The organism is Candidatus Neomarinimicrobiota bacterium, from assembly GCA_016784545.1.
GTDB lineage: Bacteria > Fidelibacterota > UBA8477 > UBA8477 > JABMPR01 > JABMPR01.
Window position 1 is genome coordinate 1 of the sequence record JADHUM010000028.1, and the last position, 48225, is coordinate 48225.

At 45.5% G+C, this 48225-nt stretch carries 38 protein-coding genes and 2 tRNA genes; 36 read left to right on the forward strand and 4 right to left on the reverse strand.

All coding sequences use genetic code 11. From position 1 onward, the window contains the following. The 10 genes from ISR87_07865 to ISR87_07910 form a co-directional block, all read left to right on the forward strand. A partial coding sequence (locus ISR87_07865) for a T9SS type A sorting domain-containing protein (protein ID MBL7025360.1) occupies window positions 1–2015 on the forward strand: 2015 nt, incomplete at its 5' end. 26 nt (window positions 2016–2041) lie between these two features. Then, window positions 2042–4405, forward strand: a complete 2364-nt coding sequence (locus ISR87_07870; protein MBL7025361.1) for a T9SS type A sorting domain-containing protein — start codon at window positions 2042–2044, stop codon at window positions 4403–4405. A gap of 28 nt (window positions 4406–4433) precedes the next feature. Next, window positions 4434–7550 (forward strand): T9SS type A sorting domain-containing protein, encoded by a 3117-nt coding sequence (locus ISR87_07875; protein ID MBL7025362.1) that lies wholly within the window; start codon window positions 4434–4436, stop codon window positions 7548–7550. Between the two features lie 399 nt (window positions 7551–7949). Next, window positions 7950–12107 (forward strand): T9SS type A sorting domain-containing protein, encoded by a 4158-nt coding sequence (locus ISR87_07880; GenBank protein ID MBL7025363.1) that lies wholly within the window; start codon window positions 7950–7952, stop codon window positions 12105–12107. A gap of 27 nt (window positions 12108–12134) precedes the next feature. Then, on the forward strand, window positions 12135–12842 hold the full coding sequence (locus tag ISR87_07885) for a response regulator transcription factor (GenBank protein MBL7025364.1): 708 nt from the start codon (window positions 12135–12137) through the stop codon (window positions 12840–12842). A 12-nt stretch (window positions 12843–12854) separates the two neighbouring features. Then, on the forward strand, window positions 12855–14345 hold the full coding sequence (locus tag ISR87_07890) for a HAMP domain-containing histidine kinase (GenBank protein MBL7025365.1): 1491 nt from the start codon (window positions 12855–12857) through the stop codon (window positions 14343–14345). A 44-nt stretch (window positions 14346–14389) separates the two neighbouring features. Continuing rightward, window positions 14390–14740 carry an FKBP-type peptidyl-prolyl cis-trans isomerase gene (locus tag ISR87_07895; GenBank protein ID MBL7025366.1) on the forward strand — a complete coding sequence of 117 codons (351 nt, stop codon included), beginning with the start codon at window positions 14390–14392 and terminating at the stop codon, window positions 14738–14740. Window positions 14741–14749: 9 nt separating this feature from the next. Beyond that, window positions 14750–15082 carry a thioredoxin family protein gene (locus ISR87_07900; protein MBL7025367.1) on the forward strand — a complete coding sequence of 111 codons (333 nt, stop codon included), beginning with the start codon at window positions 14750–14752 and terminating at the stop codon, window positions 15080–15082. 15 nt (window positions 15083–15097) lie between these two features. After that, window positions 15098–16147, forward strand: a complete 1050-nt coding sequence (locus ISR87_07905) for a hypothetical protein (protein ID MBL7025368.1) — start codon at window positions 15098–15100, stop codon at window positions 16145–16147. Between the two features lie 83 nt (window positions 16148–16230). Then, window positions 16231–18906 carry a hypothetical protein gene (locus ISR87_07910; GenBank protein ID MBL7025369.1) on the forward strand — a complete coding sequence of 892 codons (2676 nt, stop codon included), beginning with the start codon at window positions 16231–16233 and terminating at the stop codon, window positions 18904–18906. A gap of 32 nt (window positions 18907–18938) precedes the next feature. Here ISR87_07910 and ISR87_07915 read toward each other — a convergent pair whose 3' ends face one another. Together ISR87_07915 and ISR87_07920 are read right to left on the reverse strand one after the other, a co-directional pair. After that, a complete protein-coding gene (locus tag ISR87_07915) occupies window positions 18939–19406 on the reverse strand; it encodes a YkgJ family cysteine cluster protein (protein ID MBL7025370.1) in 468 nt (155 codons plus the stop codon). A gap of 1 nt (window position 19407) precedes the next feature. After that, complete coding sequence (locus tag ISR87_07920) at window positions 19408–20172, reverse strand: SDR family oxidoreductase (GenBank protein ID MBL7025371.1); 765 nt, start codon at window positions 20170–20172, stop codon at window positions 19408–19410. A gap of 168 nt (window positions 20173–20340) precedes the next feature. Here ISR87_07920 and ISR87_07925 point away from each other — a divergent pair, with 168 nt between their 5' ends. The 5 genes from ISR87_07925 (at window position 20341) to miaA (ending at window position 25739) form a co-directional block, all read left to right on the forward strand. Continuing rightward, a complete protein-coding gene (locus ISR87_07925) occupies window positions 20341–20982 on the forward strand; it encodes a site-2 protease family protein (protein MBL7025372.1) in 642 nt (213 codons plus the stop codon). Beyond that, on the forward strand, window positions 20982–21161 hold the full coding sequence (locus ISR87_07930; GenBank protein MBL7025373.1) for a hypothetical protein: 180 nt from the start codon (window positions 20982–20984) through the stop codon (window positions 21159–21161). The genes ISR87_07925 and ISR87_07930 overlap by 1 nt, the downstream gene beginning before the upstream one ends. Window positions 21162–21172: 11 nt before the next feature. Continuing rightward, window positions 21173–22867: a glutamate formimidoyltransferase gene (ftcD, locus tag ISR87_07935; GenBank protein ID MBL7025374.1), complete on the forward strand. Its 1695-nt coding sequence runs from the start codon at window positions 21173–21175 to the stop codon at window positions 22865–22867. A gap of 25 nt (window positions 22868–22892) precedes the next feature. Next, entirely contained in the window at window positions 22893–24665 is a 1773-nt protein-coding gene (mutL, locus tag ISR87_07940; GenBank protein MBL7025375.1) for a DNA mismatch repair endonuclease MutL, read from the forward strand. A gap of 162 nt (window positions 24666–24827) precedes the next feature. Beyond that, window positions 24828–25739 carry a tRNA (adenosine(37)-N6)-dimethylallyltransferase MiaA gene (gene miaA / locus ISR87_07945; protein MBL7025376.1) on the forward strand — a complete coding sequence of 304 codons (912 nt, stop codon included), beginning with the start codon at window positions 24828–24830 and terminating at the stop codon, window positions 25737–25739. A 180-nt stretch (window positions 25740–25919) separates the two neighbouring features. Here miaA and ISR87_07950 read toward each other — a convergent pair whose 3' ends face one another. After that, on the reverse strand, window positions 25920–28334 hold the full coding sequence (locus tag ISR87_07950; protein ID MBL7025377.1) for an adenosylcobalamin-dependent ribonucleoside-diphosphate reductase: 2415 nt from the start codon (window positions 28332–28334) through the stop codon (window positions 25920–25922). Window positions 28335–28838: 504 nt separating this feature from the next. Here ISR87_07950 and ISR87_07955 point away from each other — a divergent pair. The 20 genes from ISR87_07955 to ISR87_08050 all read left to right on the forward strand — a co-directional run bounded on the left by ISR87_07955 (window position 28839) and on the right by ISR87_08050 (window position 45509). After that, a tRNA-Gly gene (locus ISR87_07955) sits at window positions 28839–28909 on the forward strand. A 546-nt stretch (window positions 28910–29455) separates the two neighbouring features. After that, window positions 29456–30445 (forward strand): PAS domain S-box protein, encoded by a 990-nt coding sequence (locus ISR87_07960; protein MBL7025378.1) that lies wholly within the window; start codon window positions 29456–29458, stop codon window positions 30443–30445. After that, window positions 30445–31092 (forward strand): response regulator transcription factor, encoded by a 648-nt coding sequence (locus ISR87_07965; protein ID MBL7025379.1) that lies wholly within the window; start codon window positions 30445–30447, stop codon window positions 31090–31092. Before ISR87_07960 ends, ISR87_07965 begins: the two co-directional genes overlap by 1 nt. 177 nt (window positions 31093–31269) lie before the next feature. Beyond that, window positions 31270–31635 (forward strand): dihydroneopterin aldolase, encoded by a 366-nt coding sequence (gene folB, locus ISR87_07970; protein ID MBL7025380.1) that lies wholly within the window; start codon window positions 31270–31272, stop codon window positions 31633–31635. Beyond that, window positions 31632–32135, forward strand: a complete 504-nt coding sequence (gene folK / locus ISR87_07975) for a 2-amino-4-hydroxy-6-hydroxymethyldihydropteridine diphosphokinase (protein MBL7025381.1) — start codon at window positions 31632–31634, stop codon at window positions 32133–32135. Before folB ends, folK begins: the two co-directional genes overlap by 4 nt. Continuing rightward, complete coding sequence (locus tag ISR87_07980) at window positions 32132–32770, forward strand: deoxynucleoside kinase (protein MBL7025382.1); 639 nt, start codon at window positions 32132–32134, stop codon at window positions 32768–32770. The genes folK and ISR87_07980 overlap by 4 nt, the downstream gene beginning before the upstream one ends. A 3-nt stretch (window positions 32771–32773) precedes the next feature. After that, window positions 32774–32959 carry a hypothetical protein gene (locus ISR87_07985; protein MBL7025383.1) on the forward strand — a complete coding sequence of 62 codons (186 nt, stop codon included), beginning with the start codon at window positions 32774–32776 and terminating at the stop codon, window positions 32957–32959. A 105-nt stretch (window positions 32960–33064) separates the two neighbouring features. Then, on the forward strand, window positions 33065–33484 hold the full coding sequence (locus tag ISR87_07990) for an ATP-binding protein (protein ID MBL7025384.1): 420 nt from the start codon (window positions 33065–33067) through the stop codon (window positions 33482–33484). Then, window positions 33481–34083 carry a hypothetical protein gene (locus ISR87_07995; protein ID MBL7025385.1) on the forward strand — a complete coding sequence of 201 codons (603 nt, stop codon included), beginning with the start codon at window positions 33481–33483 and terminating at the stop codon, window positions 34081–34083. The genes ISR87_07990 and ISR87_07995 overlap by 4 nt, the downstream gene beginning before the upstream one ends. Beyond that, window positions 34080–34808 carry a 16S rRNA (uracil(1498)-N(3))-methyltransferase gene (locus tag ISR87_08000; protein ID MBL7025386.1) on the forward strand — a complete coding sequence of 243 codons (729 nt, stop codon included), beginning with the start codon at window positions 34080–34082 and terminating at the stop codon, window positions 34806–34808. Before ISR87_07995 ends, ISR87_08000 begins: the two co-directional genes overlap by 4 nt. 18 nt (window positions 34809–34826) lie before the next feature. Beyond that, complete coding sequence (locus tag ISR87_08005; GenBank protein ID MBL7025387.1) at window positions 34827–35171, forward strand: histidine triad nucleotide-binding protein; 345 nt, start codon at window positions 34827–34829, stop codon at window positions 35169–35171. 69 nt (window positions 35172–35240) lie between these two features. After that, entirely contained in the window at window positions 35241–38762 is a 3522-nt protein-coding gene (gene smc, locus ISR87_08010; protein ID MBL7025388.1) for a chromosome segregation protein SMC, read from the forward strand. Beyond that, a complete protein-coding gene (locus tag ISR87_08015) occupies window positions 38740–40092 on the forward strand; it encodes a GWxTD domain-containing protein (GenBank protein MBL7025389.1) in 1353 nt (450 codons plus the stop codon). Before smc ends, ISR87_08015 begins: the two co-directional genes overlap by 23 nt. 19 nt (window positions 40093–40111) lie before the next feature. Beyond that, on the forward strand, window positions 40112–40984 hold the full coding sequence (locus ISR87_08020) for an ROK family protein (GenBank protein ID MBL7025390.1): 873 nt from the start codon (window positions 40112–40114) through the stop codon (window positions 40982–40984). Between the two features lie 21 nt (window positions 40985–41005). Then, window positions 41006–41737: a ComF family protein gene (locus tag ISR87_08025; protein ID MBL7025391.1), complete on the forward strand. Its 732-nt coding sequence runs from the start codon at window positions 41006–41008 to the stop codon at window positions 41735–41737. Between the two features lie 107 nt (window positions 41738–41844). Beyond that, the gene (locus ISR87_08030; protein MBL7025392.1) at window positions 41845–43029 is read left to right on the forward strand and encodes a class II fructose-bisphosphate aldolase; all 1185 of its coding nucleotides are present in this window, start codon (window positions 41845–41847) and stop codon (window positions 43027–43029) included. A gap of 22 nt (window positions 43030–43051) precedes the next feature. Then, window positions 43052–44257, forward strand: coding sequence for a phosphoglycerate kinase (locus ISR87_08035; GenBank protein MBL7025393.1), 1206 nt, complete (start codon window positions 43052–43054; stop codon window positions 44255–44257). After that, complete coding sequence (locus tag ISR87_08040; protein ID MBL7025394.1) at window positions 44258–45025, forward strand: triose-phosphate isomerase; 768 nt, start codon at window positions 44258–44260, stop codon at window positions 45023–45025. 9 nt (window positions 45026–45034) lie between these two features. Next, complete coding sequence (gene secG / locus ISR87_08045) at window positions 45035–45418, forward strand: preprotein translocase subunit SecG (GenBank protein MBL7025395.1); 384 nt, start codon at window positions 45035–45037, stop codon at window positions 45416–45418. Window positions 45419–45425: 7 nt separating this feature from the next. Next, window positions 45426–45509: transfer RNA gene (locus ISR87_08050), tRNA-Leu, on the forward strand. A gap of 189 nt (window positions 45510–45698) precedes the next feature. Here the strand turns inward: ISR87_08050 and ISR87_08055 are convergent. Beyond that, a complete protein-coding gene (locus ISR87_08055; GenBank protein ID MBL7025396.1) occupies window positions 45699–46367 on the reverse strand; it encodes a helix-turn-helix transcriptional regulator in 669 nt (222 codons plus the stop codon). Between the two features lie 428 nt (window positions 46368–46795). On the opposite strand from ISR87_08055, the gene ISR87_08060 reads away from it, so the two are divergent. Next, on the forward strand, window positions 46796–48031 hold the full coding sequence (locus ISR87_08060; protein ID MBL7025397.1) for a tetratricopeptide repeat protein: 1236 nt from the start codon (window positions 46796–46798) through the stop codon (window positions 48029–48031). Window positions 48032–48225: the final 194 nt, after the last annotated feature.

Sequence of the window (48225 nt, forward strand, 5' to 3'; positions counted from 1 at the left end):
GGAATAATAGTACTGATCCAGATATTTTTATACAAGCTTTAGATTTGAATGGTAGCCCTGTGTGGTCAGATGGGGGAACCCCCGTTGTTCAGGCTGATCTTAAACAACTCCAACCTCGTTTTACCATGGGTGATGAGGGCGGTGTCTATGTGACCTGGCTGGATGAGCGCAATGGAGGATACCCACAATCCGATATCTATATCCAATATGTCAACCTGGATGGCAGCATGGGCTTTGGGGCTGATGGTCTGGCTATAACTTCTGGAAAAAAAATCCAGAGTGGTGGTCTTGTGCGTCCTGATGGAAATGGTGGCGCTCTGGTTGTTTGGTCAAATGCATCAACGGGTAGCATTGGTATCACAGCCCAACATGTTCGCCTGGATGGCAGTCAAGCCTGGGAAGTCGATGGTTCTGAATACTTTTTTGGCATCGATGGAGATGCCAGCAAATTTCAAACACTTACCTGGGGCGACAATGATGCGCTGATATTCTGGGAGGACAATCGTTGGTCTGGTACTGGAGCTGTTGCTATGGCTCAGGTCATGGATCAAAGTGCCGCTATCCAATTCACTATGGATGGTGTGGTCCTTTCCGGCAACGAACAGCAAAGCGATCCAATCATTGCACCTGATAACCAGGGAGGTGCGTATATAACTTATACCAATCCTTCCACAGGCATGGAAATTCTTTTTACTCAACATGTGGGTGAGGATTTAATCCCAACCTGGGATCTTGCAGGAATTCCCAGCCATGAAAGTACGCCAATCGGTCAGTTTAATCCCCAAATGGTGACCAGTGTAGATGGCTATCTCTACTACTTTTGGACTGAAGATGTTTTCTTGCAGGGACTCCAGGTTCATGCCCAGAAATATACCATTGATGGTACATCACTCTGGAGTGATGGAGGCGTAGTCATCACGCCCACTGACATGCTCGCCGATAAATCCGTAAAGAGCGCTGTTGCCCTGGCGGACTCCACAGTTATCTATGTTTGGGAAGCTGAAACCACAGCGGGTTTCCATTCCTATGTGTCCAAACTATCACCCGATGGCAACAATGTATGGTCAGAAGTCCTTAGTTCAGATAGTGGAAGTACTCAGAGAAATGCTGTCGCAGCATATGATCCAGAGCAGGAACAGATTACAATTGGTTGGGAAGATCTTCGCAATGCCGCTGAAAGTAGTGTGGATCTATTTTCCGTGATCATTGATACGGATGGTAACTTGAGCGAAGAACAATTAATCAGCAATGCGTTTGGAGATCAGACAGAGTTGGAATTGAGCTTTGCTGATGACAACAGTTCTGTGCTCTATGCAGCCTGGCAGGATTATGATGGTTTTCAACATGATATCTATGTCAAAAATCTCACCACCGATACTGCAGCCGAACAAATAACGACACTTCAATCAGAAAATAAAGACCCTGCCTTGCGTACGATTAGTGGATCACGCTATATTGTGGCTTGGGAAGATGTCCGTAATGGTATTCATTCAGATATATACTTCTACGATTCCCATCCGGATGGTCGTGGTCATGGCGCAGAAGGGGTACCGCTTTCAACGGCGGTATTAAATCAAAAGCAGGCTCAGATCGTACCCTTTACAGGCAGTAATCCTGATTCGTTAACCTATCTCATCGCTTGGCTGGACATGCGTTCCTCTGGGAAAACTGAATTGACCAATATTTACGCCCAGGCCTATAGTGGTCAGATGCCTGTTTCCATTGATGAAGTCGTTGTGGCTCAGGAGTTTAAGATCGGTTCAGCTTATCCAAATCCATTTAATGGATCCGTCAATATTCCAATTGAGAATCTGCGAGGTGCTGATCTGGATTTATATATTTATGATCTAAAGGGCCGGGAAATTCTCCATGAATCTCTGGGCAGTCAATCCGGTCGTATTTATACCTGGGAAGGTCAGAATCGATTTGGACAGGATTTGAGTAGTGGCGTATATCTGGTTTCCATAGGTTCAGAAACTCAATTACACACCCAAAAAGTAATGTTCATCAAATAATCACAGATCTCCTGGAAATCATATTCATGCCACACGTCATCCGCAATATTCTGAGTATCCTACTTCTCTTCTCTGCAATGAGTGTAAATGCCCAATCATTTCTACGCGAGTCGGTGATTGATAGCAGATACCACACCTATGAAGAAATCGTGGCCTATATGGACTCGATTCAGCAAATTCCAGCCTATGATGCCATTCTTGATGTACGGGAAATTGGTCGATCAAACAACGAAGACCTGCCCATATATGCCATCAAATTATCGGACAACCCAACGCTGGATGAGGATGAGCCGGCATTGCTGTTCCTGGGACAATGTCATGCAGAAGAAATTCTCGGTGTTGAGATTACCATGGGGCTGGTCGATAGCCTCCTCCATGGCTTTGATGCCATGAATTCCCATGTAGGCTCGATCCTCCAAAACCTGGAGGTATGGGTGGTCCCCAGCTACAATCCTGAGGGCTTGAGAGTGGTCCATGATGGTCTTGATGTCACCTTTCGTAAGAATAAGACGGATAACAATGGCAATGGTGTCTTTGACTTTGTAGAAGGAATTGGATACGATATAGATGGTGTAGACTTCAATCGCAACTATGATTTTAACTGGATTTTTGGCGATGCCTATGAAGTCGATGACTATGACTACTATCGAGGTCCCTCAGCCTTTTCTGAGTCAGAAACCAGAGCCATCGCGGATCTGGCCCGGCAGGAGAAGTTTCTGCTTTCAGTTGCCTATCATTCCGCACGTTCTGGTACACCAGAAATCATCTATTATTCCTGGGAGTGGGATGAAGTCAAATTTCCGCCAGATATTGACATCATGAGCGGGCTGGCCACCACCTTATCTCAACGAGTGATCAACGAATCCAGGGATGGAAATTATGCAGTAACCCCTGGTAAAACCCAGCGTGGGAATGCCCATGACTGGTTTTATACCCAGACCGGTGCCATTCAGTTCTTAATTGAAGTGGGAACCAATAATTTACAGCCCAATGTCGACATTATTAACGATACGGTGGACCGCAATCTGGAGGGTCTCTTTTTTCTCATGGATCGTGCCTTTGGACGATCTCCGGAGAGCAAATCCCAAATTAGGGGGATCGTTAGCGATGCCTCTGATGGCTTTGCACTTGAAGGTGCACAGATCCAGCTGGCCAAGCTTAATGTGGGTGGAAGCTTAACTCCTCTGGAAGGGCTCATGATGCAGCCCCGGATCACGGATGGTTTTGGCCGTTATCGTCGTCTGGTTAACCAGGGGACCTATCGGGTGATTGCCTCTGCACCAGGCTTTGAATCGGATACTGTGGCCGCCATCCTGACCAGTGAAAGTTATCCAACTATTCTGGATTTCAGTCTGGATCCTGCTCCTGAACATACCATCCATATCGATCTGCTCCAGGAAGTCCTTACCGATCCCTATGAAGTTATTATCTGGGATCAGTTTCACCGCGATACCCTTGAAATGGGTGCTGGTCTTCACTCCTTCATCTGGCAGGGCAATGACATCAACATCCAGGTGTCGACTCCTGGATATTTTCCTGAGATTCATTCCTATGATCTGAGACCATTTGGTCCCGAGCAGGAATTATCATTTTCAATTGATTTGCCAACTGCACCCACCACTATTTTCAGCACAGGTTTTGATGATCTATATGCCTGGCAAATAAATGGCGGTGACTGGGTTGCGGAAAACGGGAAATTGAAATCTCAAACCGACCTTTTTTATGATGTGGGTTTGGAATCAGAAATGGTCATGGATCTGGATATGTCAGGTCTACCAGATGCCAAGCGCCTGGGAATCCATATCGTCCATGCCTATGAAGTGGAATGGCACATCGACACCCTCTCAGTTGAAGTCTGGAATGCCGATGAATCAGAACGACTCATTCAGAAACAGTGGTCTGACCAGAATTTTGAAAATCATTCCGAGACATTTTTTATGGCTGGTGAAATCCCTGCAACAGGTCGCCTCAAAGTTAAAATGAAGACCGACTCCACAGTGGGTTTCCGGGGCTGGGAGATTGATTCCATATCCATTTTTCTGTCCGGCTATGAGTTGTTGAGCATTGGACCAGAAATAAGCGAACGCCAGACACAATCTTCAGCAAACCAATTCGGGATGTCTGTTTCTGCCTCACCAAATCCTTTTCACTCGACGACACGTCTCGAGTTTGAAATTCCTCAGGCCAATATCGTATCCATCAATGTTTTTGATATCCGAGGGAGAGAAATCTATTCAGAAAAACTTGATGGATCAGCCGGAACCAATTCCTGGGTCTGGAAGGGACAGGATATGCTGGGTCATCATGTGAGCACTGGGATATACTTTATACGTATCGATGATTCACAACAATCAGTAACCCGTAAACTAATGTTAATGAATAAATTATAGCTCGACTTAAAAAATAAAGAACTAAAATATGCACCGAATATCACAGAAAATTTTCATCAGTCTCCTGCTTGCGACCCTGGCGTTTTCAGCATCAGGCCCCCTGGCTTTTAAGAATCTAATGGAGAATTATCCATCGGTTCAGGGACGCTATAACTGGGAATCATATCAGCGTGGAGATTTCCTCATCATTGCTCCAGATGCAGCCCTGGCGAATCCATATTTGGAGCCGTTCAGAGTTCTTAAAGAACAACAGGGATTCCGTGTCACCATGGCGCCACTTTCAGAAACGGGCAACACCACCACAGATATCCGGCAATTTATCGCCGATTTCTATGCTGCGAATGCCCTTGAATATGTGCTGCTCATTGGAGATGTGGATGATGCTTATGCCTTGCCTGCCTTCAGCTATGGCCCAGAGAATGATGTTTCCGATTTACCATACGTGTTGATCGAGGGAGGCCCAGATGATTACTTCCCAGAGGCCTTCATTGGACGCTGGCCAGTAGATACTGCCCAGGAGTTGGCCAAGGTGATTGTGAGAACCATCAATTATTCCCGTACACCTGACGTTGAGTCTGGCTATCTGGAAAGAGCCCTGGTCACTGCAGGAAATTATGCAGATACAGGAACTATTCTTACACCGGTATGGACCTCATACTGGCTCCGTGATGAATTTTATGACTATGGCTATTCCGATGTGGATACGGTATTCTTTCCACCTACGACTGGACCGGAGCAAATTCTGGATGCCTGGAATGAGGGTGTGGGGGTTGTGAATTACCGGGGATGGGGAGACGCCCATGGTTGGCATTTTCCTCATTTTCATGTGTCCGATTTTGATGATGGCGCTCTGAATAATGGGAACAAACTACCCATCGTATTCAGCTTTGTCTGCGGGACCGGCAAATTCGATAGCAGTATTGATCCTGCTTTCTGTGAAGCCTTATTAACACAGGGAAGTGTATCTGTTCCAGCGGGAGCAGTCGCCGTTGTGGCACCTTCTGATTTACATACACGTACAAAATTTAACAATGCTCTGAATTCAAAACTATGGGACGCCCTCATGGAGGGGCATGTCGATGAATTGGGACCCGCTCTGGTTGCCTCAAAATTTGGTTTTCTGGATGAATTCGTCAACGAATTAGGTCCTGGTGAAATGGCAGAATTCTACTACCACACCTACAATGTCATGGGAGATCCAAGTTTGCCGGTCTGGTTATTGAACCCTGAACCCATCACCCTTGATGCTGCTGCTTTTGGAGAAGTGTGCTGGGATGATGGACTCATCACACTAAACCGATCTGATTTGCAGGAAGGCGTCTTTTCCTTAAGGCAGAATAATGCACTCATTGGCTCAGGCAGATGGACAGATGGGCATATTAGAATTTATCGTTTTGATGGGAGCTCATTTTATACCGCTGATCATTCTGGAGAGCCTCTTGAAATTACCTTGAACAGCCCCGGGCACACGCCTGTCACTGTTGAAGTAGTCCCTGTGGCCGGTAGTGGTGTTGCCTTTGCCGGAATGCAGGAAAATGTCCACGTCGGCATGACTCAATGGACACCACAGTTCCATAATTACGGGTCAGCATCTGTCTCTGTTTCGCTTAATCTCAGCTCTCCCGACGGGATCTATTCAGAAACGTTGGGAGATTATTCAATCGCAGCTGGTGGAACCATAAGTGCCGCTGCAACTTCAGCACCCCTGATACAGCTCATTGATCGGGAGATAGTCATAAATGTTGAAATTGCTGGCGTTACTTCACCTCTGGCAATTCCAGTGAGTGTTGTTTCCCCAGAATTGTCAATCAGTTTTGATGGTCACATCAGGCCGCTTCCAGGTGCGGCATTTAGCTTGAGCTTAAACGGAAGCTTTCAGGGCCTGGATGCAGCGGGATCAACCCTGCATGTCACCTTGACCAGTGCCGCAGAATTTGCAACCCTTGGGGATGTGACGGGTACTGCCACCATTGATGCAGAGGGAAGTTTGACTTTCTCCGATAACAGTTTCACAGGCTCCTTAAGCGAGGTGGCCCACGGAAGTCGATTGCCACTAAGTTTTGATTTTCGTCTGGATGGACAGAGCGATCCATTCTATCACCGGCAGTTCATGGTGATCATTGGTGCAGAAAGCAACAGCGATCCCACACCACCCAACCAAAATTATGGCTATTGGGCTTATGACAATAATGATACTGAATATGATGAACTCCCCACCTACAGTTGGACAGATCTTTCAAGTGAAAGTGGTGCTCAGCATTACTCTCTCAGCGATGATGATCATGAAATTGTGACGCTGCCCTTCACTTTCAGGTATTATGACACTGATTACGATATACTCACCATTAACTCCAACGGATGGGCAGCCTTTGGGGCGGACTATATCAATTATTTCCGTAACTGGTCCATACCCATGCCCCTGGGACCAGATGCCATGTTGGCACCCTTCTGGGATGATCTGGACAATGATACACTGATAAACAGTCAGGAGGTTGGACGACCCATTGACTTGTATACCTTTCACGATCAAACCAATCAGCAGTTTATCGTTGAATGGCATGAGGTCTGGAATGGTTTTGGTGATCGAAGTTTTCTTGAAACCTTTCAACTCATTTTGCATGATCCAAGCGGATCGTTGGTTGCTGATGATGGGAACGGTGTCATCGAATTTCAGTACTATGAAGTCAACGATGTTGATCAGACCAATAATTTTAGCACAGTTGGCATAGAGTCGCCTGATCAAAACGATGGCCTAATGTATGTATATGCCAGGAACTATGCTCCTGGTGCATCTGTTCTGGAGGCTGGTCGCATCATTCGCTTCACCACCAACCCACCTGATTTATACTGGGTTTCAGTTGAGAGTGAGAGCCAAAAACCAACTCAATTTGAAGTGGGACCAGCATTTCCAAATCCATTTAATGGTACCACAACAATTCCTTTCACACTGCTTCAGGCAGGTGAGGTAAATCTGGAAGTCTACGATTTGTTGGGTCGAAAATTGTTTAGCCAGGAATTGGCATCCTTGAATGCTGGCTCTCATCGATATGCCCTCAGGACTGAATCGTTTTCATCAGGGGTTTACCTTGTTAAAATTGAGAGCGCTGGTGCACACCATATTCAGAAGGTCACCCTTTTGAAATAGATTTCACCCAACCAATTTCCAGTGGAGTAACGCGACGATTAAATTGGTTTCAATCTGACCCTAGAGACTGAAACCTGTTTGATTCGCTGCACTCAGTGAAAACAGGTTTAGTTACCTCAGCAAGATTTATGCAGACCAAAGGTTTTAGTCATGAAATAGTCCCTCAAAATGGGACTATTTTGTTTTTGAATGGTCTCCAGAAGAGACTTGTGGACGGTTGAATCTCCTGTTCATAAATATCTCAAAATCTTCCAGGTGGGAACTTGGATCAAAAAGTACCCAGAATCGAGAGCTCTCCACACTCTGTGGCATTTATCAAATTGTTAGATTGCTTGCATACCAGCCATAGTTGCCATCTTGTATATTGTCTGGATTGGGGAAACCATAGAAAGGTGAATTATGTACAAAAATATCCTGAGTTTAATCATTACGTTTGGAGTAGTCGGGGGTCTGTTTGCAGCTTCCAATCCTGTCTCGGAAAAGTCACTTCTGAGTCTTAAGTCATTTGATGCAAACCATTCTACTTTAGAAGCTAGCACACCCGAATTTTCAATCGGTAGTATTAGTTTTGCTCAGGGGGAATACGATTTTTTGAATACCGATATGCAAGGGCAGCTTCGTCTCATAGGCGCCCCTGATCTTCCTACCACCTCAACACTCCTGGCTGTACCTGCTACAGGTGATCTCCAGACAGAAATTTCATACACATCACTGCGTGTTGAGACCAATATTAATCTAGCACCTTTCCAACCCGTACAATTAGAAGCACAAAATAGACCCGAAGGATTTGCCATCGATCAGGATATCTATGAACAAGACGCCTGGTTTCCTCCATCACCTGTTATTCTCCATGAACGTATCCAAATGCGCGACCTGACTTTGGTTACTGTGGAAGTAAGTCCCTTCCAGTACAATCCCGTTACCAGAGAATTGCGTATTTATGAGGGGTTGGAAGTTAATGTGAATCACAGCGAACCACTTGTGGCACCAGAGCGACCCATCTCTAGATTTTTTGAACCTATTTATGAGAATCTCGTTCCAAATTCAACCCTGGTTCTGGAACCCAACTACCAAATACCATCTATTCTTTTTATTCATACCGAAAATACAACTGTGACCACCTATCTTCAGGCACTCTTGGATTGGAGACATGAAAAGGGTTTTGAAGTACACAGCGCCAGTACTTTGCAAACGGGTTCTTCCAACTCCTCCATCAAGAATTACATACAGAATGCCTACGATACCTGGATCAATCCTCCTGAGTTTGTCGTGTTGGTGGGTGATGCAGGTGGTACTTTTAATATTCCAACCTGGATAGAGAATTTCTCAAATTATAACGGTGAGGGAGACCTTCCTTATGTTCATCTCGCCGGTTCAGATTATATAGCCGACGCCTTTATCGGTAGACTCCCTTTCGCTTCAGCCAGCGAATTTAGCAATATCATCAGTAAAATTCTGAATTATGAAAAGAATCCCCCTAGTTTTGATACGGACTGGTACACACGGGCTCTCCTGGTGGGGGATCAGGCCTCATCTGGACTCTCCACAATTATGACCAATAGAAACATCAACGAGTATATGGAAGCCAATGGCTACCAGGACAATTTTGAGGTCTATGGTGGTTCTTTTGTGAGCCAGATTGCGTCTGGAATCAATGCCGGCGTTTCCTACTTTAACTACCGTGGATGGTTGGGAATGAGTGGCTGGGGAAATACCAATACGTCAGCCCTTACCAATGGATCAAATTTACCCTTCGTAACTATTTTGACATGCGGAACGGGCGGCTTTACTGGCGATTCTCGTTCAGAGCAATTTCTAAGGGTTGGAACCACTTCTGTACCCAAGGGTGCCATTGGCGCTGTTGGTACAGCTACATCAGGAACCCACACCCTTTATAACAACTGCGTATCGGTGGGTATCTATCACGGTATCTTTAGCGACGAGCTGTATTATGCCGGAGTTGCAGTTGAACGCGGTCGTATAAGTCTCAATCAGACCTATCCTTCAACCACCAGTGATTACGTAAAAATCTTTAGTCACTGGAATAACCTCATGGGTGATCCTTCAACTGAATTGTGGACTGGTGTCCCACAAATCATCGCCATGGAAGCCCCTGATGAAATTCCAGCTGATGCCCAATATCTGGACATTGCTATCCTTGATGCAACCAACAATGCCATTGAAGGCGCCTGGGTGACAGTCACAGGAAGTGGCGTGTTCGTATCCGGGTATACTGATGCAGATGGTTCAGTTGTCCTTGATCTGCCCGCAGCGCTCCCAGCCAGCATGACTTTGACTGCCACAAAACATAATTTTAAACCTGAACAGATGGACATTACAGTAGGTGATGACAATTTCGCCATTTTGATTGATGCAGCGACCCTCAATGAAACCGTTGGTAACAGTGATGGCATGCTCAATCCGGGTGAAACCGCTCAGTTTGACCTAACTTTCTCAAACCATTCTGCTGCCAGCATTTCAAATGTGTTTTTAACAGTTGCTGGTGAGAATGCTCCCCCTGTCGATTATTTCTATGCTACTCTGGCTGCAGGTGCCAGTGTGGTCCTGAATGATCAAACCTTTTCCCTGCCAGCGGACTATCCCGGGATGGCTAAATATGATGTTGCCATTCAGGTAACTGCAGATGGCACCTCGTATACTGACCATCGAAGATTTGATGTCTATGCTCCCTATTTGCAGGTTCATACCCTGGCAGAACCAGGCTTCCCACCATATTCATTTGATCCTGGTGAGGTAACCAACCTGGTGCTCTTTGCTGATAATATTGGTACCCTGGGAAGCAGCAATTTGACTGCAACGCTGCATAGTTCTGACCCCAATATAGAGATTCTTGATTCGGTGGCTGTCTTTTCTGACGTTGAGCCAGGTTCTGAGACCAGCAATAGTGCTTCCAGTTTTGAGATAAATATTAACACCCAGGTAACTGTGGGTGTTCAAATTCCCCTTCAGGTAGAATTTACTGATGACAATGGATTTGTAGAAATAGTCTCACTGCTTCTGCCCATTGGAACCCCAGGAATGGGTGACCCAACTGGTCCCGATGCTGGTGGCTATTTCTGCTACGATAGTCAGGATCTAGCCTACGCTCTGGCACCCCAGTACAATTGGATTGAAATCGTTCCCGGGATGGGCTCATACACTGGAACTCTGGTTCCCCTCAATGACAATGGAAGTAATCAGGAAGACATCGTTACTGTAAACCTGCCCTTTGATTTCGGATTCTATGGTGAGGATTACAACCAGGTTTCTATCTGTTCCAACGGATATATCGCCCTGGGTGCCAGTGAAACCGCTCTCTTTAGAAATTATCCAGTGCCTGGTCCCTTGGGGCCCAACCCCATGATTGCCGCCTTCTGGGATGATCTGGTTATGGGAAGTGGTGATGTATATACTTACTCCAACGTCTCCGAACATATCTTTATCATCGAGTATCACAACATGCAGGGAGCCTATAGTGGTTCAACTCAAAAATTTGAGATTATCCTGTATGATGCCGATTATTACGGCAGTACGGATGGTAATGGCGATATTAAGATTCAATATCACACCTATAATAATGACAATGATGTCGGTGTCGGTTGGGGTAGTTCAGTCCATGGTCAGTATTCCACCACAGGTCTTGAAGACCACACTGGCCAGTTAGGGATGCAGTATACCTTCAACAATATGTGGGCAGAAACAGCTCATGTCTTGACCGATGAATCCGCTCTTTTCTTTACCACCAGAACAGACGCCATTCTGCCTTGCCCAGGCTGGGGTAGAGGAGATATCAATAATGACGGATACCGAGGTGTTCAGGATCTGATAATCCTCATCAATGTCATGCTGGGTAACGGTGAATTTGGCGAATGTGAATTCTGGGCGGCTGACAAGTCTCTTGATTCACTGATTAACGTCAGTGACGTGGTCCTGTTGGTTGATGAGATCATGGGTGTTAGTCTAGCTCGCATAAGCCAGACTGAAGCCCAGGCTGATTTCATTATCGAAGATGGTAGTCTCATTCTGCGTGCCTCAGAGCCTGCAGAAGCTTTTAGCTTCACGCTGCAATCTACCACTCAGCCTAGTATCATGAATTATCCTGGTCTGACGGTTACTTCAAGGGAATCAGACGATGGACTCAAAGTTTTGGGTTATTGGACCGGAGAAGCACCTCGGGAAGTTGAGATCCTCAAAACTCAGGATACTCGGTTTGAAATTTCCCACCCACAGGTAGCTGGTGCTGCTGGTGTGATGATGAAATCAGGTACCACGATTATACCTGAAAGTTTTGAGATTACATCGGTTTATCCCAACCCATTTAATCCAACGGTTAATATCAGCTATAATCTTCCTGCAGCAGAAGAGGTGTCTATACACATCTATAATGCGCTGGGACAGGAAGTGAATTATTCAACAAGTCAGCTTCAGGCTGGTCAACATGTCTTCACATGGAATGGCCTGGATCAGCAGCATCGTTTGGTAAGTTCTGGGATTTATTTCGCCAGAATCACCACCGCTGATGCCAATCAAATGGTAAAGCTGACCTATCTGCGCTAAGCGCTGGAGAAGATCAGGGGATAACTCATGAATAAGAACCTTTTACTCGTTGAAGATGATGCTGAAATCATCAGCCTTTTAAAGGAAGGTCTGCGCTACGAAGGGTTTGAGCTCACTATCTCTAAAGACGGTGATAGTGGTCTCGAAAAAGCACGTCAAGGAGACTATGGTCTTATTCTTATGGATTGGATGCTCCCTGAAATTTCAGGCATTGAAGTTGTGAAAGCTTTGCATGCAGACAATGTACACACCCCTGTCATTATGCTCACAGCACGTCATGATGAATTGGATAAGGTCGCTGCTCTGGAAGCAGGCTGTGATGACTACATCACCAAGCCCTTCAGCATCAAGGAATTGGTTGCCCGAATCAATGCAGTCATGCGTCGTGCTGCATCCAATGTTATGGATGAAGAAGGCACGGAGCGCAAGATCAGCAAGGGAGAGCTGGAAATAGACCTGGAAAAACGGGCTGTTTCCATTCGTGGCAAGGAGATTCAATTAACGGCCACAGAGTTCAACCTGCTTACGCTGCTGATCCGTCAGCCGGGGCGTGTATATAGTCGCAAGCAACTCCTGGATATTGTCTGGGATTACTCTTTTGAGGGCTACGAGAACACGGTGAACACACACGTCAATCGTCTCAGGTCCAAAATTGAGAAGAATCCCAACAATCCTGAATACGTCCTCACAGTCTGGGGCGTAGGCTATAAATTTTCTGACGAGATAGGTGTCTAGCAGGTTTCTTCCATGGTCCAATTCAGACATATCCCTCTATATCGCACCCTGACCTTTAAGGTCTCCCTTGCGCTTATAGCCTTCTTTATTCTGAATGGGGTACTGTTGGTCCTATGGAATCAGGCTGATATCATGAATGATCTGGAAATTGATATCCAGACAACCTATCGCCATACAGCTCTAGAAATTACCGAGGAAATAGAAGACCCAGAAACCGATATCATAGACATGTCGGTTTTTTTTGATTCGCTTGCTCAGTACTATCCCGGAATGGAATTATTCCTGGTTGATCCTGATGGTGAAATCCTGGAGCATGGAAGCTATGTGCCATCTGAGCTCATCAACGACCATGTTTCAATTGAGACCATCCAGGCTTTTATTCAAGCTGATACCAGCGACTATCCCATTGAAATAGCCATTCCAACAGCCACAGATCTTGATTTCGTTTTCGCAGCTGCGCCGCTTGGTTCCCCTGAAGATCCAACAGGCTACGTCCTGGTGACCATGGTTGAGGGTGGTGAAGATGTAATTGTGAGTTGGTGGGAAGAATATGGCTTAATTCTGACGCGTACTATTTTATTCAGTATCATTGTCGCAGTATTTGCTGGCATACTGTTCTGGTATTTTCTTACTAGGCGTGTCCAGCATGTGGCTCAGGCAGTTCAAAATTATCGGGCAGGTGATACGCGCTTTGTCCTCAAGGACGAGGCAAGCGATGAAATTGGTCATGTCGCCATGCATATTGGCGATATGATGGAACGCATCGATACCATGTTTGATGAATTGGGTCGCAAAGAGAAGATGAGAACAGAATTATTGGCTTCTGTGAGTCATGAACTGCAGACTCCCCTCACCGTCATGCAGGGTACTATTGAAACCCTGGTTGAGCACCGTGAAAAGATGAGCGAAGAAGATCTCAGCCTGAAATTGGCCACCGTTTATTCCCAGGTTCGACATATGAGTGCCCTCATTGATGATATGTTTGATGTGGCCATACTTGAAACAGGTCAGATGCGAATCAATGCAGAACCTTTCCCCATGGTTGAGCTGGTGGAAGATGTACTCCAGAGTTATGCCCTGTTGCTGGAACAATCAAAGATCACCGTTGAAAGGGATTTTCCAGATACGATCCAGACGGTGAATGCTGACCCCCTTCGAATTCGTCAGGTCATCCGCAACCTCTTGAGCAATGCTATTAAATTTTCATCCCCGGGAGATACCATCCGAATCACGACGGAGGTGAAATCCAATGAGATTCTCTCCTTTCGCATCGAGGATACTGGTATCGGTATCGCAGAAGGGGATATCAGTAAGATTTTTGAAAGCTTTTACCGTTCCAAGCAGCAATTGCAAAAGACTGTCAAGGGCACTGGTCTGGGTTTACATATCTGCCAGCACATTCTCAAGCTCCATGACACCAACCTGGAAGTCAAAAGTCGCCTGGATATTGGCAGTACCTTTTCGTTCGATCTAAAACTTTACAAAGAAGTTGTAACGATTTAACCCGTCCCAGCTCTAAATTCTCGTCACAAAAAAAAGGAAACATCATGAGTGAAGCAATCACCACTTCAAGTGGTCTGAAATATATTGAAGAAGTAATTGGAACCGGTAACTCCCCCTTAAGTGGTCAGGGAGTGGTGGTGCATTATACTGGTACTCTGGAGGATGGGACAAAATTTGACAGCTCAGTCGATCGCAACAAGCCTTTCAGTTTTACCATTGGTGTTGGCAGAGTTATTCAGGGTTGGGATGAAGGCGTCCTATCAATGAAAGTTGGTGGAAAAAGGCGTTTAATTATTCCATCTGATCTGGGTTATGGTGCCCAGGGCGCCGGTGGCGTCATTCCCCCCAATGCCACGCTCATATTCGATGTAGAATTACTGGAAATTCGTGAGTAGCGTTTCGCAATGACTTTAGCTGAGCTCCAGACCGTTCTGGATGAGCATCCCCTCACATTGCTCTATTTTTCAACTCCTACATGCAATGTATGTAAGGTACTGAAACCCCGAGTGAAAGCACTCCTGGAGGAAGAACCACCCTGGCATTTTCAATATATAAAGACTGAAGATTCCATGGAAATTGCCGGCCAAAATCTCATCTTTGCCGTCCCCACGCTTTTACTGATGGCAGATGGGCGCGAGATAGGTAGACTCAGTCGCCATTTTGGGATGCATGAGCTGGAACAACCCGTGCGTCGCTATGCTGAATTGTTTAAACAATCTGAATCTGAAACCTCCTAGAAGCTGAAACTTCAAATGCTCCGATACCTGCTCCTGCGAAACCCCGGTCATAACAGAGTATACTATCTGGAATCCGAAAAACTGGCCCTGGCTGAGCTCACCCTGACATCAAAACGGTTTGACCAGCCCTGTGACCACATTGAATCCATAAATATTGCAGGCATTAATTATCTGTCCTTTACAGTAGGGCAAATCTTAAGTGAGACTGAGTTAAAGTGGCTCTCGAATCTCTCCTTTGTCTTAGCACTTTATCAACAGTCAGCGGACACCACAGATTCAGCTCTTCACCCAGTAGAGTTGACACCCCATTCCCATGCGGATCCCAAGATTTCCATGCTGCTCAAGTATTCAGGGAAGACCAACGAAATATTTACAAGGATGATGGTCAATGTGGGCTTGGTCTCAAGTGATTTTGGGCTGGATGATGCCATTCAGCTGCTGGATCCTGTCTCAGGCAAGGGAACCACTCTCTTTGAGGGAGCCATTCGGGGATTTGATGTGACGGGGATTGAATCAGAGCGCAAAATGGTCCATGAGGCCACCATCTTTTTTAAGAAATTTCTGGAACAGGAAAAATACAAGCACTCCTTAAGCAAACACGCCATGTATTCCAGCAGTACTGGAAGTGAAGCTTCCATTCAATTATTTGAATATGCTCGGGATAAGCAGGAATTCAAGACCGAGAGCTCCAGAAAACATCTGGCCCTCATCGCCGGCAATGCCATCCATTCAAGGCGTTACTTCAAGGCCGAAAAATTCCATCTCATCATCGGTGATTTACCCTATGGTATCTCCCATGGAAATAAAAGCCAGAAGAAACATAACTCACCCACTCGCAGTCCCGCGGAACTCATGGAAGCCTGTTTGCCTGAATTTCACAAGATATTGAAAACAGGGGGGTGTCTGGTGTTAGCCTGGAACAAGTTTGTCTGGTCCCGCGAAGACTTCGTACAACTCCTCAATGCCAGGGGCTTTCACGTCCAGGACTCAGATCCCTATGATCAATTCACCCACCGTGTTGATCAATCCATCAAAAGAGATATCGTCGTCGCCTGCAAAGCTTGATTAGAGGCAACTAGATGCTAAGAGGCAACTACTTGTTAAATAGATAGGGATTACATATATTCACCCCTAATTTTGGAGGGGATATGAAATCAAAAATATTTTTTAGTCTATTGTTTTTATTCAATTTGGGTTATGCCATTGAGGAGAATCAACTCTGGGATGGCAATCAGATTAATAATTTGTGGGACAATACGGGTCGGATTACCTCCCATGGTCCCGCTGCAGGGATGGAATGGCCTGCAGGCAGTGGTGATAGTCCTGTATTTGCTGCAGGTCTTTGGGTTGTTGCTGGTCGCGTGAATGGTGCAGATGATATTCGCAGTGCATCGGCCGAATTCACCACTGAGTCTCTCCCAGGACCCTGGGGCTCTGATCCTGAATTACCAGAGAACAGAATATACAAAATTCAGACTGCGGATGGTCGATCCAATCCTGATTGGGATATCTGGCCCATTGATCAGGGGGCACCCTGGATTGATGTGAACGAAGATGGTGTATATGATCCAGCCATTGATCGCCCGGATGTTAAGGGTGATCTTTATTTTTGGACCGTATTCAATGACGGTAATGCAGAGAGACACTCCCATCTATGGAGTACCCAACCCCTGGATGTTGAAGTCACCAGCGCTATCTACGGTTTTGAAGGACCAGGTCCCTTGGAAAACACCATGTTTATTGAATGGAACATCAAGAATGCAGGGACGAACCAGCTGGATTCTGTGTTTTTAGGTATCTGGCAGGATATTGATCTGGGTGACGCCAATAACGACTACCCTGGCTGTGCCCCCGATCTTGATCTGAGTTATCATTATGTTGGAGAATTGCCAGATGAGGACTATGGAATGTTCCCACCGGCAGTGGGCTTTTCCCTCCTTCAAGGACCCATCGTGCCTTCCGTTGGAGACACAGCCTGGGTTTCAGGTGAACTCGTTCCAGACTATAAGAACCTGCACACCTCGGCTTTTATTCCATTTTGCGCCGTTGAATGTCCAGATCCTGAGACCGCCGGAGAAGCATTTCTGGCGATGCAGGGTCGTAATCAAGAGGGGAATCTCTATGTAAACCCATCCAATAATACACCAGAACCATTCATGTATTCCGGGAATCCAGTGGATGGGTCAGGATGGTTGGCAGTAAACGACACATATCCCCGTGATTGGCGGGGGGTTCTATCCACTGGCTCTATTAGTCTTGCCCCAGGAGCGTCTCAACAACTGGTTGCGGCTTGTGTGATTTCTCCAGGTATGGGTCCAATAGCTGCCCTGGCAGCTTTATTTGACGATGTTGAAACAGTTAGGGATGTCTACAACTCACAGTTTACCGAAATAGAGAGTATTGTTCAGGTTTCAGAAATTGACATTCCCCACAATACAGAAAGCTCGGGACCCTTCACTTTTCAGTTTGAGATTCTGGATAGCCAAAACCGATGGTCGGGTAGCAAGTACATTAACTTTATAACAGAGGTTGGTCTTGCTACCTATGTCCTGGAATCTGTTGGGGACAACATATATCAGGCTGAAATTCCAGAATCTTTTGCAATGGGAACAGTTACTGCGTTTTACTATATATTTCATGATGATGGTGTGAGTGATCCGGACTTTTGGCCCTCAGGTGCCCCTAACAATAGTATGTTGTTTACGTTTGGACCTGATCACGAAGCACCAGTAGTCGCTGGATTGCAGGAACACAATGATGTCCACTATCTGTTGCCATTCACCAAATCAGTGCAGATTGATACCGTATACGACCAACGCTTTGATGTTGAAGACGTCTGGCTGAATTGGACCATCGGTGGCAGTGATATTATGACGGCTCCCATGGTTGCAATCGATTCGAATGAAGTGGACTGGCAGTTAAATCAGGTCTATCTCGGTGAGTTGGCAGATGTGGTGTCTCAAGAGGGCGATACAGTTAAATATTGGGTTACCGCTCTGGATGGCAGTCTTGGGAACAATGCCGGAAATTCAGAGATCCATTCCTTTGTGGCCCAAAATCATGAAACGGTGGCTGACTTTGATCGCATTAGTAATTTGTTCGAAATCGTGGATTGGCAACCCTTTGAGAATGCCATACTGTCTGAATTTATAAATGGAGCAGATAACTGGCTTCATGTCATCCTGCTGGCAGTGAACGCGTCTGATGTATCTGCAGATACCATGCAGATGATTCGTGAGCTTGATCTCACGCCCTTCGATGCAGCCTGGTTCAATATCCCCATGGTTGGTAGCTTTCGAGATTCTACTAACTATGGCTTGATTCAGATACGGGCTGACGGGGTCTATCACACTGTGGATTCTCTTTATGGCACCATTCCACCAGCGACCTATTCCTACGATCTATCGCCCTTCCTGGATGCAACTGATGTGAGTATCCGCTTTGTGGCACATCCAAACTATGGATTTATGCGCTGGATGATCGATGATATCTTATTCCATAACGACCCGACTCTGGTTGGCATCAAGGAATCAGATTTGAACCCGGCAACTTTTTCGTTAAAACAAAACTATCCAAACCCATTCAATCCTCTCACGAGCATCGCCTACACACTGCCTGAGCTTATGGATGTTGAATTTGAAATATTCGATATCAGGGGCCGCATGGTAAAAAGCTGGTCCTTGGCAAGACAGGCCAGAGGAGAACACAAATTATTCTGGGATGGCACCAATGCAGGCGGTGAGCTGGTTTCCACCGGCGTTTACCTTGGGGTTATCAAGACAGAGGACTATCAGGCAACAATTAAAATGGTTTTACTACGATAGGACAGATCAGGTAAGCCCCTGGGGGCTCAATATTAATTCTCGACTTTATCGATTACATCCTCTGGCAGGGGACCAGCAGGCGTCTGACTCGTTTGATTCTTGATGGCTTCAATTTCAACAAAATCAAACAATCGACCCCGCCCTATGCCTTCGCACTCTTCTTCAATCAATTTCCAGCGGTATTGTGATCTCAGATTAGCCTTCCAGAAGGGGAAGGTCCTGCATTGTGTGGGGCGTGCTTCATAGATAGTGCAGCCCTTCTCTCCATAAAAGATGCAGTTGTCTTCATCGTTCTTGAACACATACTGACCTTCATGGAGTTCCATATAAGTTGATGTAAATTTATTGATACTGAGATCAAGATGTTTGGCGGCAAAGCCTACATCCTCCAGTGTGGGGTAGACAAAGCCACCTCCCAGCTTGCAGCAGGCGCCACAACCCGTGCATTCAAAATGCAGCCCCCTTGCGTAGAAGCGTTCTTTAAGCGCAGATTTTGACAAGTTAGAAGAGACCCTTTACCAGACCACCATCCACCACAATGGACTGTCCTGTGAGATAACTGGCTCTAGCAGAGGATAGAAAGGTAATCACTGCTGCCAGCTCTTCGGGTTGTCCCAGACGCTTCATGGGAATATCCCTGGCGATGAGGGCTGGATCTGCAAGATTACTATGCAATTGTTTTACCCTTTCAGTATCATGGATACCAGGCAGTACCATATTCACTGTAATACCATGCTCTGCAACCTGGGCCGAAAGTGTTTTGGCATATCCAGTCAATCCAGCGCGAGCTGTATTAGAAAGGATGAGTGAGTCGATGGGCTGTTTTACGGAAACCGAGGTAATAAAAACAATCCGGCCCCATCCGTTTTTACGCATACCACCCAGAACTTCCTGAGCGGAGTCTTTCATGGCAATCAAATTTCCCAGTAAGGCCTTGGCCCACTGATCCTCACTTAGACTATCATAAAATCCAGCTGAAGGACCACCATTGTTGGCCACCAGGATATCTATGGAACCCCAGTTTCCCTCGATCTCATCCAGCATCGCCCGGCGTGCCTCTGGATCTACCACATCACAGGCAAACCCCTGGACAGTGGCACCAGTGATTTTGCTCATAGATTCAGCGGCAGTTTGAATTCGTTTTTCATCTCTAGAGCAAATAGCCAGTCGACAACCCTCGCGGGCCAGTTCCAGAGCTGCAGCATATCCCAGTCCAGTTGAAGCGCCTTGAACCAGGGCCACCTTATTTTTTATACCAAAATTCATACTTTTTCCTTATTCAAAAAATTCGTGATATGATAGGATGGCGAAAGCAACTGGGAAAGGATCAAATCGTGGCTAATCCTGTTCACATCCATGGTGTGCCGTCTATATTAGGCGGTTTAATAATAGAATAAAGGACCACTTATATAAATGGACGCAACAACCGCTTTTATGAGCAGACTTCAGGATTTCATATACCTGGCTCCCGGTATCTTCATCGGGCTTACCTTTCATGAGTTTGCACATGCCTATGTCGCATTTCGGTTGGGAGATTCAACTGCAAAACATATGGGACGATTAACGCTTAATCCACTTGCTCATCTTGATCCATTTGGGACAATCATGCTATTTTTGTTCAGATTTGGATGGGCCAAGCCTGTCCCGGTAGACCCCCGCAATCTGAAAAATCCTAAACGGGATATGCTGTGGATATCAGCGGCAGGACCCCTTATGAATATGTTTTTAGCACTCATATCCGGTGTACTGATACGCATATTTTTAGCCACTGATCTGGCTTTTGCAGACCCTCAAAGTAGCATGGGCATCATTCTTAAGATGTTGTCCTTATCGCTTCAAATAAATCTGATCCTCGCATTTTTTAACCTCCTGCCCATTCCACCTCTGGACGGGTCCAAGATCTTTGCTGGCATCCTTCCAAATCGGTTTGCTCACCAGATCTACCTGATCGAAAGCAGTGGACCAATGATCCTTTTTGGTATCATAATTTTTGGGATGATAACCGGTTTCCACATCATAGGTATGGTTATTCACCCATTTGTTAATGTCTTCTTTAGATTATTTGCCGGGATCTAATGCCAGAACTGAAGTATGCCAAAACCCGTCGATTGAGACGTTTTGAATCTGCAGAGTCAGATGATAGACGTATTCATTTTCGACGCCTAACCTCTTCTTACCCAAAACGCAGTTTTCTGGGTCTATTGGTAATGGCTGGCATCATTCTATATATTCTATATTATTTATCCAAAGTTTAGGGGTTTGACAGATGCAGAAAATTGTTGAATGTGTACCAAATTTTAGTGAAGGCCGTGATCTGGCCCTGATCGAGAAGATCACCTCATGCATTGCTCAAGTGGAAGGTGTTACGCTGCTGGATGTGGACCCAGGTGCAGACACCAATCGTACTGTGGTCACTTTTGTCGGTGGTCCAGAAGCCGCAGTTGAGGCAGCTTTTCAAGGCATCAAACGTGCCTCCGAGCTCATCGATATGCGCAAGCACAAAGGAGCCCATGCCCGCATGGGAGCCACAGATGTGTGTCCCTTTATCCCCGTGAGCGATATGACCATGGAGGAATGTGCTGACTTGTCACGCATGCTTGGCAAGCGAGTTGGAGAAGAATTAAATATTCCAGTATACCTCTATGAATACTCAGCTGCCACTCCAGAACGTGAGAATCTTGCCAATATCAGAGCCGGGGAGTATGAAGGACTTTCAGAAAAATTAAAGGATCCGCATTGGAAGCCAGATTTTGGACCAGCCGAGTTTAATGCCAGATCTGGAGCTACGGTCATGGGTGCCCGTAAATTCCTCATCGCCTACAATGTGAACCTCAATACACGTGATACCAAAAAAGCCACAGACATAGCCCTGGAGATTAGAGAAGCGGGTCGCAACGCCAGGGATCCTGAAACCAATAAATTTATCCGCGACGAGAATGGGACGCCCATTACGCGTCCTGGCACCTTGAAAGCGGTCAAGGCAGTTGGCTGGTATATTGATGAATACAACATGGCCCAGATTTCCATGAACCTGGTGGATATGGAGGTAACACCGTTTCATATCGCCTTTGATGAGGTGGTCAAGCAGGCAGATCTACGTGGTTTACGGGTTTCAGGTAGCGAGCTCGTGGGTCTCATTCCCCTTTCGGCCATGCTGGACGCAGGTAAATATTATCTCACCAAGCAAAATTCCAGCACTGCAGTTTCCAATGCAGAGCTCATACGCATGGCCATCCAGAGTCTGGGTTTGAATGAAATCTCTCCCTTTAATCCCCAGGAACGCATTATAGAATATCAACTGGGTTCACAGGACAAGAAAAACCTGGTGGATATGGGTGTCACAGAATTTGTAGATGAGCTGGCTTCAGATTCACCTGCCCCAGGTGGCGGGTCTGTTTCTGCTCTGGCTTCAGCCATGGCTGCAGGTCTCACCAATATGGTGGGTGTGTTAACCTTTGGCAAAAAGGGTTATGAGGATAACTGGAGCGAGATTGAAGAATTAAGCAATCAGGCTCAAGCCTTGAAGGATACCTTCCTCTTTCTGGTAGATGAAGACACCCGATCATTTAATAATGTCATGACAGCCATGCGTTTACCCAAAATTAGTGAAGAACAACAGGCAGCCCGTCTGGAAGCCCTCCAGGAGGCCACCATTTATTCAGCTGAAATCCCCCTTAAAGTGATGCGGCACTCGCTGCAAATCATGAAACTGGCTGGACGTATGGCAGAAATTGGTAATCAGAATTCATTGTCTGATGCTGGTGTGGCCGTCCTGCAGGCACGCGCCGGACTGGAAGGAGCCGCCTTGAATGTCCTTATTAATATTCCAGGAATTGATGATAAGGAAATTGTCGCCGAATTTGAACAAGAAGTCGAAAAACTTCAGGCTAATTCCAGTGCACTTGCTGAGAAGGTGCTTTCAGTCATGACATCTAAACTGAAATCAGACAGCAATTCATAAACCGAAAGTCTAAACCATAATCCCTATGTCACGTATCCATATTCTCCCAGATATTCTGGCCAACAAAATAGCTGCCGGTGAGGTAGTTCAACGACCTGCCTCAGTGGTCAAAGAGCTGGTAGAGAATGCCATCGATGCAGAGGCCACACGCATTGAAGTCACCATCAATAATGGAGGTCGTGACCTCATCCAGGTGATTGACGATGGACTTGGACTTGATAAAGATGAACTCGGATTGGCTCTGGAAAGGCACGCTACCAGCAAAATTGCTGAGATTGATGATCTCTTTCGCATAAAAACCATGGGGTTCAGGGGCGAGGCGCTTCCCAGCATTGCCTCTGTTTCCATGATGGAGCTGGTCTCTCGAGCACGGGGAAGTGAGGGTGCATTTTCGTTGGAAGTTCAGGCTGGAATACCGGGTGACGTTGAACCCGTAGCCTGGGAAACCGGCACACGGATTACAGTAAAGAATCTATTTTTCAATGTGCCTGCCCGCCTCAAATTTCTCAAAGCCAAGCGAACTGAACTCAATCACATCATCGATCGGGTGAAGCCTTTGGCACTTATTTATCCTGAGATCGCCTTTAAGCTGGTTGCAGATAAAAAGGTCATCTTTGATCTCCGAGTGGGCTCTCCACAGGAACGTGTGACCGCTGTATTCGGTAGTGACTATGGTAATAAAATCATCGAGGTGGATGAAAGCCGGGGGAATATCAAAGTAACTGGTTTTATTGGAAACCTGGACTTGGTTCGGGTGGCCAGGGGTGAACAATATCTTTCTATAAATCAGCGTCCCATATCAGATCGCTTGATTAATAACGCAGTCTATCAGGCCTACAAATCACTCATACAGCGTGGTGAATTTCCATTTTATACCTTGAATATATCTGTTCCCTTGAACGAAGTTGACGTCAATGTTCACCCCACCAAAACAGAAGTAAAATTTAACGATGAATGGCGTGTCTATCATGTGGTTAAGGAAACGGTGGAGAATGGGTTGCGTCAGACCTTGAAGGTCATGCCTGGTTTCCAAAATCGTCCATCAGGTGCACCCCTTTTCCCGCCCTCAGATTCACATTCACCTCAGACCAGCTTCATGGCTCCTCCAGGAGGAGGGTACAACCCTGATACTGAACCCCGTAGCCAGGAAGAGAGTGACCTGCTTCAAAAGGCCAGACAGTTCAGCCAGGTGTTGGATAGAGCTCCTGTTGAGGTAAAACCACAGAGGCAACATGGCGGTTTTATCTGGCAGGTTCATAACAAGTATATCCTCAGCCAGATCAACAATGGGATTGCCATCATTGACCAGCACGTCGCTCATGAGCGGATTCTCTATGAAGAAGCCCTCCGGGATATGGATGAGAATAAAGGCACTTCTCAGTCGCTTCTTTTTCCTGCAACACAGGAATTTTCAGCAGATGACTATAATGTTCTGGTTGACATTATTCCTTCGCTTAACACCCTGGGTTTTCGTCTACGGGAGTTTGGACCACAAACCGTATTGGTAGAAGCCGTTCCAACCGGTATGCGCGGGGGGAGTGAAGGCGCCATCTTAAAAGAAATTATTGATTACTATCGTGAAAATCGTGTTTTTGATTATTCGCCATCTAAACGCCTCGCTGCTTCCTACTCATGTAAAGCAGCTGTTAAAGCTGGTGATCCTCTCACGGAAGAGGAAATGCGGGTTCTTGTGGATCGGCTGTTTGCAACAGAGAATCCCTTCTATTGTCCCCACGGTCGTCCCATCATCATTAACCTGAGTATTGATGAATTGGACAAACGCTTTGAGCGTCATTAGATCAGAGTGGTATGTGGTGTCATCCTGCCTGCCAGGTCGTAGCCGCGAGGTGTAGACTGGAGCTCGTGTCATCCCGAGCCGTCACACTGAGCGGAGTCGAAGTGCGAGGGACGAAGTGCGAGGGACAAAGTGTAAGGAATTAGATAAACTCACACGACAATCATGAAACCCATCAAAATTCATAATCAAATTCTGGACACTACCTCAAGTGACTATCTCATTTTAGCAGGACCCACAGCTGTGGGTAAAACAGATACGGTCATGTCGCTGGCTGAAGCACATGATATTGAAGTGGTGAGTGGCGATTCCCGTCAGATATACAAGTATATGAATATTGGCACGGCCACGCCTGACGCTGAGATGCTTCAAGGTTTGCCCCACCATCTACTGAACGAACTGACCCCTGATATTGTCTGGAATGCTGCTGATTTCTACCAACGCGCCCGCCTAATTATTCTGGAGATATTGGATAGGGGCAGACTGCCTGTTGTGGTGGGTGGAGCAGGGATGTATCTGGATGCACTCCGTTTTGGCCTGTTTGAGGAACAGCATAAAGATCCTGCTATCAGGCAGAAGTATCAGGACAAGGTGGATGCAGGGGAAGCAGAAGCATTATGGAATCAATTGATGAAGCTTGATCCTGAATACGCCGCGACTTTTCACTTTAATAATTTTAAAAAACTCATGCGGGCTTTTGAAATCTACGAGTCCTCAGGCATGATTCCCTCGAAGGCGTTTTCCAACAGTTCTGACCCCTTCGAAAAACAGGGGATGCTGGTTGTTTTGGATCGCGATCGCAAAATTCTGTATAATCGCATTAATCACCGTGTGTTGAAAATGCTGGAAGAGGGTCTTATTGAAGAATGCCAGGCCCTTCTTGAAAAAGGGTATACTCCTGAGCTCTATCCCATGAAGACCATTGGATACAAGGAAGTTTATGCCTTCCTGGCTGGAAAAATTGATGAAGCTGAAATGATTGATTCCATCCAGCAGAATACCCGCAATTTTGCCAAGCGACAACTCACCTGGTTTAGAAATCATCCTTTTGATTATTGGATAGATTTGGGGTCTTAATCCCTGATACTCGGAGGTTGAGGTGGTATGCTGAGCCGAGTCGAAGCGCTCTCGAAACCTCCAAGTTGTACCCTGTTACCTTGACACTTCGACCGGCTCAGTGTGACACATCCGTGGCCAGTGTCGAAGAAATAAAAAAGCCCCGGTTTCCCGAGGCTCATTTATACTTGGTGTACTAGATTAACATTTCGAATATCCACAATTGTGGCATAGGAGACAGCCACCTTCGTGGGATATGGTCAATCCACATTCAGGACAGGTCGCCATGGTTTTTGAAGTTGTCCCATTTGAGGGTTCAACCATTCCGAAGTGTGCGCCGCGCTCTTCATCACCACTATCATCTGATTCAGCCATTCCGAAGGTCTGTTGTTTATTGACCTGACTTTTGTTGAACTCAGACATGTGCTGTTCAAGGGCTTTTCCAATGGCATCGGGGGTAGAAAGAATCAATTGACCATTCTCCCAGACCGGGTTTGGTCCGCTGATACCCTTGAGCTGCTTGATAATTTCTTCCACATCCATCCCGCTTCTCAATGACAATGAAATCAGTCTGCTGATGGCCTCTGCCTGGGCAGCCGCATTGCCACCTGCTTTTCCGATGGTGGTGAAAATTTCACACAAACCATCTTCATCATGATTGATGGTGATATACAGGGTGCCTTCGCCAGTACGTATCCGATGTGTCACACCAAATGTATCTTTGGGACGCAGACGGGGACGCAGCGATGGAGGATTCAAGGCCAGTTCTGGATCTGCTGTAACCACTTGCTTGGCTGCAGTATTCTTTTCATCCTTTTTCTCTGAAATCAGGATACCATCACGACTACCCTCGCGGTAAACAGTGATCCCTTTTAGCCCTGCTTTGTAGGCAGCCTGGTAGATATTTGCCACTGTTTTAACATCCACATCTTCAGGAAGGTTTACAGTGGAACTTATGGAAGCATCAATATAGCGCTGAATGGTTCCTTGCATCTTGACCCTGAAGTAGGGATCAATATCGTGGGCTGTGACGACTGAATCGGGTAAATTTTCATCGCTGCCATATTTGTTCAGGATAGTTGGGTGAACAACTTTGAACTCGTCAAACTCATCGCCAAATCCAGTATTCTTTTTCACTCTTCGTTTATAGCTGACGTTGAAAATAGGTTCTACACCTGAGCTAACCTGAGCAACGATAGCTCCAGATCCCGTTGGTGCCACAGTGAGAATGGTAGCATTTCTGATACCGTGAGTTTTGATTTCTTCTTGAATCTCTTCAGGTAAATTTTTGATGAACTGGCTTTTTTTGTAGCCATTCCATTGATAATTGGGGAAAGAGCCTTTTTCTTTGGCCAGTTCAATGGATGTTTTATAAGCAGTTCCTGAAAGCATTTGCATGACTTCTTCAACGGCTTCCAGAGCCTCATCCGTATCATACTTGATGCCGCGTAGCATGAGCATGTCTGCCAGTCCCAGAATTCCCAGACCAACTCGTCTGTCACCCAGGGCATTCTTTTTCTGATCTTCCAGAGCGTGACGATCAACATTATAGTCAATCACATTATCCAGATAGCGAACGCTGAGACGAATGGTGTCATTGAATTCATCCCACAGGAAGTCACCATCGGTATTGACAAAGCGAGCCAGGTTGATGGCGCCCAGATTGCAGGCTCCACCATCGGGGAGGGGTTGTTCACCGCATGGGTTGGTGGATACCAGCGGGCTGCAATATTCAGCATTGTGATGGTCGACCATGGTGTCCCAGAAAATGATTCCTGGTTCAGCACTGGCATGGGCAGCATAAATGATTTTGTCCCAGAGTTCACGGGCACGAATGGTTTCGTAGACCTTGTCGTTCCAGCGTAATTCAAAATCTGTATCCAGTTCTACCGCTTCCATGAATTCATGGGTCAGGAGCACAGAAATATTTGAATATTTAACTCTGGAAAGATCAAGTTTTACATCAACAAATTCAGCAATGTCTGGATGATCCACACGGAGGGTTTGCATGTTGGCGCCCCGGCGGCCATGCTGGGCAATGGTATTTGTATTTTCGCTGAACAGGTTCATAAAACCTACAGGACCGCAAGATTCGCCACCGGTTCCATCAATTGAGGAGCCTTTTGGACGCAATACGGAGAGGTCATGTCCGCAACCCCCACCATATTTGTATGTTTTGGCTTCTTGAATGATGGCATCATAGATGGCATTGATGGAATCCTTCTTGATTCCAACCACATAGCAGTTGTTAAGGGTTGTCTTGATATCCTCACGACCAGCTCCGTGCATAATGCGCCCACCGGGAACAAAACGGAAATCATGGAGGATGGTATAAAACCGGTCTTCCCAGACCTCTGGTTTATCCTCAAGACCGGCCATTGCTTTGGCTAATCTATGCCATAAATCTTCAGGAGATTTTTCATCGGGTGCTAAATATTTATTTTGTAAGACACTTTTCCCCAGCTCATCCAGGCCGTAGTATGCATCAATATCAGATCCGCTTCTAACGGTGTCTTTATTCACGATGGCTTCAATCTGCAATTCCGCATTTTGCAGAGAGGCTTTGCCGAGATCGTTTTCAGTCGACTCAAAGGGGAATTGGATGGTTTCGGACATGTAGGTTTGCTCCTCAGCGATTTATCTATACGTTAACGGCTTAACTCCTCAAATCAAAAATGGCGGAAAAATGACAGAGAGAAGTCCTGTACCCAATTGTTGGTTGACTGGTTTGTATGGTGTCCTGCACGTGATTCGGGTCACTATTACCCAGCGTGACGAATATAGAGGGGAGACAAATTATGACAAGAATCAATTTACATAAAACTACAAAATGTTGCGGTATACATATCTCAAGCGCTACATCTTGTATCTGAGAGTGAGCCCTTGTGTATCAAACATTTAGCGAAATTTCACCCCTTCAAGCCACTCAAAAAAAATCAACACACCTCCATTTATTTGAATTCAAAAACCAGCGGAGCTCTCAAGCGCCGTTATTTGCACTTCGATTTTTATATGATGATAAAACCAGTCATGAATAATATGAACTAAAAACAGATATATCAGGTATTTGACTTGCGATGTCGTCCTTAAATCTTTTAATTTCCCTCGCAATTTTTAAATGCGGGTGTCGCATAGTGGTAGTGCCTCAGCTTCCCAAGCTGATGGGAGGAGTTCGATTCTCCTCACCCGCTCATTTCATTTAAAAGTTAAAAGTTAAAAGTGATAAGTTATAAGTTCATGATATCCGTCGTGTCTTGCTCCGGGCGCTGAAAGGTGAAAGCCGATGGAGGATATTCACCAGCTCTCGATTCTTGAGTTACAACTTTTCTGCAATCTGCAATCTGCAATCTGCAATCGTTAATCGAAATTCGATATTCTAATGCATTGAGGATAGGGTATAGGGGGCTGAGTCGTTGCGCCAAGCCATGAGCTCCATAATAGCGAGATTATATTCAACTCACCAACTCACCAACTCACCAGCTCTCCGATCTCGTAGGCGAAGTGCTCATCTCCACCGAAGCTGATATTTTTTAAAAGTTTTTCATGTGCCCTATGCGCCGGTAAACATTGTTGCTCATTGAACGGAGCACCTTATCTTCAGGCAAAGCAAACCATAAATGAAGTGAAGGATTTGACTCATCAACGCTCAAGATCCAAAGAAAAAATCCAAACTCACTGAGGGTGAAGAGAATTATCACCGGGTCATAGATCTGGCCCGAGAGGGTATCGCCATTCATGTGGATGAGAAGATCGTCTTTGTAAATCGTCGTTTAATTGAAATGTTGGGATATGAAAATGCTTCAGATCTTTTGGGAAAATCCATTACAGATCTGGTAGAACCTATACGCCGGGAAATTTCAAAGCAGCTGGAAGCAACCATGATTGCCCAAAGTGATGATCTGTTTTCCATAGAGGATGTTTACGAATGTAAAAATGGACAATTACTCCCTGTGGAAGTTTCAGCCATAGCTATTCGGTATCAAGGATCCCCAGCTATTCAAATCACTGCCAGAGATATTTCTGAACGCAAAAAAGTTGAAGCTGAGATTTGGGAGTACCAGGATATGCTTAAGCGCCTGTCCTCTGACCTCATCCTGGCTGAAGAAGCACAGCGTCGCCATCTGGCCATCGTGCTCCATGATCATCTCGGTCAGAGTCTGGCCATGGCCAAGATAAAAATGGCCGGGCTGCTCAACGCCATCAAGGATCCTGATCTCCAGGCAAAACTGAAGGCCATAAACACCGATATCGCAGATGCCGTCAAACAAACTCGTTCTATTACATACGAACTAAGCCCACCTGTTCTCCACGAATTGGGGCTGGTTGAAGCTCTGGAATGGAGATTGGAAAAAGTAAAATTAGAAAACAACATTGTAACTTCATATAAGCACAATCTAAAGAATATCAGATTACGGAGTGAACAGGAAGTCATACTCTTCCGCTCCGTGGACGAGATATTAAAAAATGTTGTCAAGCATTCTGGTGCCACAAATGTATCTATCACAGCAGATGCAACTCGCTATTCATTTTCTGTGTGCGTAGCAGACAATGGCAAGGGCTTTGACACATCCATTCTCACACCAGAACAGCGCCCATCAGATAGTTTTGGTTTATTTAGCATAAAAGAAAGAATTGAATATCTTGGAGGAGTTCTTGACATTCAATCTGAACAAGGGGGTGGAACCATGGTTATCTTGAACGTTCCTGTCTCACTGGAGGGTATCTAATGGCTGTAAATATTATTTTAGCAGATGATCACGCTTTATTTAGAGAAGGTTTGTTGTCCATTCTCAATGATGAGCTTGGTTTCAATGTAGTAGCTCAGGCTGAGAATGGTCGTGAGGTTGTAAAATTAGCCCGCAAAATGGAAGTTGATGTCATCGTCATGGATATCGCCATGCCAGAACTCAACGGTATTGAGGCGACCAGCCAGGTCCTTCATGATAACCCGGATATGAAGGTCATAGCGCTTTCCATGCATTCAGATCGACACTTTGTTCAGGGGATGCTCAAAGCCGGCGCTAAGGGGTATTTATTGAAGGATTGTGCAGGAGGTGAACTCATCAAGGCCGTCCGGGAGGTCCTGCAGGATCGCTATTACATCAGCGAGGAAATATCCACCAGCGTACTCAATGATTATGTAGGCAAGCTTGTGGATGAAGGGAACGAAGTCTCTGAACTCACCAGTCGTGAAAAGGAAGTCTTGCAGCTTATCGCTGAGGGAAAATCAACCCAGGATATAGCAGATACGCTTTTCATCAGCGTGAAAACGGTTGAAGCCCATCGTGTTAAAATAAAAACAAAACTGAAATTGAACTCCATTCCAGAACTCACAAAATATGCAATTCGAGAAGGCTTGACCTCCTTAGAATAGTATGGGGTGGTTTTTGGATTGAGTCACAAATATTTTCAGGTATCTGACCCGCTCCTCGACCAAAATTATATCCAATTCAGATTCCGCAATATCTCTCAACACTTTTTGATGAGCTAATTTACATGCTTACATGAAAGCCATTTGTAATTTTACATTAGCTAAGTAGATTTCCATGCTATGGGAATTCTAACCATCAAAAACCTTGTTTTTTACGGCTATCACGGAGTCCAGGATTTCGAAAAGGAGCTCGGTGGTCGCTTTGAAGTGGATATAAAAATTCGATATCCCTTCAGTCGCTGTTCTACTGAAGACACCCTTCATAAAGCCGTTGATTACCAACAAGTGTATGGCGTGGTCAAGGATATGGTTACAGGTCGAAAGTATCACCTTATCGAAACATTGGCGGATCACATTGCAGAAGCCCTTGTTGATCAATTTGACGTAGAGGAAATGACGGTGGTCGTCCGTAAAAAGAAGGTACCCATCGATGCAGTTTTAGACTATGTGGAAGTGGAAGTGACCCGTCGGGGTAGACAGACATGACGCAGGTTCTCGTTAGCATTGGCTCCAATAAAAATAATCCGCAGCGTCAAATTGAATTAGCATTCACCAGATTACAAGAGCGTTTCAAAAATGCCATCATGAGTCCCCTTTATCTCACCGAACCGGTTGGGGGTATTCCCCAGGATGCGTTTATCAATGCCGCGATAAAATTGGACACACAACTCAATGCCCATGAATTGCTTCATATCCTCATGGATATAGAGCATCAAGCTCATCGGAATAGAGATACTGACATACCGAACGGTCCCAGAAATCTGGATCTTGATATTATTTTGTTTGGAGATGAAATTTTGTCTGAATCTGATCTGGAGATCCCACATCCACGCTTTAGAGTCAGGCGTTTTGTGCTTGAACCAATGTGTGATATAGCCCCGGAGGTTATCGATCCTGTGAGCAAAAACTCCATCTCCCAACTCCTGGCCGCATGTGCAGATAATAACTGGGTTAAAGATCTTGAAGTGGAACTATTGGCTCAATGAGAAACCTCTACCATATTGCTATTGAAGGGGTCATCGGGGTTGGCAAAACCAGTCTTGCAAAACGCCTCTCAAAACACCTGGATGCCCGGCTGGTCCTGGAAGAGTTTGAGGAAAATCCTTTCCTTTCCAATTTTTACGGTGACCGCCGGCGCTATGCCTTCCAGACCCAGTTATTTTTTCTTTTAAGCCGGTATCGTCAATTCCAGGATCTGAGACAAACTGAGTTATTCTCAAAATTACTCATTACCGATTATATGTTCCAGAAGGATCGCCTCTTTGCCTATCTCAATCTGGATGAGAATGAAATGAGTCTCTACGACAAAATTGCCAGCATGATGGAAGAAACCATCACCCATCCAGACCTGGTTATCTATCTGCAAGCTGATACTGATCGCTTACTATACAATATCCGCAAACGAGGTCGAGATTTCGAATCCAACATTAATAGCGACTACATTGTGGCCTTAAATCAGGTTTATAATGAGTACTTTTTTCGTTATAAGGGGTCTCCACTCCTGATAATCAATGCCACTGATATAGATTTCGTGAACGATGAAGATGACCTGTCAGACCTCCTGGAAACCATCCGCCAACCCATAGAAGGCACCAAATTTTACAACCCCATCAAAAGGTAACCCATGCGATATCTGATCATATTTGCTCTCGCCTATTTTGCATTTAAAACAGTCAGAAATATGTTGAGTAACATAAAGATCGTAAATCGGGACAGCGTGCAAATCAATGATCAGGAGAGTGAATCATCCCCACGACTAAAGGTTGATGAATCTGACATTGAAGATGCTGACTTCAAAGAGGTCGAGTAACTCCCTAATCTCTACAATACATCCCTCTCAAACTGTATTTGTATTTATTGTTGAACATACTTGTCGTCAGGCTCAATTTATCTTATAATTCGGGCCGTGAGTAGTATGAGCAAAAAACAAGTTTTCGATCATTTTCTGGCCATCCCTTCAGATCTTACACAAATTGAAAGAGTTCAGGATTTTGCAAGCAACGTCTTGAGCAGAACCGATTACCCCCCTGAAACTCGGCAGGACATTATTTTAGCGCTCCAAGAGGGTGTTAATAATGCGATTAAACATGGAAATGGAAATGATTCAGATCATGATGTAGCCATCAAGATGACCCTCTATGATTCCCATCTGGAGTTGCGGATTCGTGACAAGGGGATGGGTTTTGACAGAGATTGTCTGGAAGACCCCACGACTCCTGAACAACGCATGCGCTGTAATGGACGTGGCCTGCTCTTTATGGAAAACTACATGGATGAGATTTGTTTTGTGCGCACTACGGGTTATCACGAACTCAAGATGATTCGCTATCGATGAAAGTTTCCTGGAAACTTCTTTCACTCCTTTCACTAAGTTTTGGTCTTCTCTGGGCTCAGCCTGGTGAATCCCCGCGTTATAAAACCATGGGATTTGATATGGAGATTCTCAGCTATGGTGGTAGTCTTGGTGGATTCTATAGCTACCATACCAGTGAAGCCTTGAGTCTGGATCTTGAATTGGATTGGTCTCTGGTTGAGAGCAATGATACCTACAATTATATTGATTACTACGGTCGACCCGTCTCAATAAACAACCGCAACCTTAGCTTTGTAAAACTGATGCCCGGTATTACATGGCTTCCATTTATCGAGACCATGCATCCTTCCTTTCAAATTGGTAGCTTTATCTCAGCCGGACCAGTCTGGTCGCTGAATACTGCTGACGATCAGGACTTTATAGATAGATGGGGAAAGGTTGAGAGTGATTTTGCTCCTCTGTTTCGTGGGGGAGTCCACATACGTATCCTGACAGGGCAAGGAGGTTCATATACTTTCAGAATAGGTTATGACTATGCCTCTTTTGACAAGATCATTGACACCCGTCAGACATATAAGGGTCTTTTCCTCCAAGCTGGAATGGAGTTTCTCCACCGGTGATCACCGGTGAACAAGTTTTTCTGCCGGCATTTAAAAGCGGGCAAACTCACCTCAAATTAGAAGGTACCGAATTTCACCATCTCATCCGCGTTCGCCGTTTTGTTAGAGGTGATGAAATTTGGGTGGTCAATGGAGCTGGAAGCGCTGCTCGAGCCACTTTGGACTCTATCGGAGATTCTTCCCTGGACCTCCAGGTTCTGGAAGAACAGCAGAATCGGGGGGAGCTGGGAATACATCTGATACTGGCTGTGGCAAACTTGAAGGGGGACCATCTCAATCTTATTGTTGAGAAGGCAACTGAGTTGGGCGTAAATGAAATCATCCCACTGCTTACTGACCATACCATCAAAAAAGGCGTCAACAAAAAACGCCTGGAGCGTATTGCCATATCAGCCATGAAGCAAAGCAGACGATCAAGATGTCCCAAAATTCACGATCTGACACCCTTCCCAACTGCTGCACAAAACCTATCAGAGGGAGTGCACTTATTTTGTTATGGGTCAGATTCCAGCACTCCCATAGTGCCATCCATCCAGAAAATGAAGTCGTCAATTCCCATGGTCATCTGGATTGGTCCTGAGGGAGATTGGTCAAAGGATGAAATTGATTTAGCATCCATTTCCGACTATACTTTCACGGGTCTGGGTCCCAGACGCTTACGTGCTGAAACAGCAGCCATTCACGCAGTCGGATTGGTGTCGGCACTTCAACAGGATCCTGTATAACCCCCGTAAGGAGGAGATGTGGCACAAGATTGTATTTTCTGTAAAATTATTGCTGGAGATATACCGGCAACCCTACTGTATGAGGATGATGATATTCTCGCATTCAATGACATCAGCCCTCAAGCACCAACACACATTTTAGTCATTCCCAGGAGACATATCACCGGCCCATCCGCATTGACAGATGCTGATCAAGCGCTCACTGGCAAACTGGTGAAAAAGGGAACAGAACTTGCCGCAGAGGCTGGTCTGGATGATGGATATCGCCTGGTGATGAACAATGGCGAAGAAGCAGGACAGACTGTTTTTCATCTGCACCTCCACGTTTTAGGCGGTCGAGCAATGACCTGGCCTCCTGGCTAAACAAAACATAATTTAGGTCTCACTTGAGACTGTTTTCCCCGTAGCATTTATTGGAGATAGAAACACTGCATGTATATATCTGACCTTGAGATAAAGGGATTCAAATCCTTCGCTGAACCGACCAAGCTCAAATTTGCCGAAGGCTTGACCTGCATTGTGGGTCCCAATGGCTGTGGAAAAACCAATGTGGTAGACGCAATCCGTTGGGTTATGGGTGAGCAAAAAAGTTCAGTTCTCCGTAGCCAGAACATGCACGACGTCATCTTCAGTGGTACCACCAAACGCAAACCTGTCAACTATGCTGAAGTTTCGCTTACCATTCATAATGATCGTGGTTTGCTGCCTGTGGAGTACACTGATGTGGTTCTCACCCGGCGGGTGTTCCGCGATGGTGCCAGTGAATTCTTTATTAATAAAAATGCCTGTCGTTTAAAGGATATTCACAATCTCTTTGTGGATACAGGGATGGGATCCGATGCCTACTCAGTTATTGAGCTCAAAATGGTTGAATCCATTCTCAGTGAGAGCAAGGAAGAGCGTCGCCGCCTGATTGAAGAAGCTTCAGGGATAAATAAATACAAACAACAACGCCGCTTGTCCATGCGTCGCCTTGATTCTACAGAAATAGATTTAAATCGGGTAAATGATATCATCAATGAAGTCGAAAAAAGTGTAGGCAGTCTGAGAAGACAACTTGCCAAGTATAAACGCTTCGACCGTGTTCAGGGCCAGTTGAAAGATGATGAAATTTCCCTGGCTGTGTATGAACGTTCCCAGCTCCTCGAAAAGTTGGCCCCTATTAAGCAGAGAATTGCCCAGCTGAAGGATGGCTATGGTGCTAGTGGTGAGGAAGTCAGCCTGGAAGAGAACCGGGTGGAGGAAGCCAAAGAACAGCTCCTGCTCATCGAAACTGAGCATGGGGAGCAGCAGGAAAAAGTAAACGTCAGCAATACCAACCGGATCAACATTGAACAAACTCTGTTGATTGCCGAGGAGAAAATTGCCAGTGCCACGACTGCTCTGGATCGCATTCGTGTTGAACAACATACCCTGGCAGAACGTGAAGAATCTTCTCACACCCTCCAGTCTGAGCTCAGTAATGAAAAGGCTCATATTCAACCCCGTATTGATGAAGCCAAAGCCAAAGACGATGTCTTAAAAGCAGCCTTCGAAGCGGCAGTAGATGAATATCGCAAAGCGAAGACTGAACATGATATTCAAAACCAGAAACACATGGATCTGTTAAACAGACTTAGTGATCTCAACCACCAGAAGAGCCACCAGGAAGCGGCGCTTACTCAGCATAGAAGCAGTATCGAACATCTCAAGGCCAAGCAGGAACGTCTCACTAAATCTCAGGCTGAATATCGACAAGAATTGGATCTGGTGGCCTCGGATTTCAAAGATGCCGAAACCCAGTATAAAACACTGGAGTCCAGGGTGGCTGAGTTGGAGACAAGTTTTCAGGAGATGCAGAACAAGTTGAACGAAACCCGGGAAACCCTGGCGAAAAAGCGGGGTCGCCGCGTCAGTATTGAGAATCAACTCAACTTTTATGAAGAATTGATGGAATCGGGGGAAGGTTACTCCGGCGGTGTGAGAAAATTGCTTAGTGAAGATATTGCAGCCCTGGGTATTCTAGGGACTGTGGCTGATCTCCTGACTGTGGATGAGCGTTACGAAAAGGCCATCCAGACCGCTTTGGGTCCATTGGCTGAAGCCTTGGTTACCAGTGATCGCAAATCTGCCATGAAGGCCATTCAATCCTTAAAAGATCAGAAATCGGGTTCAGCAACTTTTTTACCCCTGGAACCTATTTTAAAAACCAAACCGAAAAGTACTGCCCCTCTGACTGGGAAGAATATTATCGGCGCTGCAATTGACTTTGTGACTCCCAAACCTGGGTACGAGGGGCTGGCTCAGCTGCTTCTCAGAGATGTCACTCTTGTTGAAGACAATTATGAGGTTGACTGGAAAAATATTAGTGGACGAGCTGTGAGTGTGGATGGAACGCTCTATGACACTTTTGGCCTGGTTAAAGGTGGTTCTGGCGGTGAAGGGGAAGACACCATCATCGGACGTAAGGATCGAATCCAGCGACTCCGCAAGCAATTCTCAACCCTGGTGGATGAAATTCAAGAGCATAGCGATGCCGTTGAAAAGGTTCATGAACAGATTGGGAGTATGGAGCGCGAATTAAGAACCAGCAAAGCATCCCGTGACGACCAGCGTCAAATTCTCCTGGAAGTTGAACGTAAAAGTTCTAGAGCTCAATATGGTATCAATTCAACAGAAGCGGATACCAAGAGTGTGGATCAGGAGATTGGTGAATTGGTCCAGGCCATAAAAGATGCCGAAGGACGTATCGCTTCATTCGCTCCCCAACTGGCTGAAGCTGAATCAGAAAGAATTAGTACCGAATCTCAAATTAGTGAGATGGAAACATCCTTACAGACCCTGCTGAGTCAGCGAGATCAAACCAGTGAAGATGCACAAGCAGGTCGCCTGGAACATGTTAACCTTAGCAACGAGGAAAGGAACCTGGACACACGACTGACCAGTGTTTCCGAGACGCTGAAGGACATTGCCACCAGGAAACTGGGTTTGGAGGAAGAAAAACTCAAACACGAAGAGACCCTTAGAACCAATCGCGGAACCAAAGAAACGGAAAAAAATCATCTGGCTAAGGTTAAGTCCATGCTACAGCAGGACAGGGAAGGCCTTGTGGGACTCGCTGGCAAAGTGCAGGTCAAACGTCAAGCTTTAAACGAGTTGGAATTGCGTCTGAGGGATCATCACCACAAACGCGAAGCTGCTGCTGATGAATTACGAGAATTATCGGTTTCTGGAGCCAATCTTGAAGCTCGCCAACAACATATTGTGGAGCGGGTACAAGAGAAATATCAGAGTGAATTGCCCCATGAACTTGATCTTTCTGAATTTGATCAGGAACAGGTTGAAAAACGTATTCGTCGGAGCCAAAAATTTATTGAAGATCTTGGACCTATCAACATGGCGGTGCAGGATGAGTTTGATACTGAACAGGGGCGACTCAATTTTCTAAAAGAGCAGCAGGCCGATCTTTTGGAAGCCAAAACCAGCTTACTTGAAACTATTTCCAAATTGGATAGAATTGCCAGACAACAATTCCGTGAAACTTTCGGGCAAATCCAGGAGCACTTTAAAGGCACTTTCCAGATGTTATTTGATGGCGGTGAAGCCGCACTGCTCCTCGAGAATCCAGACGATATTCTGGAAAGTGATATTATCATCAAAGCAACTCCCCGTGGCAAGAAAACCCAGAATCTTAAGATGTTATCTGCAGGAGAAAAAGCCCTGACAGCAATTGCCCTACTGTTTGCCATTTATCAGGTTAAACCCAGTCCATACTGCGTTCTGGATGAGGTTGATGCACCTCTGGACGATAGAAATATCCGAAAGTATACCAAGATGTTGGAGCATTTTACGACCAACACTCAATTCATCGTTATTACCCATAACAAACTTACCATGGAAGCGGCCAAGTTTTTATATGGCGTCACCATGGAAGAGGAAGGAGTGTCCCGCCTTGTTTCAGTCCAGTTTACCTAAAAGGCTTATCACATTACTCCTGCTATCACTTGCTGCGTTGTATGCCCAGGATGAAGCCAAAACAGATTTTAAGGTGTCATTGGATTATTCCCGCTTTTCAATTGAAGGCGGTGTCTATCTGGATGTATACCTAATGATTCCCCAATCAATTTTTACCTTCATTGAGGTTGAAGATGGATGGGAAGCTAGCGTGGTGATCCAAACCGCCCTGATTCAGGATGATATTGTGCCCTACGATCCAGATCGCTGGACTCGCACCTATCGGGCTCCTGATAAAAAGTCCATTGCAAACTTGACCTGGGTACCGGATATCAGCAAATTCTATGTTGAACCAGGAGATTACACACTTCAGGTGACTATGGTAGATGTCCACTCAAAGAAGCAGCAGACCATGCGGAGACCCATTTCACTGAATCTCTATCCCAAGGATGAATTATCCATCTCGGATATTACCATCGCTTCACAGGTGGTGGAGGCTAAGACGGAAAACGAATTCACCAGATACGGTTATGATGTGGTCCCCAATGCTCAGAGAACCTTTTCTGCTACAGCTCCCATGATGTATTATTTCTTTGAGGCTTACGGTCTGTCTGGGACAGGTGTTTATGATTTGCACACCCAGATTCTTTCACTAAACGGTGATGTTGTGCAGGATTTTCCAGTTAGTAACAAGAAAATGCCTGGCACTTCTGTCGTGGAGTGGGGGGGCATCAATACAGCTGGGTTGGGTTCCGGGATATACAAACTGGCCGTTGAAATCTCAGACGGAGTGACGAAGCAAACAACAAATCAGAAGCGAACTTTTTACGTCCTCAGGGAAACAGCCAGCCAACAGAACGAACCCGAACAAAAACAGGATTATGCCGGTTTAAGTCGCGTCCAGTTGGATGATATATACAAAGTGGTAAGTATCGTTATGGATAAAAATGAGAAACGCCTCTACGAAAATTCAGATGAGGTTGGGAAGAGATCCGTATTGACCACTTTCTGGGAGCGCAGAGATCCTGATCCAGAGACTGCTGTTAATGAGTTTAAAGTTCAATTTTATCAACGAGTCCAGTTGGCCAACAGGGATTTTGGCTCTGACGCAGACAGTGGCTGGAAAACGGATAGAGGGCGTATTCTGATAAAATATGGACCTCCCAGCAATATCGAAAATCAACAATCTTCCCTTGAAGAAAAACCATGGATTACCTGGCAGTATTACGAGATAGAGGGTGGGGTATATTTCATTTTTGTCGATCGCACTGGCTATGGTAGTTTTCAGCTGGTACACTCTGATGCAAGGGATGAGGTTCAGGATGCTGATTGGGAAAGATTTCTTAAATAGTTAGGTGGATTTGCAGAAAATGAAAGTGCGTGCAGGAGTTGATATTGGGGGAACCAAGGTTCGAATTGGACTTGTGGGAGAGCAGGGTGAATTACTCCTGCTCCTGGATAAAATTGCCATGTCTAAATTTGAACAGGGCGACGAACTTATGCTGGTCATCTCGAAAACCATCAAAGCGTGCATCGCTGACCACCCTGATTATGAATTGATCGGTGTAGGGGTCGGAGCACCTGGCCCATTGAATGATACCCATACGAGTGTCATGGAAACACCCAATACCCCTGTTATTCAAAATTATCCATTGGTGGCTCGTCTTCAAGCCCATTTTGATGTTCCAGTCAAGATGAATAATGATGCCAATGTGTTTGTACTGGGTGAGGCTATCTCAGGTGCAGGCAAGGGTGAAGCATATGTATATGGAATTACTCTGGGAACCGGCTATGGTCATGGATTTGTCTGGGATGGCAGGATTCTAAGTGGAGCCCATGGCACGGCAACTGAATATGGTTTAGCACCCTATGAAGATGGGACCTTTGAAGACTATGCCTGTGGGCCCGCACTGGAGCGTAACTATGAGAGTATTTCCGGTGAATCCATAACTGGGATTCAAATTTTCAAACTGGCTCAGGAAGGGGACGCCAATGCGCTGGCTGCCTGGAGTCTTTTAGGAAGATCTGTTGGACATTCCCTGGTTTATGTGACTCACTTACTGGACCCTGGAATTATCGTTATTGGTGGTTCTCTGGCAGCTGGATATGAGTTTTTTATTGATTCCCTCCGAGAAGTTGTGGATGCCCACTTATTCGAAAATCAACGGGGGAAGCTAAGAATTGAACCCGCAGAGTTGGGAGATGCAGCACCTATTATAGGCGCAGCACTACTCATCAGCTAGCGCACTCAACCTGGTAATCATTTGGAAAATGTAAAACCCATACAATTTTCTCCTCATTTGATTACTGACATCCTCAAAGACTTATATACGGGCATTATCGACCTGATTTATCCACCCCTCTGCCTGATTTGTGATGATCGACTGGAGCTTGGAGAAATAGAAATATGTCCTCAATGCCTGGACAAATTCAAGCTCATTGGCATCCCGCATGAGCATTTTTCGGTTCCTGGAGATATTCATATAGCAAAGGCATGGGCTCTTTTTGAATTCGATGAGGCCTTCCAACAACTAATTCATCATTTAAAATACTCAAGACGTCGAAAACCCATTGGAGTCGTATTGAATCACTACAAGTCTCAGATTTTGGATCAACTTCCTGAAGATGAGATTGATTTAGTGATTTCCATACCCCTCCATCCCCGCAAGTTTCGTGAGCGCGGGTATAATCAGGTCGATGATATGAGCCGATGGCTTGCTGAACGATTGAACACCAAGCTGGGTAATCACCTCGTGAAACGGACAAAATATACATCAACTCAGACAAAACTAAACGCTGAGGAGCGGGTGGAGAATGTCCGAGCAGCCTTTGGGGTCACAGATGAATCTGCCCTTATAGACAAACATGTTTTATTGGTGGATGATGTCTTGACCACAGGAGCCACATCCAACACGCTCGCTGGTGTTTTGAAAGAATATGGAGCCAGGAAAATTGACCTGGTCACCCTCTCCACTCCCCAATTCGGGAATGCTTGACTTGGTCTGATTTTTGTAGTAACTGTGCCTTGAGTTACTAGAAATATTACGAGTTGAATAAGTTAAATAGTAACAATAGTTTTTAACATAGATTTGGAGATTCAGGCATGAAACCTTACAACACCCCACCAAAATTAAACACCTCAAGGAGATTTTCAGATAACCTAACCAGTGCCCATGCACTAACGCTCAAGGCCAAGCTGGGTGAAAAAGGTAATTCTAAGGGTACATCATACGCGCTGCCTGCTTTTAATATTACCACTATTCAGGGTATCAATGCCGCCTTTGATGCATTTGAAACCTTGGGATCTTCAGGTGTGCTCGCGCTTTCAAATAGCGCTCTAAAACATTTTGGTGCTGGTGATGCCATCACCGGTCTGGAAGTTGCCGCAACCTATATCGAATCCCGCGCCAAGAGATCCAGTGTGCAGATTGCCACCCATCTCGATCATGGTGATTATACCTCTGAAGGTGGACGGAAGGTTGTCCAGGGTGCTGTTCAGCATCTGACCAGTGTCATGGCAGATAACTCCACTGATCATGTCAACAAGTGCGCCCGTTCTCTGGAAGAGAACATTGGCTTTACTCGTGAAGTTGTGAATATGGCTCACCCTCTTGGTGTTTCTGTAGAAGGTGAACTGGGTGTTCTGGCTGGCGAGGAAGACGAAGACACCAAATCTGAGATTTCCACCTACACCAACCCTGATGATTTTGAGCAATTTATAACTGAGACCGGTGTTCTCATGATTGCACCAACAATTGGTACCATGCATGGACCAAACAAAGGCAAACCCGGTACCAAGGTAAAACTGAACATCGAGCTTGCTCATGAACTACTCAAAATTGCTGATCGCATACAGCCCGAAACCATCTTCGTTGCCCATGGCGCTTCTACACTCTATCCTGAAGTGGTGGAATACGCTGTTGAACAACTCGGAGCGCTGGGTTCCACCATGTCCGATAAATATGGTCAGACCTGGAAGAATTTTGTGGGGACGGACTGGGAACAGATTCAGGGACTCATTGGAGCTGGATTTGCCAAAATCAATACAGACACTGAGAATCGCCAAACCTTTCTCAGCGCTTTACTGGGTGCCGTAAATGAGAATGCAGCCAAGGTAGATATACGCTGGTATGATAATAAGACGACAGAAGCTCTCACACAGAGCTATTTGGTCAAATTGATCATGGCTGGTAACTACGGCGTCTGGCATGAGCCAAAAATCAACGTAGATAAATACACCTTTGATTTACACCTTGCTCTTGCTGATGTATTGAAAAACGCCAAGTAAGTAACAGCCTTTAGGAAGCATCATGATGCCGAAACATGTAAAAGACCTGGTACTTAAAGGGAAAAAAGTCTTCGTCAGAACTGACTACAATGTTCCCCTGGATAGTGATGGTCAGGTAACAGATGATTTTAGAATACGTTCTTCTTTGCCAACCATTGAGTTTTTATTGGAGCAGGGTGCAGCAGTTATCCTGGCCTCTCATCTCGGACGACCCAAGGGGTCGATTATTCCGGAAATGAGTCTGGCTCCTGTAGCCAGGGTTCTTAGTGAATTGGTACAGGCAGAGGTAATCTTTGCCCTGGATTGTGTAGGCCCAGAGGTCGAGGCCTTGGCTGAAAAGCTGCAGGCTGGTCAGATATTATTGCTTGAGAACCTGCGCTTTCATTCTGCAGAAACAGAGAACGACCCTGAATTTTCAAAACAATTGGCTGGACTGGCTGATGTCTATGTAAATGATGCTTTTGGGACGGCTCACAGAGCACACGCTTCAAACGTGGGTATGGCTCAATACTTTGTTGAGAAGGCCGCTGGTTTTCTATTGATGAAAGAGATTGAATTTCTGGTCAGTGCCATTGAAAATCCTGTGCGACCCTTTACTGTGGTCCTGGGTGGATCAAAAGTCAGTGGAAAAATTGATCTTCTAAAGAGACTCGCTGAGGTAGCTGATAATATTCTGATTGGTGGGGGAATGGCCTTTACATTTCTAAGCGCTCCTCCATTGAATCACAATGTGGGTGCTTCTCTTGTAGAAGAGGACAGAATCCAGTTTGCAGCAGATGTAATCAATCTCTGCCTGGAGAAAAAAGTCAATCTTGTGCTACCCTCAGATTGCATTGCTGCAACCGAGTTTTCTGAGACTGCTAAAAGTCAGGAATTGCCCATCCGTGCTCTGGAAGGTGATCTCATGGGACTTGATATTGGTGGAAGAACCGTAAAATCCTTCTCAAGTATTCTGGATGAATCAAAAACTGTTCTCTGGAATGGTCCCATGGGTGTATTTGAAATGGCGCCCTTTGAGAAAGGTACAAAAGCCATAGCACAGAAACTTTGTGAAATTACCAAGCGGGGTGCCACGACCATTGTTGGTGGCGGGGATAGTGCTGCGGCTCTGAGCAAATTTGGATTGGATGAGGGCGTAACTCACATATCCACCGGCGGCGGTGCTTCATTGGAACTTTTAAGTGGTATCTCATTACCAGCTTTTGAAGCTTTGAAAGGAGCTAAATAATTGAAAAGAAATAAGATAGTAGCCGGAAACTGGAAGATGCATTTTGGTCCTCAGGCGGCTGCAGAATATGCTGAATCGCTACGTATTAATATATTGGACACCCATGGGGTGTCGGTTATTTTATGCCCGCCATTTTTGGCATTAAAGTCGGTTTTTGACGTGGTAAATGGTAGTGAGCTCAAAGTAGGCGCCCAGAACATGCATTGGGAAGAAGCAGGAGCTTTTACTGGTGAGATCACGGGTGCGATGATTAAGGAAACCGGTGCTGAATATGTGATCCTGGGACACTCTGAAAGACGTCATGTCTTTGGCGAGTCCGATGATTGGATTAACAAGAAAGTTCACAGGTCTTTGAAAACAGGATTGATTCCCATTTTGTGTGTGGGTGAGAAAATTGAAGAGCGCGAGGCAAACGACACTGAGAAAGTGATCGCCAGACAGCTTAGAGAAGGCCTTAAAGGCTTGTCAAAAGCTGAAATGGATACTGTCATTGTTGCTTATGAGCCAGTCTGGGCAATTGGTACTGGATTGACTGCCTCACCACAACAAGCCGCTGACGTACATGCATTCATTCGTAGTGCTTTGAAAACACTATTTGATGGCGATGTGGCAGAATCCACATGGATTTTATACGGCGGAAGTGTCAAACCTGACAATACACAAGGTTTACTGTCCAATAAGGACATTGATGGCGCTCTGGTAGGTGGAGCAAGTATGACCCTGGAAGCATTCAAGGGGATTATCGACGAAGCCGGAGTCATCAACTAGGAGATACACATGACATTGTTGTACATTATACTGGTTATCATTTCATTATTACTCATGATGGTGATTCTCATGCAATCCAGTAAGGGTGGTGGCTTGGCCGGTACCTTTGGTGGTGGTAACACTGCAAGCGCCCTTTTTGGTGGTGTTGGTGCAGGTAATTTCCTTACCAAATTAACTGGCGGATTAGCTGTCGCCTTCATGGTGATTATTATTCTCATCGGGGTCCTGAATAAGGGTGGCTCGACGGCTCAAACCGATTTCCAGAAAGAATTACAGGAAGAAATGATCGTTCCAGGGACTCAGTTTGAAGCTGCTGCACCTGCTGAATTGGGATTACCTGGTGAAACTGTCACAACTCCTGCTGCCACTGGAGATGCCACAACCGAAGAATAAAATTTTGGCCGAGGTGGTGGAACTGGTAGACACGCTGTCTTGAGGGGGCAGTGAGCTAACGCTTGTGCGGGTTCGAATCCCGCTCTCGGCACAAAAATTCCTCATAAGAGACCTGAGCAATCGGGTCTCTTTCTATTTATAGGAAAGCACCGGACATTGAGATTATCGAAATGTCCAGTCCGGCTATAAAAATGTTAATGCGTCTTAGTACTAAGTATGAATATCAATCGATGGTAGTCTGGGATGGAGGCTTCTACAAGCTCAGCCTTCAGATTCTTAGTTACCGCTTACGAACGTATACAACCTTGTGATAAAAATGAACCGCTTCAGATTTTACGCTGAAATCAGCTGCACCACCCTCATGCCGGGTGAAAAATAAATTATCCTCAGAAAATTGGATCTTCCTGGAGATCAATCGTCCATCACTAAGTCGGGCAATCACATGGTCGCCATTTTTTACACTGGCGGCTGGGGAAATGATCATCACATCACCATACCGCGAATAAGGATCAATAAGCGGATTTTGTTCTTCATCGACAATGATGGAATAGGCCAGTGGATCCTCTACATCAGGGATACCCTTTAAAGCATGCACAGGTTTCTGACTGATGGTGCCGTTTCGCCTGAAAAAATCCGCCTGGCTGCTTTGGCTCCAGGTATAGACTTTAATCGTTTGCCGAATATTTTGTAATGGAACATATGGTCGCAGGTTGCTTTTGTCCTCATCCTGCCATTCAACGGTGATACTATCTTCAGATTTTACAAAACGGACTTGACGACCGGCCAATTGTGCGAGGTGCCTGAGACTATTTTTCCGAGGGATTGTTTTCCCCGTCCGCCAGCGACTTACGGATGAACTTTTTATACCAGTTAGTTTGGCAACTTCGTAGTCAGATAAACCGAGTTCATCAATGGTGTTCAGAGCGAATTCGCGAAAATTATTTTCCATGATTTTAATCTATTGAGGTTGGATTGGTTTAAAAGCAAAATTTCTTTCGATACTTGGTATAAATCTGGCCAATTTCTATTGACCTATCATAATCTAGCAGATTCTCAAGACCCAAAGCCAAATATCCCCTGAGTGAGGTATTATTTTATCATTGAGGCTCACTTGATATGAAATTGTTATTTGGAGTATGTTCAGCTAATTTTACAAATTTACCAGGCAAGCTCAAGGAGCGAGAAATTAGATGGAGAACCTTTGTTTGGCTCAATAAAATCAATGACAAAGGCAAGCTAGTCTACTATATTGCACGCCACTTTAAGGCATGATCTGTTCATATTGAGCAGCCTGTAGAGTGAAAGTGAGTTGAGACTCACTAAGGGAAATGATAAAAACCTTTAAATAGGTTGATGGACTAAAAGGATAATTGGAAGATGAAAAACCTCGCTATTTCTGCACTCATATTTGCCTCATTGTTAGGCCAAGTATTGGCTCAATACCAAGATGAAATTTTGGTAACCCAGGCCCGTGATGCTATCAAAAATTTCAACATTGTGACTGCCGATAGTGCTTATAAGGCTGCTATGAAAGCCGCTCCTGATGAAGATCGCTACAATGAAATTCAAGTAGAATGGAGTATTCTGGAGCAGATTAATGTTCGTTTGACTGATGGTGGTAGAGCTCTGGGCCGCAGTGAATATGACGATGCCTATAAAAAATATGGCGAAGCCATTGCTCAAATGGATGCTTCTCCACTTAAAATCTGGGGTCGCTTCAAGGGTGAGGCACTTTTCAGTATGGGTGTGGTTCATTTTAGACAGGATCAACCCCTAAAAGCTGCTGAAAAATACAGAGAAGCCTCCAAGTTTAATCCTGCTGAGGAAAAGTACGACAAAGCCATTCAACAGGTTCGCAACCAGCATTATTCTGAGGGTCATAAATTCCTGAGACGCAAGGACTATGAGTCAGCTCGTATGGAATACGAAAAATCAGTTGCAGTAGATCCTACATTCGCCAGTGGCTATTATCAATTGGCCTATATTGCCAAAAGAGCTGGAAATTTAAAAGTAGCTGAAGGATATTACCTTGAAGCAGTTACCAATGATGCTACTCACTATAAAGCCTGGTACGGTCTGGGAAATCTTTACTATGGAATGGGGAATAACCCCAAGGCTATTGAGACTCTGAAAAACTCAATATCCATCAATCCAAAATATGAAAAAGCTTATTATTCGCTGGGGCAAGTCTACGAGAGTCAAAAAAGTAGTGCGCTTGCCATCGCAAATCTGAAAAGTGCAATTGAGATTGATAAAAAATATTCATTGGCTTATGAACTTCTGGCAAGGATTTATATTGATCAAGAGAAGTATGATACTACCATTGCTCTATTAAGAGGTCTTACCGGGACAACGGTAACTGACATAACAGCCTATCACTTAGCCCAGGCATATAATGCCACGGGAAACTATTCTGCTGCTCTCACTGCCTCCTCAACTTCATTGGCCAAGGCCAAGAAGAAAAATTGGGCACCTGCACAAGTTGAAAAAGGTGATGCCTTACGGGGTTTAGGTCGCAACAAAGAAGCTATTGCCTCATACCGCCTGGCCCTGGAAGACGCAAGATGGGAGAGTTTAGCTCAACATCGCATTGATGAGATCATGAAGGGATAATGGCTGAATAGCTGATTAACTCTGATCAAAATTTTTAAGGGCTGTCCAAGGGATGGCCCTTTTTTTATCGTGTGCCGTGCATGGTTAATAACTAGGTGGTGCAAGTCCACTGTGGAGGATTGTAGTTTCCAACCACTAGTCGAGAGCAAGGGTGTCGTGGGTGACTGCGAATCTGAAGGAAGCTTAAGACAAAT

Coding starts and splice junctions, on each gene's coding strand:
- ISR87_08030 (MBL7025392.1), top strand. CDS start 41,845: ATGAAACCTTACAACACCCCACCAAAATTAAACACCTCAAGGAGATTT.
- ISR87_07870 (MBL7025361.1), top strand. CDS start 2,042: ATGCCACACGTCATCCGCAATATTCTGAGTATCCTACTTCTCTTCTCT.
- secG (MBL7025395.1), top strand. CDS start 45,035: ATGACATTGTTGTACATTATACTGGTTATCATTTCATTATTACTCATG.
- ISR87_07875 (MBL7025362.1), top strand. CDS start 4,434: ATGCACCGAATATCACAGAAAATTTTCATCAGTCTCCTGCTTGCGACC.
- ISR87_07885 (MBL7025364.1), top strand. CDS start 12,135: ATGAATAAGAACCTTTTACTCGTTGAAGATGATGCTGAAATCATCAGC.
- ISR87_07920 (MBL7025371.1), bottom strand. CDS start 20,172: ATGAATTTTGGTATAAAAAATAAGGTGGCCCTGGTTCAAGGCGCTTCA.
- ISR87_07925 (MBL7025372.1), top strand. CDS start 20,341: ATGAGCAGACTTCAGGATTTCATATACCTGGCTCCCGGTATCTTCATC.
- ISR87_07980 (MBL7025382.1), top strand. CDS start 32,132: ATGAGAAACCTCTACCATATTGCTATTGAAGGGGTCATCGGGGTTGGC.
- ISR87_08060 (MBL7025397.1), top strand. CDS start 46,796: ATGAAAAACCTCGCTATTTCTGCACTCATATTTGCCTCATTGTTAGGC.
- ISR87_07950 (MBL7025377.1), bottom strand. CDS start 28,334: ATGTCCGAAACCATCCAATTCCCCTTTGAGTCGACTGAAAACGATCTC.
- ISR87_07900 (MBL7025367.1), top strand. CDS start 14,750: ATGACTTTAGCTGAGCTCCAGACCGTTCTGGATGAGCATCCCCTCACA.
- ISR87_07930 (MBL7025373.1), top strand. CDS start 20,982: ATGCCAGAACTGAAGTATGCCAAAACCCGTCGATTGAGACGTTTTGAA.
- ISR87_08035 (MBL7025393.1), top strand. CDS start 43,052: ATGATGCCGAAACATGTAAAAGACCTGGTACTTAAAGGGAAAAAAGTC.
- ISR87_07880 (MBL7025363.1), top strand. CDS start 7,950: ATGTACAAAAATATCCTGAGTTTAATCATTACGTTTGGAGTAGTCGGG.
- miaA (MBL7025376.1), top strand. CDS start 24,828: ATGAAACCCATCAAAATTCATAATCAAATTCTGGACACTACCTCAAGT.
- ISR87_07895 (MBL7025366.1), top strand. CDS start 14,390: ATGAGTGAAGCAATCACCACTTCAAGTGGTCTGAAATATATTGAAGAA.
- folB (MBL7025380.1), top strand. CDS start 31,270: ATGGGAATTCTAACCATCAAAAACCTTGTTTTTTACGGCTATCACGGA.
- ISR87_08020 (MBL7025390.1), top strand. CDS start 40,112: ATGAAAGTGCGTGCAGGAGTTGATATTGGGGGAACCAAGGTTCGAATT.
- ISR87_07890 (MBL7025365.1), top strand. CDS start 12,855: ATGGTCCAATTCAGACATATCCCTCTATATCGCACCCTGACCTTTAAG.
- smc (MBL7025388.1), top strand. CDS start 35,241: ATGTATATATCTGACCTTGAGATAAAGGGATTCAAATCCTTCGCTGAA.
- ISR87_07905 (MBL7025368.1), top strand. CDS start 15,098: ATGCTCCGATACCTGCTCCTGCGAAACCCCGGTCATAACAGAGTATAC.
- mutL (MBL7025375.1), top strand. CDS start 22,893: ATGTCACGTATCCATATTCTCCCAGATATTCTGGCCAACAAAATAGCT.
- ftcD (MBL7025374.1), top strand. CDS start 21,173: ATGCAGAAAATTGTTGAATGTGTACCAAATTTTAGTGAAGGCCGTGAT.
- ISR87_07965 (MBL7025379.1), top strand. CDS start 30,445: ATGGCTGTAAATATTATTTTAGCAGATGATCACGCTTTATTTAGAGAA.
- ISR87_07985 (MBL7025383.1), top strand. CDS start 32,774: ATGCGATATCTGATCATATTTGCTCTCGCCTATTTTGCATTTAAAACA.
- ISR87_07910 (MBL7025369.1), top strand. CDS start 16,231: ATGAAATCAAAAATATTTTTTAGTCTATTGTTTTTATTCAATTTGGGT.
- ISR87_08055 (MBL7025396.1), bottom strand. CDS start 46,367: ATGGAAAATAATTTTCGCGAATTCGCTCTGAACACCATTGATGAACTC.
- ISR87_07990 (MBL7025384.1), top strand. CDS start 33,065: ATGAGCAAAAAACAAGTTTTCGATCATTTTCTGGCCATCCCTTCAGAT.
- folK (MBL7025381.1), top strand. CDS start 31,632: ATGACGCAGGTTCTCGTTAGCATTGGCTCCAATAAAAATAATCCGCAG.
- ISR87_07995 (MBL7025385.1), top strand. CDS start 33,481: ATGAAAGTTTCCTGGAAACTTCTTTCACTCCTTTCACTAAGTTTTGGT.